47 protein-coding genes and 1 pseudogene (1 of these 48 running past the window's edge) are annotated in these 57,671 nt (G+C 70.9%); 28 read left to right on the forward strand and 20 right to left on the reverse strand.

Translation table 11 applies throughout. The features are described 5' to 3' along the window. Positions 1-505 precede the first annotated feature (505 nt). Complete coding sequence (locus ABZX61_RS56745; protein ID WP_355209259.1) at positions 506-832, reverse strand: hypothetical protein; 327 nt, start codon at positions 830-832, stop codon at positions 506-508. A gap of 333 nt (positions 833-1,165) precedes the next feature. On the opposite strand from ABZX61_RS56745, the gene ABZX61_RS56750 reads away from it, so the two are divergent. Together ABZX61_RS56750 and ABZX61_RS56755 are read left to right on the forward strand one after the other, a co-directional pair. Beyond that, positions 1,166-1,750, forward strand: coding sequence for a hypothetical protein (locus tag ABZX61_RS56750; protein WP_355209262.1), 585 nt, complete (start codon positions 1,166-1,168; stop codon positions 1,748-1,750). Between the two features lie 55 nt (positions 1,751-1,805). Then, the gene (locus ABZX61_RS56755) at positions 1,806-2,879 is read left to right on the forward strand and encodes a glycoside hydrolase family 43 protein (RefSeq protein WP_355209265.1); all 1,074 of its coding nucleotides are present in this window, start codon (positions 1,806-1,808) and stop codon (positions 2,877-2,879) included. A 330-nt stretch (positions 2,880-3,209) separates the two neighbouring features. Here ABZX61_RS56755 and ABZX61_RS56760 read toward each other — a convergent pair whose 3' ends face one another. Genes ABZX61_RS56760 through ABZX61_RS56780 form a run of 5 tightly spaced genes read right to left on the reverse strand, consistent with a single transcriptional unit; the run spans position 3,210 to position 11,913 of the window. Further along, a complete protein-coding gene (locus tag ABZX61_RS56760) occupies positions 3,210-7,232 on the reverse strand; it encodes a glycoside hydrolase family 2 TIM barrel-domain containing protein (RefSeq protein ID WP_355209268.1) in 4,023 nt (1,340 codons plus the stop codon). Beyond that, positions 7,226-9,040: a sugar-binding domain-containing protein gene (locus ABZX61_RS56765; protein WP_355209271.1), complete on the reverse strand. Its 1,815-nt coding sequence runs from the start codon at positions 9,038-9,040 to the stop codon at positions 7,226-7,228. The genes ABZX61_RS56760 and ABZX61_RS56765 overlap by 7 nt, the downstream gene beginning before the upstream one ends. 22 nt (positions 9,041-9,062) lie before the next feature. After that, positions 9,063-9,941 carry a carbohydrate ABC transporter permease gene (locus ABZX61_RS56770; protein ID WP_355209275.1) on the reverse strand — a complete coding sequence of 293 codons (879 nt, stop codon included), beginning with the start codon at positions 9,939-9,941 and terminating at the stop codon, positions 9,063-9,065. Continuing rightward, positions 9,938-10,864: a sugar ABC transporter permease gene (locus ABZX61_RS56775; RefSeq protein ID WP_355209278.1), complete on the reverse strand. Its 927-nt coding sequence runs from the start codon at positions 10,862-10,864 to the stop codon at positions 9,938-9,940. The genes ABZX61_RS56770 and ABZX61_RS56775 overlap by 4 nt, the downstream gene beginning before the upstream one ends. Further along, positions 10,861-11,913, reverse strand: a complete 1,053-nt coding sequence (locus ABZX61_RS56780) for a LacI family DNA-binding transcriptional regulator (protein ID WP_355209281.1) — start codon at positions 11,911-11,913, stop codon at positions 10,861-10,863. The genes ABZX61_RS56775 and ABZX61_RS56780 overlap by 4 nt, the downstream gene beginning before the upstream one ends. Before the next feature lie 145 nt (positions 11,914-12,058). On the opposite strand from ABZX61_RS56780, the gene ABZX61_RS56785 reads away from it, so the two are divergent. Both ABZX61_RS56785 and ABZX61_RS56790 read left to right on the forward strand, forming a co-directional pair. After that, positions 12,059-13,525, forward strand: coding sequence for an extracellular solute-binding protein (locus tag ABZX61_RS56785; protein WP_355209284.1), 1,467 nt, complete (start codon positions 12,059-12,061; stop codon positions 13,523-13,525). A gap of 17 nt (positions 13,526-13,542) precedes the next feature. Further along, positions 13,543-15,003, forward strand: a complete 1,461-nt coding sequence (locus ABZX61_RS56790; RefSeq protein ID WP_355209287.1) for a sulfatase-like hydrolase/transferase — start codon at positions 13,543-13,545, stop codon at positions 15,001-15,003. On the opposite strand, the gene ABZX61_RS56795 is transcribed toward ABZX61_RS56790, so the two are convergent. Beyond that, positions 15,000-16,010, reverse strand: coding sequence for a LacI family DNA-binding transcriptional regulator (locus ABZX61_RS56795; RefSeq protein WP_355209290.1), 1,011 nt, complete (start codon positions 16,008-16,010; stop codon positions 15,000-15,002). The two genes, ABZX61_RS56790 and ABZX61_RS56795, sit on opposite strands and share 4 nt — an antisense overlap. A 184-nt stretch (positions 16,011-16,194) precedes the next feature. Between ABZX61_RS56795 and ABZX61_RS56800 the strand changes: the two genes are divergently transcribed. Genes ABZX61_RS56800 through ABZX61_RS56815 form a run of 4 tightly spaced genes read left to right on the forward strand, consistent with a single transcriptional unit; the run spans position 16,195 to position 20,920 of the window. Then, a complete protein-coding gene (locus ABZX61_RS56800) occupies positions 16,195-17,676 on the forward strand; it encodes an extracellular solute-binding protein (protein ID WP_355209293.1) in 1,482 nt (493 codons plus the stop codon). An 11-nt stretch (positions 17,677-17,687) separates the two neighbouring features. Then, positions 17,688-18,623: a sugar ABC transporter permease gene (locus ABZX61_RS56805; RefSeq protein WP_355209295.1), complete on the forward strand. Its 936-nt coding sequence runs from the start codon at positions 17,688-17,690 to the stop codon at positions 18,621-18,623. Continuing rightward, the gene (locus ABZX61_RS56810) at positions 18,620-19,462 is read left to right on the forward strand and encodes a carbohydrate ABC transporter permease (RefSeq protein ID WP_355209297.1); all 843 of its coding nucleotides are present in this window, start codon (positions 18,620-18,622) and stop codon (positions 19,460-19,462) included. Before ABZX61_RS56805 ends, ABZX61_RS56810 begins: the two co-directional genes overlap by 4 nt. 15 nt (positions 19,463-19,477) lie before the next feature. Continuing rightward, positions 19,478-20,920, forward strand: a complete 1,443-nt coding sequence (locus ABZX61_RS56815; protein ID WP_355209299.1) for a sulfatase-like hydrolase/transferase — start codon at positions 19,478-19,480, stop codon at positions 20,918-20,920. Positions 20,921-20,979: 59 nt separating this feature from the next. On the opposite strand, the gene ABZX61_RS56820 is transcribed toward ABZX61_RS56815, so the two are convergent. The 3 genes from ABZX61_RS56820 to ABZX61_RS56830 form a co-directional block, all read right to left on the reverse strand. Continuing rightward, positions 20,980-22,155: a hypothetical protein gene (locus ABZX61_RS56820; protein WP_355209301.1), complete on the reverse strand. Its 1,176-nt coding sequence runs from the start codon at positions 22,153-22,155 to the stop codon at positions 20,980-20,982. 107 nt (positions 22,156-22,262) lie between these two features. Continuing rightward, positions 22,263-23,300, reverse strand: a complete 1,038-nt coding sequence (locus ABZX61_RS56825) for a LacI family DNA-binding transcriptional regulator (RefSeq protein ID WP_355209303.1) — start codon at positions 23,298-23,300, stop codon at positions 22,263-22,265. Between the two features lie 40 nt (positions 23,301-23,340). After that, positions 23,341-24,846 (reverse strand): sulfatase-like hydrolase/transferase, encoded by a 1,506-nt coding sequence (locus ABZX61_RS56830; protein ID WP_355209305.1) that lies wholly within the window; start codon positions 24,844-24,846, stop codon positions 23,341-23,343. Between the two features lie 256 nt (positions 24,847-25,102). Here ABZX61_RS56830 and ABZX61_RS56835 point away from each other — a divergent pair, with 256 nt between their 5' ends. From ABZX61_RS56835 to ABZX61_RS56900, 14 genes are all read left to right on the forward strand, one after another. Beyond that, positions 25,103-26,593 (forward strand): extracellular solute-binding protein, encoded by a 1,491-nt coding sequence (locus ABZX61_RS56835; RefSeq protein WP_355209308.1) that lies wholly within the window; start codon positions 25,103-25,105, stop codon positions 26,591-26,593. 22 nt (positions 26,594-26,615) lie between these two features. Further along, complete coding sequence (locus ABZX61_RS56840) at positions 26,616-27,560, forward strand: sugar ABC transporter permease (protein WP_355209310.1); 945 nt, start codon at positions 26,616-26,618, stop codon at positions 27,558-27,560. Beyond that, a complete protein-coding gene (locus tag ABZX61_RS56845) occupies positions 27,557-28,462 on the forward strand; it encodes a carbohydrate ABC transporter permease (RefSeq protein ID WP_355209313.1) in 906 nt (301 codons plus the stop codon). The genes ABZX61_RS56840 and ABZX61_RS56845 overlap by 4 nt, the downstream gene beginning before the upstream one ends. Before the next feature lie 39 nt (positions 28,463-28,501). Further along, a complete protein-coding gene (locus tag ABZX61_RS56850) occupies positions 28,502-30,145 on the forward strand; it encodes an alpha-L-arabinofuranosidase C-terminal domain-containing protein (protein ID WP_355209315.1) in 1,644 nt (547 codons plus the stop codon). Then, a complete protein-coding gene (locus ABZX61_RS56855; protein ID WP_355209318.1) occupies positions 30,142-31,971 on the forward strand; it encodes a sugar-binding domain-containing protein in 1,830 nt (609 codons plus the stop codon). Before ABZX61_RS56850 ends, ABZX61_RS56855 begins: the two co-directional genes overlap by 4 nt. 129 nt (positions 31,972-32,100) lie before the next feature. Then, the gene (locus tag ABZX61_RS56860) at positions 32,101-33,063 is read left to right on the forward strand and encodes a DUF6772 family protein (RefSeq protein ID WP_350734141.1); all 963 of its coding nucleotides are present in this window, start codon (positions 32,101-32,103) and stop codon (positions 33,061-33,063) included. A gap of 8 nt (positions 33,064-33,071) precedes the next feature. Beyond that, positions 33,072-33,404 (forward strand): hypothetical protein, encoded by a 333-nt coding sequence (locus ABZX61_RS56865; RefSeq protein WP_350734139.1) that lies wholly within the window; start codon positions 33,072-33,074, stop codon positions 33,402-33,404. Between the two features lie 13 nt (positions 33,405-33,417). Further along, positions 33,418-34,935 (forward strand): ABC transporter substrate-binding protein, encoded by a 1,518-nt coding sequence (locus ABZX61_RS56870; RefSeq protein ID WP_355209321.1) that lies wholly within the window; start codon positions 33,418-33,420, stop codon positions 34,933-34,935. A 21-nt stretch (positions 34,936-34,956) separates the two neighbouring features. Next, positions 34,957-36,012: a LacI family DNA-binding transcriptional regulator gene (locus tag ABZX61_RS56875; protein WP_355209324.1), complete on the forward strand. Its 1,056-nt coding sequence runs from the start codon at positions 34,957-34,959 to the stop codon at positions 36,010-36,012. Next, on the forward strand, positions 36,009-36,935 hold the full coding sequence (locus tag ABZX61_RS56880) for an ABC transporter permease (RefSeq protein ID WP_350734133.1): 927 nt from the start codon (positions 36,009-36,011) through the stop codon (positions 36,933-36,935). The genes ABZX61_RS56875 and ABZX61_RS56880 overlap by 4 nt, the downstream gene beginning before the upstream one ends. Continuing rightward, on the forward strand, positions 36,935-37,789 hold the full coding sequence (locus tag ABZX61_RS56885) for an ABC transporter permease (protein ID WP_350734131.1): 855 nt from the start codon (positions 36,935-36,937) through the stop codon (positions 37,787-37,789). Before ABZX61_RS56880 ends, ABZX61_RS56885 begins: the two co-directional genes overlap by 1 nt. Before the next feature lie 2 nt (positions 37,790-37,791). Further along, a complete protein-coding gene (locus tag ABZX61_RS56890; protein ID WP_350734129.1) occupies positions 37,792-38,772 on the forward strand; it encodes an ABC transporter ATP-binding protein in 981 nt (326 codons plus the stop codon). Beyond that, on the forward strand, positions 38,765-39,784 hold the full coding sequence (locus ABZX61_RS56895; protein ID WP_355209327.1) for an oligopeptide/dipeptide ABC transporter ATP-binding protein: 1,020 nt from the start codon (positions 38,765-38,767) through the stop codon (positions 39,782-39,784). The genes ABZX61_RS56890 and ABZX61_RS56895 overlap by 8 nt, the downstream gene beginning before the upstream one ends. A gap of 3 nt (positions 39,785-39,787) precedes the next feature. After that, positions 39,788-40,972, forward strand: a complete 1,185-nt coding sequence (locus ABZX61_RS56900) for a phospholipase D-like domain-containing protein (protein WP_355209329.1) — start codon at positions 39,788-39,790, stop codon at positions 40,970-40,972. 30 nt (positions 40,973-41,002) lie between these two features. Here the strand turns inward: ABZX61_RS56900 and ABZX61_RS56905 are convergent, their stop codons facing one another. Both ABZX61_RS56905 and ABZX61_RS56910 read right to left on the reverse strand, forming a co-directional pair. After that, the gene (locus ABZX61_RS56905) at positions 41,003-41,914 is read right to left on the reverse strand and encodes an aminoglycoside phosphotransferase family protein (RefSeq protein ID WP_355209332.1); all 912 of its coding nucleotides are present in this window, start codon (positions 41,912-41,914) and stop codon (positions 41,003-41,005) included. A gap of 43 nt (positions 41,915-41,957) precedes the next feature. Then, complete coding sequence (locus ABZX61_RS56910) at positions 41,958-42,401, reverse strand: ester cyclase (protein ID WP_355209335.1); 444 nt, start codon at positions 42,399-42,401, stop codon at positions 41,958-41,960. A 225-nt stretch (positions 42,402-42,626) separates the two neighbouring features. Here ABZX61_RS56910 and ABZX61_RS56915 point away from each other — a divergent pair, with 225 nt between their 5' ends. From ABZX61_RS56915 to ABZX61_RS56925, 3 genes are all read left to right on the forward strand, one after another. Continuing rightward, positions 42,627-43,118 carry a hypothetical protein gene (locus ABZX61_RS56915; RefSeq protein ID WP_355209336.1) on the forward strand — a complete coding sequence of 164 codons (492 nt, stop codon included), beginning with the start codon at positions 42,627-42,629 and terminating at the stop codon, positions 43,116-43,118. Positions 43,119-43,211: 93 nt separating this feature from the next. Further along, on the forward strand, positions 43,212-43,652 hold the full coding sequence (locus tag ABZX61_RS56920; protein WP_350734121.1) for a cupin domain-containing protein: 441 nt from the start codon (positions 43,212-43,214) through the stop codon (positions 43,650-43,652). A gap of 188 nt (positions 43,653-43,840) precedes the next feature. Next, entirely contained in the window at positions 43,841-44,905 is a 1,065-nt protein-coding gene (locus ABZX61_RS56925; protein ID WP_355209339.1) for a class I SAM-dependent methyltransferase, read from the forward strand. A gap of 13 nt (positions 44,906-44,918) precedes the next feature. Here ABZX61_RS56925 and ABZX61_RS56930 read toward each other — a convergent pair whose 3' ends face one another. Further along, positions 44,919-46,802 carry a hypothetical protein gene (locus ABZX61_RS56930; RefSeq protein WP_355209342.1) on the reverse strand — a complete coding sequence of 628 codons (1,884 nt, stop codon included), beginning with the start codon at positions 46,800-46,802 and terminating at the stop codon, positions 44,919-44,921. Continuing rightward, the gene (locus ABZX61_RS56935; RefSeq protein WP_355209344.1) at positions 46,799-47,746 is read right to left on the reverse strand and encodes a TIGR02996 domain-containing protein; all 948 of its coding nucleotides are present in this window, start codon (positions 47,744-47,746) and stop codon (positions 46,799-46,801) included. The genes ABZX61_RS56930 and ABZX61_RS56935 overlap by 4 nt, the downstream gene beginning before the upstream one ends. A 194-nt stretch (positions 47,747-47,940) precedes the next feature. On the opposite strand from ABZX61_RS56935, the gene ABZX61_RS56940 reads away from it, so the two are divergent. Together ABZX61_RS56940 and ABZX61_RS56945 are read left to right on the forward strand one after the other, a co-directional pair. Next, entirely contained in the window at positions 47,941-49,305 is a 1,365-nt protein-coding gene (locus tag ABZX61_RS56940; protein WP_355209346.1) for a DUF6745 domain-containing protein, read from the forward strand. A 32-nt stretch (positions 49,306-49,337) separates the two neighbouring features. Further along, positions 49,338-49,742: a hypothetical protein gene (locus tag ABZX61_RS56945; protein ID WP_355209349.1), complete on the forward strand. Its 405-nt coding sequence runs from the start codon at positions 49,338-49,340 to the stop codon at positions 49,740-49,742. 60 nt (positions 49,743-49,802) lie between these two features. Here the strand turns inward: ABZX61_RS56945 and ABZX61_RS56950 are convergent, their stop codons facing one another. From ABZX61_RS56950 to ABZX61_RS56965, 4 genes and pseudogenes are all read right to left on the reverse strand, one after another. Next, on the reverse strand, positions 49,803-49,934 hold the full coding sequence (locus ABZX61_RS56950; RefSeq protein ID WP_350734111.1) for a hypothetical protein: 132 nt from the start codon (positions 49,932-49,934) through the stop codon (positions 49,803-49,805). Positions 49,935-50,068: 134 nt separating this feature from the next. After that, positions 50,069-51,643: a choice-of-anchor I family protein gene (locus ABZX61_RS56955; protein ID WP_355209351.1), complete on the reverse strand. Its 1,575-nt coding sequence runs from the start codon at positions 51,641-51,643 to the stop codon at positions 50,069-50,071. Then, entirely contained in the window at positions 51,616-52,248 is a 633-nt protein-coding gene (locus ABZX61_RS56960) for an alpha/beta fold hydrolase (protein WP_355209484.1), read from the reverse strand. The genes ABZX61_RS56955 and ABZX61_RS56960 overlap by 28 nt, the downstream gene beginning before the upstream one ends. Positions 52,249-52,378: 130 nt before the next feature. Further along, positions 52,379-52,594, reverse strand: a pseudogene (locus ABZX61_RS56965) (helix-turn-helix transcriptional regulator); the annotation flags it as partial. Positions 52,595-52,757: 163 nt separating this feature from the next. Here ABZX61_RS56965 and ABZX61_RS56970 point away from each other — a divergent pair. Then, a complete protein-coding gene (locus tag ABZX61_RS56970) occupies positions 52,758-53,996 on the forward strand; it encodes a cytochrome P450 (protein ID WP_355209354.1) in 1,239 nt (412 codons plus the stop codon). A 34-nt stretch (positions 53,997-54,030) separates the two neighbouring features. Here the strand turns inward: ABZX61_RS56970 and ABZX61_RS56975 are convergent, their stop codons facing one another. Further along, entirely contained in the window at positions 54,031-57,147 is a 3,117-nt protein-coding gene (locus tag ABZX61_RS56975; protein ID WP_355209357.1) for a BTAD domain-containing putative transcriptional regulator, read from the reverse strand. A 146-nt stretch (positions 57,148-57,293) separates the two neighbouring features. Further along, positions 57,294-57,671, reverse strand: partial view of a beta-L-arabinofuranosidase domain-containing protein gene (locus ABZX61_RS56980; protein WP_355209360.1) — the 3' portion only. The gene runs 1,536 nt beyond the window's last position; the window shows 378 of its 1,914 coding nt (coding positions 1,537-1,914); its start codon lies beyond the right edge, outside the window — the gene reads right to left on this strand; the stop codon is at positions 57,294-57,296.

Consider the following 57,671-nt stretch of genomic DNA (forward strand, 5'->3'; position numbering starts at 1 on the left):
CCCGACTCGCCGTACGCCTCGTAGACGACGCCCTGGCCGCCCGCGCCGAGACGGCCGACCAGCCAGTACCGTCCCAGGCGGTGCGGGTCGGAAGAAGTGAGAGGAACCATCAAGTCCGCCATTCTGCTCGATCGGGGGCTTCCCGGACCGGCCTGGAGCTCCCGAAGCTACAGCGAACCGCGAAACAGGACGATCACTTGCGGCGGGCCGGGTGGATCTCCAGCAGTCGCGTGGGTTGAACGGGCTCGGCTCGCGGGCGCGGGGCGCTGCCTGGCGGATCGGCCGACCTGGGCGTGCGGCTCTCCGGCCGGTCCCGGCCGCCGCCCGTCAGGCAGCGCCCCGCGATTTCCTCGAGGTGTCCGTGGACAGATGCATCGCGCGTACGCGAAACCGCTGCCGCCGGATCCCGTCCCACAATCACAGCGATCAAGCACACCTCGGCATGACACCCTGGCGGCCCGATCGCGCTCGCTTTCGAGGCGGGCGGTCAGTACCGCCGCAACGTCTAGCAGTAGCTGGCGCCGTTGAACCTGCGCGGCGCCTTGGGCACGGTGCTGGAGATGGTCTGGCCGGGGTCGACGGTGAAGCAGCGGCCGTCGGCCCCGTACGACCAGTCGATGCGGTAACGCATCCGGACGCCGCAGTCGTTGCGCGCGTAGCCGGTCTTGTTGACCCAGCCGCTCTTCTGCCAGATGGCGACGCAGGCGGGGGTGTTGCCCTGTGCCTTGGCAGTGTCGGCGACGGCACCGGTCGGGGCGGCCGCCAGCATGGCGATGGAGGCCGCGCCACCGATGGCCAGGGCGGTGAGCGACTTACGAAGCTTGATGGTCATCGTCGTCTTCCTCTCGAGTGTTGTAGCTGATGAGAGGAAGGTAGGTGCGGCTGTGTTGAGTCCATGTTGAGGATTCGTTCAGGCCCCTCCGGACCTCGGAACCGGATCTACGTGGTCACGACGTCGCCGGCGGCCGCGGCGCAGGACGGCGAGGCCGGGCAGGACGCGCCGGCGTTCGTTCCCCGCCTGCCCGCTACCCGCCCTCGCGGCGGTCGCTGCCTGCGCTTGCCCGTGACGGCACGCGTCTGTTGCGGCGGCCCCCGCGGCCGGGCCGCGTAGAAGCGCCGTTCCCTTCCTGGAGGCGGACCATGACGCGGGTGCGGGGGTGAGGGTTTGTCCGGCAGGCCCGCGTCGTTCGCCCGTCGGCTTTCCGCTCTGGACCCGCGGTTGCTCGACGTCGCCCTGGCGGTCGCGCTGGGCGTCGGCACCTCGTTGTGGGAGGTGCCGGAGCTGGGCAAGGGGCGCCCGGCCGATGCGCAGTCGCTGGCGCTGACCGCGCTGGTGAACGCGCCCCTTGCGCTGCGCAGGCGGGCGCCGTTCACGGTCCTGGTCGTCTCGACGTCGGCTGCGCTGCTCTACCATCTGCTGGGCCACCACCCGGGGCTCAACAGCATCGGCCCGCTGCTGGCGCTGGCCGAGCAGTTGGCCGCGGAACGGGACGCGGCCGCCCGCCGGGCGGTGACCCGCGAGCGGGTGCGCATCGCCCGGGAGCTGCACGACGTCGTCGCACACCACGGACATACGCCGACGAGACCGGCTCGGCGGAGTCCTCCACGAGCACTCACATGCCGCGTGACCTGTATGGAGGTAATTTTCGGCAGGTGCACTTCCGGACAGACCCGGTCTCCGAAGCCGGCGCCGACACCGTGCGTGCCTGTCGTCGCGCCATTCCGGCGAGCCGCTCGAATGAGCGGCTAATCTATTAATAAACTTTACTTTAAATTCCGGACGGCTCGCAGGTAGAAAGAGCCTTATGAAAAGACATGCTCTTCGACTCGTGGTCATCGCCCTCGCCCTGACCCCCGTCGGCGGCATCCCCGCCTCCCCCGCCAACGCCGATCAGCCCGTGCCTCTCGGCCGCACCACGCTGGGTGGCGCCGACCCCAGCGTCATCAAGGTCGGCAATCTCTACGTCGCGGCCAAGTCGGTGAACGGCGGCGTCGCTGTACGGACGGCGACCACTCTCGAGGGCATCGCCGCCGCGTCCCCGCGTCAGGTGTGGATGGACACCGGCAACCTCGGTGAGGTGTGGGCTCCCGAGATCGTGCACCACGACGGCCGCTACCACATCTACTTCGCGGCGGGCCGCGGCGCCGCCCACCGGATGTACCACATCAGCTCCGCCACCGCCGATTCCGGTTATTCCGCCGCGACGAAGGTCGCCCTGCCCGGCGACAAGTGGGCCATCGACGGCGTGCCGTTCACCTTCAACGGCCAGCGCTGGTTCGTGTGGTCCGGCTGGGCGGGCGACACCAACGTCGAGCAGAACCTCTACCTCGCCCGGATGAGCAGCCCGACCACGACCACCGGCGGCCGGTACATCATCTCCCAGCCGCGGGAGCCGTGGGAGCGGGTCGTCGGCAACCCGTTCATCAACGAGGGCCCCGAGCCGATCCTCGACCCGAACGGGCAGTTGCACATCGTGTACTCGGCGAACGGCAGTTGGAGCAGCAAGTACTGCCTCGCCGATCTGCGGCTGCGCTCCGGTGGTGACCCGACAAACGTGTGGGACTGGTACAAGAGCAATGGTTGCCTGTTCGGCTCGTACGCGGAGTACATGATGGCGGGCTGGACCCCGACGCTGCACGTGGACGGCCCGGGTCACCACACGTTCGTGCTGGAGCGCGGGGACATCGCCACCAGCCCGCCGTCCGGCAACCGGTTCCCGACCATGTACCACGCGGTTGCCAAGGGCACGCCGTACTCGTGGTCCAACCGGTACTGGTACACCGGCACGGCTGTGTGGTGGAGCAATACCACCTACCGGCGGGCGAACGTGCCCGGCGCCAACACCAACGTCGGGTACAGCCTCAAGTTCTTCGAATGACGCACGTACGACGCCTGATCTGCCGTCCATGGTGAGCGCCTCGACTGGTTCGTCGCGTCCGAGCCGATGCCGGTGTGGAACGGTGACTCCCGTACGGGGGCGCCTCGCCGAGCGCGCCGGGACCTCTCCGGCCGTGCCGGTGTTGTGGAGCTACCGGCCAGTACCCCATCGAGTTGTCCGGGCCGTACCGGACGGCCAACGGGGCGGTCGCGGTGCTGTACCGGACCGCGACGGGAGCGGGCCGGTGACGATCAGGATCACCGGTCCCCTCCTCAGCCGGAGTCGCCGCACCGGACCGCCACGGGCGCGGCCCGATCACGATTCCCCTCCTCAGCCGGAGGCGCTGCGGCCTTCGAGGCGGCTGATCGCCTGGGTTCCGGCGTTGCCGCGCAGGCCCGCGGCGTAGTGCCAGCCGTTCAGCGCACCGGGCTGGGTGAAGTCGACGCGGCCCTGGGTCGTGCTCGTCATGATCTGGGACCAGCCCCAGCCGCGCCCGCGGTCGACCCACGTGCTGATCGCGTTGCCGTCGAGGACGAACGCCCAGCGATCGGCGGGCTCCAGGGGCCCCGTGGCGCAGCAGGCGCTGGTGAGCTTGCCGTCGATCCTGATGTCGATGCCGTGCTGGCCCTTGATCCCAGTCCAGGCCATGACGTAGTTGCGCTCGTCCTTGACCAGCCCGTTGAACAGGGCGTCCTGCCCCTTCCCCGTGCCGGCCCAGTTGCCGTGGTCGACGATCACCACCGCCCGGGAGCCCTTCGGCCCGGAGCCATGGGCGACCAGCCCGTAGTAGGCGCCCGGCCCCTGCGCCCGCAGGGTGCCCGCGCCGAAGGTCAGCTGCGGCAACGCCTCGCTCGCCGACGGCTTGTGGAGCGTGTAGCCGGCGCTGGAGTCGGTGTCGAAGGTGTCGTCCACGCCGACCTCGGGGTAGGCCTCGGGGGCGAAGTCGACCGTCGATCTGCTGATCGTCTGGATCGCGTGCTCACCCCAGCTCGCGGTGGCGGTGAAGTCCGCGGTCCCGCCGGTAGACACGGCCGATTCGGACCGTACGGTGAACGCGACATGACGGGCTTCGCCGGGCTTCAGTGAGCTGATCACATCAGACTCGGCGGCGGTCGCGGTCCAGCCCTTCGGGGCTGACAGCCGCACTCGGACGTTCCTCGCCGTCCTGGCGGTGTCGTTGACCACCGAGACGATCGTCGTCCCGGCGCCGGATCCGGGAGAGATCGCGGCCGGAGCCTGGTACACCGAGAGCCGGGAGTCGACGGCCCGGAATCGTGGACGCTCGTCGGGCACGGAGACACGACCGCTGACCAGCGTGGGCGGTGTGCCGTGGCGGCCCGAGCGGGCGCCGAAGATCGACAGCCCGCCGCCGTCGGAGGCGAAGCGCAGGGTGACGGTGTCGGCGTCGCCGAGTTGCCGCGTGGTGATCGGGATCGCGACGCGATAGCCGTAGCGGTTGCCGAAGTCCCCCGCGATCGAGCCGCGTGATCGACCGGCCAGCGCCGTCGGACCGTGGGGATCGTCGGGCAACTCGATCATCGGCAGCGAACTGCCGTTGACGGACACGGTGAGGCGGGCGGGGGAGCGGCGCGCGCTGGTCACGTTGTTGGGGTCGTACCAGCCGCGTGCCTGGGCGGCCGCGATCTCCGCCACCAGGGTCGCCCCGCGCGCCCGGGCCGTGCGTACCTCCTCCGGCACCTGGACCTTGTACTCGAAGTAGCCACGGCCGTAACCGGTGACCCAGTCCGACCCGCCGGTGGTCCTGGCCTGGGCTCCGCCGGTCCACTCCTGCGCGGTCACCTCGCCTGCCGGGAAACCGACTTCGCCGTCAGGGCCGGGGGTGTCGAAGGTGAGGTAGTTCTCGGCGACGGTCCTGCCGCCGGCCTCGAGCCAGATCCACAGGTGCCCGGCCCGCAGCTTGGCGGGTGCGGTGACCGACACGGTGCCGGCGTCGGAGACGCCGTACCGCGAGGGGGCGACCGGCCGCGACCCGCCCCCGGCGTCGGAGACCCAGCGGCCCTCGTCGTCGTATCCGCCGATCTTCCACCGGAGCTCGGCCCGGGAGAGATCGTCATCGGAGAAGTGGCTGGTCCTGACCGGGACGTCGATCGCGCCTCCACGCTCGACGGTGCGCGTCGATGGGCCCATCAGGGAGATCGCGTCGTCGCCCTGGAACATCTCGATGCCGCGAGACCTGCCGTTATGGTCCGTGAACTCCGGCTGGTTCGGCTGCCGGTCGAAGGTGACCGGGCTGTGGACCTCCTGCTCGGTTTCGGCCAGTTGGACGCCGACGTAGCCGTTCAGCCGGGGATAGGCGCGGAAGCGGCTCGCCGTGTGCGGGAACTGTCCGGACCTGATGGCGAACTCGGAGTTGAGCCAGGGCTGTCCGCTCTGGGCGCCGTCGTTGAAGTTCCAGGTGGAGCCCGGCTTGACCTGAGCGTCGAACCCGTCCAGGAGTCTCTTCCACTCGTCGTAGGTGGACAGGTAGTAGTGGAAGTCGTTGAGATCGGTGTCGAGGTGGCCGTTCTGGCAGCAGGCGGAGTTGTCGACGACCAGCCGGGTCGGGTCGAGGCCGTGCGCGATCTGCACCATCCTGCGCACGTACGGGAATGCCGCCGCCGGGATCGGCTGCTGCCACGGTTCGTCGTTGATGCCCCAGGATTCGTTGAAGATCGTCCAGATCACGATCGACGGGTGATTGTGATCACGCTGGAACGTGTCGCGCAGCAACCCCTCGAAGAGCCGCTCCGCCTCCTCTCCCAGGGAGTGCCAGCCCGCGTTGGGGAGGTCGTACCAGATCATCAGCCCGAGCTTGTCCGCCCAGTGGTAGTAGGCCGGTTCGTTGACCTTGAGGTGGTTCCGGATCACGTTGAACCCGAGCTTCTTGGCGTTCTTCAGGTCGAGCAGGATCGACCCGCGGCCCGGCTCGGCCTCCGTCCCGGTGCGCAGATCGGGGCCGGCGGTGACCCCGGTGTAGGTGTACAGGCCCCACGGGTTGTAGCCCTGGTCGAGGACGCCGCGCAGGTAGACCGGCCGGTTGTTGAGATGGATGTACTGGTATTCGCCGGTGTGGCCGGGCGCCCATTGGCGGTCGATCGTGCGCATCCCGAAGGTGGTCCGGATGCCGTCGTCGTCGCCCAGCCGGATGTCGGCGGTGTACAGGGCCGGATCGTCCGGCTCCCACAGGCGCGGGCGCTCGATCGGGATCCGCGCCGAGCCCTTGCCGTCGCTCAGGGATACGGTGACGGCGCCGGCGACCTTTCCGCCGGGGTCCTTGATCTTCACCGTGGCGGTTCGCGCGCCGACGGCGGTGACGTCGATCCTCGCGGCCGCCGCGGACGGGCCGCGCGCGTCCCCCTCGAAGGTCAGCTCCGGGGTCACCCGCGTCTGGACGAGCCGGGCGTCGGTGTACGGCTCGATCCACACCGACTGCCAGATGCCGCCGACGTCGGTGAACCAGCCGGTGTTCTCCCCGTCGGGCACGCCCGTCTGCTTGCCCATGGGGTACGGCGATTCGGGCGTCGTCGGTGGCGCGACCACCCGGATCGTCACCGTGTGGGTCGAGCCCGGAGCCAGTGCGCCCAGCCCGGCGCTGATCTCGGTGTAGCCGTTCCCGGTGTAGGGCAGCACCGGCCTGCCGTCGAGCCAGACCGCCGCGCCCCAGTCGGCGGCCCCGATGCGCAGCCGCACCTGCCCGGAGAAACCCTTGGGCACGGTGAACGAGCGCCGGTACCAGACCGTCCCGCGGTAGCCGGAGAAGGCGCTGCGGAAGATCTCCTTGGTCGCCAGTTCCTCCTCGCCCCAGGCGGCGAGCGACTGGTAGCCGAACGGCACCCGGATCGCCTTGCCCAGCGGGTGACCCGGGTCGAACCACCGCTCACGCTCGCCCACGTCGCCGGGGTCGAAGTCGAACGACCAGGTGCCGTTGAGCGACAGCCACGCGTCGCCGGTGAACGGGCGCCGATCGGCGTCCGGGCGCGGGTACTCCGTCCTGGCCGGCTCGTCAGGCTTGAGCTTGAGGGTGAGCGAACTTCCCACGGCCGTCGATGCGAAGGCGTAGCCCTCCTTGGCCGCGACCACGAGGGCGCTGCTGTCGGGCACGCCGGCCAGCGTGAAGGTGCCGTCGATCGCGGTCGTCGCGTAGACCCCGGACCTCGAGGCGTGCACGCCGGCCCCTGCGATCGGCATGCCGTCACGGGCGTCCACCACCCGGCCTCGTACCTCGATCGTCCCACCCTGCACGGGGGCGACGGCGAAAGCGGCGGCGGGGGTGAGGGCGGCCGGGGACAGCAGCGTCAAGACGGTGACCAGCCCGACGGCGAACGCCCGCCGCTTCTTCAGGATGGTTAACATCCCTCGGCCTCAGATCGCGCCTGCTCGATGGCGGCCGGACGTAGCTGTGCCGCGCGGATCCGCGAGACGTCCAGCTTGCTGGAGCGGTCGAAGCGATAGATCCCGTTCTGTTCCTGGAAGACGTCGGTGAGCTGCGTGTAGCAGTAGCCGAACATCCGAGGGTCGTTCAGCAGGACCCCGACCAGGCCGGCAAACCGCTGCTGGAGCTCCTCCTCGCCGGCGGGGCGCTCGCCGTATCCCCAGGAGCTCTCATCGGGACGCGCGTCCGGATTCCACCAGATGCCGCCGAACTCGCTGCAGAAGTACGGCTGCCCCTGGTAGGGCACCGACCACGCCGTGCCGTCGGGATCGGCGTTGACGTACGGCGTCCCGTCGGCCAGCCCCGCCATCAGCTTGCCGAACACCTCGGGATCCTGCTCGTAGCAGTGCGAGTCGTAGACGTCGGCGCCGGGGACCCGGTGCGCGTAGCCGGACGCGTCGATCACCGGGCGGGTGGGGTCGGCCGCCTTCGTGGCCAGGTACATGCCCCGGGTGACGTCGTCGAGCACGGTGATCCGGTCGTGCAGCCGCTGCCAGGTCTCGTTGAGCGGGCACCAGCCGACGATGCTCGGGTGGGAGTAGTCGCGCTCGACCGCCTCCAGCCACTGGGTCACGAACGACGCGGTCGGCTGCTGGTTGTCGCCGGGCGGCCCGCCGACGTTGGCCCCCCAGTCCCCGAACTCGCCCCAGACCAGGAAACCCGCCCGGTCGGCGTGGTACAGATACCGCTCCTCGAACACCTTCTGGTGCAGCCGCGCGCCGTTGAACCCCGCGGCCACAGCCAGCTCGATGTCGCGGCGCAGGGCCTCGTCCGTGGGCGCGGTCATCAGGCCGTCGGGGTAGTAGCCCTGGTCGAGCACGAGCCGCTGGTAGCGCACCTCGCCGTTGAGCAGGACGGCGTGCCCGTCGATGGCGACCGAGCGGAGCCCGGCGTAGCTGGTGGCGGTGTCGACCACGGCGCCGTCGCCGTCGAGCAGGTCGATGCGCAGGTCGTACAGGTGCGGGTCCTCGGGGGACCACAGCCGTACCCGGTCCTCCGGCAGCGGCAGCCAGACTTCGGCGGCCAGGTCGCGGTCGGCGCGAGCCTGCGCCTGCGCGAGGTCGCCGGCCTGGTCCGACACGGTCACCCTGACGGCGTGCCCGGAGCGGTCGCCCGACACCGGCACGGTGACGCGGAACGCGGAGGCCGCGACGTTCGGCGTGATCCGCGGCCGGCCGAGGTGCGTGCCGGGCACGGGCTCGCACCACACCGTCTGCCAGATGCCGGTGGTGCGCCCGTAGTGCGCGCCGCGCCCCTCGTAGTCGGTGGTCTGCTTGCCGCGCGCCTGCGGGCCGGAGCGGGCGTCGCGGGCGCGCACGACCACGGTGTACGTGTGCGCCGGATCGGCCGCCGCGGTCAGATCGCAGGTGAACGGGGTGAAACCGCCCCGGTGCCGGCAGGCCTCGACGCCGTCCACCCACACCGTGGTGTCGTGGTCCACCGCCTGGAAGTGCAGCAGCACCCGCTGTCCGGCCCAGTCCTGCGGCACCCGGACGGTACGGCGGTACCAGACGGCCGGATGGAAGTCCGGATCGCCGATGCCGGACAGCGACGCCTCCGGGCAGAACGGCACGACGATCTCGCCGGTCAGATCCCGGTCGAGCAGGCCCCGCTCCAACCCGGAGTCGCCGGGGTCCCTCTCGAACTGCCAGGTTCCGTTGAGGCACCGCCATGCGGGGCGGACGAACTGCGGACGCGGGTACTCGGGACGGGGAATGACGGTGTTCACAAGACTCGCTTTCTCCGGGGATTCAGGATTTGACGGCACCGGCGATGCCCTCGACGAAGTACCGCTGCAGGACGACGAACAGCGCGACCACGGGCAGCAGCGAGATCGTCGCCGCGGCGGCCATGCCGGACCAGTCGGTGGTGTTCTCGCCGACGAACGCCAGCATGCCGACGCTGACGGTGCGCAGGTCGGGCCGGGAGAACGTGAAGACCAGCGGCAGGAAGAACGCGTTCCAGGTGTTCAGGAAGGTGAGCACGGTGACCGTGGCCGTCACCGGCTTGGCCAGCGGCAGCATGATGCGGAAGAAGACGGTCAGGAACCCGGCGCCGTCGATGAGCGCGCTTTCGGACAGTTCCTTGGGGATGCCGCGGAAGTATCCGGCGTAGAGCAGGATCGCCGACACGTTCGCGGCCCCCGACATCGCCACGATCATGCCCGTCAGCGAGTTCAGCAGCCCGAGCTGCTGGGAGAGGTCGACCAGCGGGATGATGGTGTATCCGGCCGGGACGAACAGCGTGGCGACCAGGACGCCCATGACGATCCGGCGCCCACGGAAGTCGTGGCGGGCCAGGACGTAGCCGGCCATGGCGCACCGGACGAGCACCACCACGACCGTGCTCACCGTGACGATCACGGTGTTGAGCAGGTACTTCCCGAACTGCGCGCTGCTCCACGCGCGCTCGTAGTTCTCCCATGCCGGGTTGTCGGGCAGCAGGCCGAGCCCTTGGGTGAACACCTCCGCCGACGTCTTCAGCGACGCGGAGACCATCCACAGGAACGGGTAGATCCACAGCAGGCAGCCGATGGCGAGTGCGGCGGCGGCCAGCCACCAGGGCAGCCGGCGCAGCGTCGCGCTCCAGGTCCGTCGCGGGCGGGGGCGCGTCTGCGCGACCGTGCTCATGCCGCCCTCCTGGTCCGCCGGGCGGCGCGAACCGCGAGCAGCTGCAGGATGCCGACGAGGCAGACGAACAGGCCGAACAGGACGGCGGCCGCGGAGGCGTACCCGAGCCTGGGGATGGTGGCGGCGAAGGCCCACCGGTAGATGTAGACCTCGATCACCTCGGTCGAGTAGAACGGGCCGCCGCCGGTCATGGTCAGGACGAGGTCGAAGACCTGCAACGACGCCTCGATCGACAGCAGCGTGATGATGACCAGGAAGGGCTTGAGCAGGGGCAGGGTGATGTGCCGCAGGATGGCGGGCGCGCCGGCGCCGTCGAGGCGTGCCGCCTCGTACACCTCGTTCGGCACCGTCTGCAACGCGGCCAGCCAGTAAACCAGGGTGATCCCGAACCACTTCCACACGTACACGGCGATCGTCGTGCCCAGCGCCGTCGACGACTGGCCGAGGAAGTCGATGCCGTCCGTCACCAGGCCGGCCTCGCGTAACGCGAGGTTCACCGGGCCGCTGGCCGGGTCGAAGACGAACTGCATGACGACGCCGACGATCGCCGTGGTGGTGACCACCGGCAGGAACAGCGCGGTGCGGAACAGCTTGCGCAGCGGCATGCGGGGCGAGTTGAGCAGGATCGCGACCAGCAGGGTGACCAGCACCTGGAGCGGCACCGCGCAGACCATGAACGTCAGCGTCAGCCGGAACGAGCTCCAGAACATCGGGTCGGCGAGGACCTCGCGGTAGTTGGCCACGCCGATGAACGTCCGGCCCGTGTCGAACCCGTTCCAGTCGGTGAGCGAGTACGCGTAGCTGCCGATGATCGGGTAGACGGTGAAGGCGCCGTACAGCAGCACGGTCGGGGCCAGGAACAGCCAGACGTACGCGGTGCCGCGCGGTCGCGTTCCCGACGCGGCGGGGAGTGCGACCGTCATCCGCGCGTCTCCGGAGCGCTCTGCCCGGTGCCGCCGGTGGTGCTCTGGTCGACCACCAGCCGCCAGGGCGCCTCCAGATGGACGGGCGGGCCCTGGTCTCCCTCGACGCGCGCCAGCAGGCGGGTCACGGCGAGCTCGGCGATCCGCTTCTTGTCGGGCGCGATGGTGGTGAGCGCCGGATTGGCGAACCGGCCCTCCTCGATGCCGTCGAACCCGACGACGGCGACGTCCTCGGGCACCCGCAGCCCCCGGGACACCACCGCCCGCACCGCCCCGATGGCGAGCAGGTCGTTGTAGCAGAACACCGCGTCCGGCGGCTCCGCCAGATCGAGCAGCTGGTCCATCGCGCGCCGGCCGTCTTCGCGCTGGTAGCGCCGCACCCGTACGGTGAGCTCGGGCCGGAGCGGCAGCCCCGCCTCGGCCAGCCCCTGCTCGTACCCGTCGGTCCGGTGCGCCGAGGTCTGCCTCCGCGCCGCGGCGGTCTCCGAGCGCGGCAGGTGGGGCACGCCGATGGCGGCGATCCGGGTGCGGCCCAGCGAGATCAGGTGCGCGGTGGCACTGCGCGCCGCGGCGGTGTCGTCGATGGCGACGTGGTCCATGCCCTCCACCCGCATCTCGCCCAGCATCACCGTCGGGCAGTTGCCGGCCCAGCTACGCAGCTCGTCCTCGGTCAGGCCGAGCGGGCTGAAGATGAACCCGTCGAAGAGGGCCGACCGGTCCCGCCGCATGACGATCTGCCGCTCCCGTTCGGCCACCCCCTCGGTGCGGTCGATGAGCACCGTGTACCCGCGCTCCTCGGCCCGATCCACCACGTGGGCGGCCAGTTCGGTGAAGTACGGCACGTCCAGCGGCAGCACGAGGGCCAGCAGGTTCGACCGCCCCCGGTTCAGGCTGCGCGCCGCGACGTTGGGCCGGTAGTCGAGTTCGTCCAGGGCGCGCTGGACCTGGGCGCGGGTCTCCTCCGACACGTAGGCGAAGTTGTTCACGACGTTGGAGACGGTCCGTACGGAGACTCCGGCCAGCCGCGCAACGTCACGCTGTGTTACCACAGTCGTTCACATCCTCCAGGGGAAGCCGATGACATTGAGTTCATACAAGAGTCTTGCCGCGCGGCATGCCGCGTGGCAAGAATGAATTTGCCGCGCGGCAACATTTTTACGCGACGTTCACAGCCGCCGGTGGAAGGCAGGACCGATGACCGCGATGACTCGGCGGGGATTCCTCTCCGCAGCAGGCACCCTGGCCGCCGTGGCGGCGACCGGCGCGTGCGGTGGCGGCGGAGGCGGTGGCGGCGGCGGTGCCGCGGGCGGGTCGCTGACCTGGTGGGACCACCAGAACCAGCTGCAGAAGGCGAAGGCGGACATCTTCGCCACGTTCGCCAAGAGCGCCGGCGGCGTCCCCGTCCAGTACACGTACTACAACCCCGCGAAGATGGGCCAGGCGCTGCAACTGGCCAAACAGAGCAACCAGCTGCCGGACGTCCACTCCAACGCCGGCCTCAACAACGTGCCGCCCGCGGCGCTCATCGCCGCCGGGTGGGCGCAGCCGCTGGACCTCGGCGACGAGGCGAAGGCCCGGATCAAGGACTCGCTCATCGAGGGCCTGCACGTCTTCGACGGCAAGATCTACGCGTTTCCCGTCTTCAGCCACCAGGTCTACGTCGCGGCGTCGTGGTTCAACACGGAGCTGGTCGCGCGTGCCGGGCTGGACCCGCAGGCCCCGCCCAGGACCTACGACGAGTTCCGGGCCGCGGCCCGGACGGTGCAGAGCAAGAGCGGCGGCAAGTCGTACGGCTGGGTGTGGAACGTCGGCATGCCGCAGCGGCTGGGCGAGCAGGTCCACGACCTGGCGCAGGCGGCCGGGTTCGAGGGCGGCCTCGGCCTGCGGTACGCCACCGGCGAGTACGCCTTCCACGCCGACGAATACCTCGACGTGATCGAGTTCCTGGTGTCGCTGAGCCGGGACAAGCTGCTGGTGCCGGGGGCGAACTCCTGGACCGACGACGTGGCGCGCGCCCGGTGGACCGCCGGGGTGGCGGCGTACTACTTCGACGGCCCGTGGTGCCCCGGCGTGGCGCTGCAGAGCACGCCCGACTTCGCGGACAAGCTCGGCGTGGGGCCGATCCTGGTGCCCAACGCGGGCGACACCGTGGCCACCTACCATGTGCCGCAGCCCGGCGAATACTGGCTGTCGCCCGGAAGCAAGCACGCCGCGGCGGCGAACAAACTGCTCGGCGACTACTTCACCACGGAGGACTACTCGCGCCGGGTCGCCGAGACCATGTCGCAGCCACCCCGCGACATCGCCGTCGTCGAACAGTCCCAAGCGCACCCCGCCTACAAGAAGCTGATCTCCTGGTTCAAGGAGAGCGTCTATCTCGCCCCCACTCCGGTCGCCGGGAACAAGGACGTCCAGCGGGTGCAGATCGAGTCCAAGCCGGTCACCCCCACCCTCGGGGACATCGTCCAGGGCGCGTTCAGCGGCGACGTCACCGACGTCCGCGCGGCGCTGACCAAGCTGTCCAGCGACAGCGCCAAGGAACGGGACGCGGCGATCGCGGCGGCCAAGGGCAAGGGCGCGAAGGTCGGCCTGGACGACTACGCCTTCCCCAACTGGAAGCCGCGGGCGGACTACCTCAAGCCCATGTACGCCGAGCGCTAGCGATGGGGGCTCATCCCGTGAACCGACCGAACATCGTGCTGATCATGACCGACCAGCAGCGTGCCGGCTGGACCGCCGCGAGCGGCTTCGCCCTGGACACCATGCCCTTCCTCGACGGGCTGATGGGCGACGGCACGCGGTTCCAGCGGGCGCACACCACGTCCCCGCTGTGCGTGCCGGCCCGGGTCAGCCTGCTCACCGGACGGTACCCGTCCGCGCACCGGGTCCGGCAGAACAGCGCCGCGCAGCACGTGCTGCGCGGCCCCGACCTGGTGGACGTGCTCCGCGACGCCGGCTACGCGCTGCACCTGGCAGGCAAGACGCACTTCCACCGCCAGCCCGGCGACTTCGACACCTTCGCCGCACCGTACTGGCACAACCGCGGCCCGGCCGGCGCGGCGACCGCCGACCAGGCGCGGTTCGAGCAGTGGCTCGGCGCGCTCGACCACTCGGTCAGCCACGAGCCGACACCGTTCCCGCTGGAGTGCCAGTTCCCGCACCGGATCGTCTCCGACGCGATCAGCGCGATCGACCGGACGCCCGGCGACCGGCCGTTCTTCGCCTGGCTGTCGTTCCCGGAACCGCACAATCCGTACCAGGTCCCGGAGCCGTACTTCAGCCTCTTCGGGCCGGACCAGGTGCCCGACCGGCTGGCCGGGCCCGAGGGCGCCGCGCGCAAGGGCGGCACCTACACCTGGCTGCGCAAGCTGATCGAGGAGAAGCGGCCCGGGTACGACGCCGAGTGGCGGCGCTACCGCGCCAACTACTGCGGCATGCTCCGGCTGATCGACGACCAGCTTCAACGGTTCTTCGCGCACCTGCGCGAACGCGGGCGGGACGCCGACACGCTGGTGCTCTTCGTCGCCGACCACGGCGACTACGTCGGAGACTACGGGCTGCAGCGCAAGGGCGCGGGCATGCCCGAGTGCCTGATGCGCATCCCGTTCGCCGTCGCCGGGCCGGGCGTGCGGGCCATGGACAACCGCACCGACTTCGTCTCGCTCGCCGATCTGTTCCCGACGGTCTGCGACGCGATCGACGTCGAGATCCCGCCCGGCGTCCAGGGCCGTAGCCTGTGGCCCCTGCTCACCGGGGCTCCGTATCCGGCCGAGGAGTTCGCCAGCGGATACGGCGAACGCGGGTTCGGCGGGCTGTCCTACGACGTCGACGAGCGCCCGCCGTTGCACTTCCCGTACGAGGGCCGGACCTTCGACGAGCTCAACACCGTCACCCAGTCCGGCACGACGGTGATGCTCCGGCGCGAGCAGTGGAAGCTGCTCCTGGACGAGCGCGGCGCCGGCGAGCTCTACGACCTGGACGCCGACCCCGCGGAGCTGGACAACCGGTACGACGATCCCGCGCTCGCCGAGATCTGCGCCGCCCTCACCACCGATCTCGCCCGCTGGATGATCCGCGTCCGGGACGACCTGCCGGAGGCGGTCTACACCCTCAAACGCGCGTCACACAACTGGCACTAGGCCGGCGCGGAGGCGGTGGAGGCGCGGTAGACCATGGACACGGGGAGCACGACATCCTCCGGCGAGGTGCCTCCGGACGCGATGCGATCAAGGAGGAGGCGGACGGCGGCCGCTCCGGCGTCGAAGAACGGCATGTGGACGGTCGTCAGCGGCGGAATGGTCCGGGCGGCGACCGGATGGTCGTCACAGCCGACGACCGAGCAGTCATCAGGGACTCGAAGCCCTCGCTCGTGCAGCGCGTTGAGCACGCCGACCGCCATGAGGTCGTTCTGCACGTAGATCGCGGTGATGCCGGAGGCCCGGTCGAGCAACCGGTGGGTGGCGGCGTACCCGCCCTCGACCTCCCATGCGCCGTCCTCGACGAGGAGGGGATCGTAGGGCAGGCCGTGGTCGGCCAGCACCCGCCGGTAGACGGCGGTGCGCCGCTGCGCGCTGTGACGCTGCCGGAAGCCGGTCACCATGGCGATCCGGCGATGGCCGAGCGCGAGCAGGTGGCGGATCGGGAGCTCCGCGGTGCTCTCGGACTCGGGGCCGACGGTCGGGACACCGCCGCCGGCGATGTCGTGCAGGCTGACGGAGGGAGGCCCGGCCCGCAGCAATCGCCCGACCTCCTCGTCCTCCTCGGTCGCCGGGGCGTTCATGATGATCCCGTCGACCCGGCGCTCCATCAGCACGCGCAGATAACGCACGCAGTCCGAGCCGTCCGGCTCGAGGCTGCTGAGGATCACGCTGAGGCCGTGCTGCCGTGCTTCGCGCTCGATGCCGACGAGGAACTGCGCGGGCGTCGTGTTGCTGAAGTCGACGGTGATCACTCCGAGGGTCAGGGAGCTGCGTGACTGCAGGCTCCGGGCCAGCGCGTTGGGGATGTAGCCGATCTCTTCGGCCGCCTCGATGATGCGTCGCCGGGTGGCCGGCGTGACGGTGCCCTTGCCGTTGAGCACTTTGCTCACCGTCTGGAAGCTCACGTTGGCGCGCGCGGCGACGTCCCTGAGCGAGACACTGGCCACGGCGGTTACCTCCGGTAGGCGAACGTTCGCACTGACCCTACCGCCGAATTCTGCCAGGCGGCGACCAGCTCTTCAACGCCGTCGCTTACAGGGGTTGACGGAGTCACTTGGGGTGGCACAGCATAGGCGAACGTTCGCCTTGGGATCTGGACCCCTCAGTTCCGGCGAGAAGGAGAGGACCTCCATGACGACGTTCGGCCGTCGACGATTTCTCGGGCTGTCCGGCGCCGCTCTCGCGGGCGCCCTCGGCGTCGCCGGGTGCACCCGTACCTCGCGGCAGGAGGCCGCCACGGCGGCCGGCGGCGGCGTGATCCGCTGGTGGGATCACTTCCAGCCGCTGAAGCCGCTGAACGAGCGCATCTTCGCCGAGTACGGCAAGGCCAAGCCAGGCGTCCGGGTGGAGCACGAGGTGTTCAACCCGAACGAGATGGGCCAGGCGCTGCAGCTCGCGTTCAAGAGCAACCAGATCGCCGACGTCCACTCGATCGCCGGCCTCGGATCGTCCGAGGCGGCTCTGGTCGCGGGCGGCTGGTTCTCGCCGCTGGCGGGACAGGACGCGTTCCGCGCGAAGCTTCCCGCCGACAGCCTGCTGGAGGGGCTGCACGTCTTCGACGGCAAGCTCTACACCTTCCCCATCTTCAGCCATCGGCAGTACGCCACGCTCAACTGGTTCAACCGCGAGCTGGTCGAGAAGGCCGGTGGCGACCCGGACAACGGCCCGGCGACCTGGGACGCGTTCCGCTCTCTCGCCGCGCGGATCACCAAGGACGGCGGCGGCCGGGCGTACGGGTGGATCCAGGGCCTGCAGTTCCACGAGCGGCTGCAGACCCACGTGATCGAGCTGGCGATGTCCGCCGGCGCCCCGCTCGCCATGGCTCAGGGGGCGAACGCGATGGGCCTGGTGGACCCGCGGACCGGCGAATACGCCTACGCGGGCGAGCCGTTCGTCCAGGCGTTGGAGTTCCTGCTGTCCCTGGTCCGCGACAAGGTCGTGTTCCCCGCGTCGACCTCGCTCGACGCCAGGACCGCGCGGGCCAGGTGGGCGACAGGGGTCGCGGGCATGTTCTTCGACGGACCGTGGAACATCGGCGTCGTCAACGGGCAGTTCAAGCAGTTCATCGACAAGGTCGGGATCGGCCCCATTCCGTCGCCGGACGGCAAGCCCGTCCTCTACGGTGCTCCCGCCTCGGGCCAGTTGTTCGTGTCCAGTCAGTCCAAGCACGTGGAGACGGCCTCGGACCTGCTCGCCCGGTTCACCGGCCCCGAGTTCTACAAGGGGCTCGCCGCGTTCATGGACCAGGTGCCCCTCGACCTGGAGGCCGTGTCGACGGCGGACGTGCATCCGTCGTACAAGCGCGCGGTCGAGCTGTTCGGCCGGACCGTACGGCTCGCGCCCAGCCCCATCGCCCGCAACTCCGCCGTCGCGCAGGTGATGAGCGAGATGAAGGAGCCGAGGCCCACGCTCGGCGAGCTCGCTCAGGGCATCCTCACCGGCGAGGTCACCGACATCCGGAAGACGTTGCGCGAATACACCGGAAAGCTCGCCGCCGAGCGGGAGCGCGCCACGCGGGTCGTGTCCGGGAAGGGCGTGAAGGTGAGCCTGGACGACTGGAAGTTCCCGAATTGGCAGCCGGGCAAGGACTACACGGCGGAGATGTACCAGTAGCCATGAGCAGCGTGACGCGAAAGAGCTCGGCGCGTCGCCGAGGATTCGCCGCCAGGATCTGGTCGGAGCGGTGGGCATACGTCTTCCTGCTGCCCACCCTGCTGTTGTTCGGCGCGTACACGGTCTGGCCGATCATCTCCAGCCTGTACTACTCGATGCTCGACTGGAACGGACTGGGCGCCGAGCGGCCGTTCATCGGCCTGGCCAACTATCGCGAGGCGTTCGGTGACCCGCTCTTCTGGAAGTCGCTCGGGATCACGCTGACGATGATCGCGGTGACCGTGCCGGTACGGGTCGGGCTGAGCCTGCTGGTCGCGCTCGTCCTGAACAACCCGGGGCTGCCGTTCGCCAAGCTGTTCAGGACCGCGCTGTTCGTTCCCGTGGTCACGACGACGGCGATCATCGGCGTGGTCATGGGGTTCGTCTTCGACCCCGCCGGCGGCCCGGTGAACCAGCTGCTGCTCGACCTCGGGATCGTCGACCAGCCGGTCGACTTCCTGGGAGACCCCGGAACCTCCTTGTGGACCGTGATGGGCGTCCACATGTGGAAGTGGTTCGGCATCACCCTGGTCTACTGGCTCGCCGCGCTCCAGACGATCCCCGCCTCGGTGCACGAGGCGGCCAAGACGGACGGCGCGGGCAACTGGGCCGCGCTGCGCCACGTGACGCTGCCGATGCTCAAGCCCTTTCTGATCATCATCGCCCTCCTCACGGCCATCGAGACCATGCAGATCTTCGACCTGGTCCTGACGATGACCAACGGCGGGCCGTTCTTCTCCACCCTCGCCACGGAGGTCTACATCTACCAGCAGGCCTTCGCCGGCTCCACGCCCCGGCTCGGCTACGGCGCGGCGCTCGGCGTCCTGTTCGGGCTGGTCACCCTCGCCTTCGCGGCGATCCAGGCCATCGGCATCCGCTTCGCCAACCGCGCCAGGAGCAGCTCATGAACGCCGCCGCCGGACGCCGCCGTCTCGGGATCTGGGCACAGGTGATCGTGCTCGCCGTCGTCTGCCTGGTGTGGATCTATCCGTTGCTGTGGATCGTCTCGGCCTCTCTGAAGGATTCGCTGGCGATCTTCTCCGGAGGGCTCGGCCTGATCCCCGAATCGTTGCACTTCGAGAACTACGTACGTGCCTGGCGGGACGCCGACTTCGGGCTGTACACCGCGAACAGCGTGCTCATCACCCTGGGAACCGTGGCGCTGGTCGTCCTGCGCTGCGCGCTGGCCGGCTACGTCATCGCCCGCCGGAACTTCATCGGCAAGCGCGCGGTGGTCGCCGTGCTGGTCGCGACGCTGTTCGCGCCGCACGGGCTCACCATCATCCCGGTGGTCGAGCTCAGTGACCTCATGGGACTGCTGAACTCGCGCACGGGCGTCATCCTCGCCCTCGCGGGCAGCGGCCACGTCGCCGCCGTCCTGCTCTACGCCGGCTATTTCAGCCGCATCCCGCGTGAGCTCGAAGAAGCGGCGATCATGGACGGCGCCGGCTTCCTGCGGACGTTCTTCCGGGTCATGCTGCCGCTCGCGGGACCGGTTACCGCGACGGTGGGCGTCATGACCTTCCTGGCGGCCTGGAACAACTTCTTCCTGCCGCTGGTGTTCACCTTCAGCCGCCCGGACCTGCGTACGCTCTCGGTGGGCATGCTCGCCTTCCGTGGCACCAACTCCACCGACTGGTCCGGCCTCGCCGCCGCGGGCACCATCTCCCTGATTCCGCTGCTCGTCGTCTTCCTCGCGCTCCAGCGCTACTTCGTCGAAGGCGTCGCCGGGGCCGTGAAGTCCTGACCTCGAATGAGAGACATGAATCAACCGAACATCCTGCTCATCTGCACCGACCAGCAGCGCTTCGACGCGATGGGCGCTTACGGCAACGACGAGATCGACACGCCCAACCTCGACCGGCTGGCGGCCCAGGGCGTGCTCTTCGAGAACTGCTACGTACAGAGCCCGGTCTGCGGCCCCTCCCGCGCCAGCCTGATGTCGGGCCGCTACGTTCACGCACACGGCGCCTGGGCGAACGGCGTCGGGCTGCCCGCGCACGAGCACCTGTTCTCGCGCACCCTGGCCGACCACGGCTACGACTGCGGCCTGGCCGGGAAGTTCCACGTCGGCGGGGCGTGCTTCGGCGGCCGTCTCGAACCGCGCCTGGACGACGGCTTCCGCGTGTTCCGGTGGGCACACGACCCTTACGTCGGATCGTCCGAGAACGCCTACCACCGGTGGCTGCGGGCCGTACGGCCGGACCTGTACGAGGCCGCCGCCCAGGCCAATTCCGGGGCCGGCTTCGACACGCTTCCCACAGAGTTCCACTACAGCCGGTGGATCGGCGACGAGACCATCGACTACCTGCGGCGCTCGCGCGACGCGGACAAGCCGTTCTTCTTCGTGGCCAACTTCTTCGACCCGCACCACGGGTTCGGCGCGCCGAAGGAGTACGTCGATCGTTACCGCGGAAAGGCCCTGCGGCGTCCGGTCACCCGGGACCAGGAGCTCGCCGGCAAGCCGCCCGTGCAGACCGAGGCCTCGCACCGCTCCTACGCCGGCCACGCACGCGGCTACACGGAGTACACGGAATCCGAGCTCCACGACGTCAGGGTCAACTACTACGCGATGGTGAGTCTCGTCGACGACGAAGTCGGCCGGATTCTCACCGCCCTCGACGAGGCGGGCCTGGCCGAGGACACGCTGGTCGTCTTCACCAGCGACCACGGCGAGATGCTCGGCGATCACCAGCTCATGCTGAAGGGGCCGATGATGTACGAGTGCGCCGTCCGCGTGCCGCTCGTCATGCGCTGGCCCGCCGGGTTGCCCGCCGGCGAGCGGCGGGCCGGGCTGGTCCAGTGGATCGACCTGGCGACGACGTTCCTCGCGGCCGCGGGCGCACCGCCACTCCCCCGCGGGCAGGGGCTGAACCTCCTGCCGCCGGCCCGCGGCGAGCAGGACGCGCCGGCAAGGGACTGGGCGCTGTGCGAGTACCGCAACAGCGGCCACCCGTACGAGGAGCCCGTGCACACCACGATGCTCAGGCACGACCGCTGGAAGGTCGTCGTCTACCATGGCGCGCCGTCCACGACCCGAGCGCGCTCCGGCGAGCTGTACGACCTGGAGACCGACACGATGGAGCTGGACAACCTGTGGGACGACCCGGCTCATGCGGCGGTCCGGGCCGAGCTGCAGGAGCTGCTGCTCGACGTCCTGGTCGCCACCGAAGATCGTAGCCAGCCGCGGACGGCGCACTGGTGATCCCACGAGCGCGCCGGCGAGCCCGGCCGCCGCGGTCAGCGGCGGCCGGTGCGGCCTGGTCAGTGGCGCTGCAGCGCGCGGAAGTCGTCGAGCCAGTAGCCGCGCCCCGACAGGGCGCCGCGGGGCTGCACGGTGTAGGGGGCGTACACGCTGTTGAGCAGCCACGGGGCCTTGCCGGGGCCGAAGTTCTCGACCATCAGGTCGTCCTGCTTGAAGGCGTACGTGGCGACCGCCAGCCGCCCGGTGTCCCGGTACAGCTTCATCTGGTCGCGCAGGAAGCCCGCCTGGCTGGTGAACCACGGGCTGCCGGCCAGGAAGTCGTCCCACTTCCGCTCGCTGAACGGCTTGTCGATGGCGGCCTTGATGACCTGCCATACCAGCGTGCCGGAGGGGAAGCCGTACTTCTGGGCGAACGTGGCCGCGACCGGGTCCTTCAGGTGCTGCTGCCAGTACCAGACGAGAGAGAACTCGGTGACCAGGAACGTCTGGTCGGGGCGCATCCTCGGCAGGATGTAGTCCAGGAACGGCTGCGCGTTCTCCGGCGCGGGGATGTGCGGGTGGATGTCCACGCCCTCGATCTCCGGCGTCTGGCGTACGAAGGTCATCCAGCGCTCGGCCGCCGGCGTGCGGCGGTCCGGCAGGTCGAGCCGGTTCAGCGCGCCCATGTAGAGCGCGGTGCCGCAGTCGGCGCCGCACCGCTCACGCCGGTAGTCGATCACGTGCCGGGCGACGGTCTCGTAGAACTCGTTGAGGCGCCGGTCACGCTCGGCGGGCAGGCTCTCGATGAAGGGCTCGTTGCCGATCGTGAGGATGTCCACCTTGCCCATCACCGTGGGCAGCACCTTGTCCAGCCGGGCCAGCTCCGCGGCCATCCTGGGGCTGCCCGGCGCGGGAAAGGACGCCGCGTCGTAGGGGAACTTCAGGCTGAGGACGGTGTCGTAGCCGCGCGCCGCCGCCTTGGTGATGGTGCTGATCGCGAAGTGCTCGGCGGGGTCGCCCTTGTCGGCGGCGGGCATCGGGAAGAACCCGCGGACCCACCGCGCACGGGCCTCGCGAAGTTCCCGGTAGTCGAGGGCGTCGAGGTTCTGGTTGAAGTTGGCTCCCAGAGCGCCGTACGCGCGGGCGAGGGGCTTGGCGTCGGGCACGGATTCTGCTCCTTCCGCCGCGGCGGCGTGGGTGACGGGCGAGACGGCGAGAACCGCGGTTAAGGCGATGATCGACAGTCGGCGCAGCATGTGACCTGCTTTCTCGGAAGGGAAGGCCGATGCGTTGTTCAGCTCAGCACATTCATGTTTGCGCTAACCCGAGCGGCCTGTCAACGGCCTGGGCGGTGGCGGTGAGGTCAGCGGCGCGGCGGCGCGGTGGAGGCCCGCACCACCAGCTCCGGCCGGACGAACCTGCTGGCGGGAGCGGACGCCTCGGCCCTCTGCGGGGCCTCGATCTGCATGATCAGGTGCTCGAGGCAGCGGCGGCCCACCGTGGCGAGATCCTGGCGGACGGTCGTCAGCGGCGGGATGAGGAACGGCGCGAAGTCGAGGTCGTCGAAGCCGACCACACTCAGGTCGTCCGGCACCTTGCGACCCAGCTCGGCCGCCGCTTGCAGGACGCCCACGGCCATCTGGTCGTTGGCGGCGAAGACGGCGGTCACGTCGTCGTCGGCCAGCAGGCGGCGGGCGGCGTCGTACCCCGACTGGGGGGACCAGTCGCCGACGACGGGCGGCGGGACGGCGCGGCCCGACCGCTTCAGCAGCCGCTGCCACGCGGCCCGGCGCCGCTGCGCCGGGTTCGAGCCGGCCGGCCCGGCCACGTGGTGAACGGTGGCGTGGCCGAGCCCGAGCAGGTGATCCACGGCGGCGCGGACGCCGGCGGCCTCGTCCATGCCGAAGGTGGGGTGCCGGTGCGCCGCCCTGCTGTCGGCGATCACCACCGGCACCTCCTCGGGAAGCTGCAGGTGGGGGGTGTCGAGCACCCGGGCCTCTATCACGATCACGCCGTCCACCGCGCGGTCGGTGAGGCCGCGGACGGCGGCGCGGATGTCCTTCTCGGTCGGGCCGTTGACCATCGCGACGCTCACCGAGTAGCCGCGGGCCTGGGCGCCGGTCACGACGGCCTCGAGGATGCGGACGTTGAGCACGGCGCTGAGGTTGAACATGACGACGCCGATCGTGCCGAACCGGCCGGTGGCCAGCGCCCGCGCGGCGATGTTGGCGCGGTAGCCGAGCTGTCTCATGGCCGTCTCGACCTTGAGCCGCGTGGCGGCGGTCACCCGGTCGTTGCCGTTCACGACCCGCGACACGGTCTGTCCTGACACACCGGCGATCTTGGCGACATCCGCCATCGACGGGCCGCCGGACGCCCCCGTTCCTGGTTGCCGAGCCACGCGGGGTGCTCTCCCTTCCTCGTAGCAGCGCTGAACAAGGTCAGGCCAGGCCCTGGTGATTGGTTCCTTCGAAGTCGCTCAAGGACGTGTCGTAGTCCTTGCCGCCGACAGCGTACATCGACGTCATCCAGTGGTGGAAATTGTCGCCGGAGGCCCGAAGCCGCTGGTAGAGACGGCCGATCAGCGCCGACTGGACCTCGCCGAGCGCCGGGTCGCCGTAGCGGTTGGTCAGCTCGGACGGATCTTCCTCCAGGTCGTAGAGCTCGTTGACGCTCTCCGGGTTGACCACCAGCTTGAACCGGCGCGTGCGCAACATGCGCTGCGGATAGGGGAAGTGGTGGCCGTGGAACTCCGCGGTGATGTCCTCGCGCCAGCCGGCGGGCTCCTCCCCCAGCGCGAACGGCACCAGGCTGCGGCCGTCGGCGCCCGGCTCGGGGCCGGCCCCCGCCAGGTCGAGTATCGTCGCGGTGAAGTCGACCAGGCTGACGAAGGCCCCGGTCGACGCGCCGCCCGGCGAGCCGGGGACGCGCAGCAGGCCGGGGATGCGGTAGATGTCGTCGTACATGGCCGGGCCCTTGTCGTGCAGGCGGTGGGCGCCGGTGAACTCGCCGTGGTCGGCGGTGAAGGCCACCGCCGTGCTGCCGGTCAGGCCGAGCCGCTCCAGGGCCTCGGTCAGGCGGCCGACCTGCTCGTCGATGAGCGTCACATACCCCCAGTACGCGGCCACGAGCCGGCGCGCGGTCTCCTCGCCGAGCGTGTCGTGCGTCCAGTGCTCGCTGTAGCGCCGCTGGACGGGCGGCTTGTTCTCGAACGTCTCCTTGATCGACTCGGGCAGCTCGACCAGGTCGGGCGAGTACATCTCCAGGTACTCCCGCGGCAGCAGGTAGGGAAGGTGCGGCCCGTAGAAGTGCACGGCCATGTAGAAGGGGCGGCCGTCGCGGTGGAAGTCCTCGGCGTAGCGTTCGAGCCGGTCGATCGTGCGGTCGGCGAGGAAGCGCTCGAACGTGGCCTCCCCCGGCTGGTGCAGGACGCCCGCGAGCAGGTTGCCGGGCTCTCCGTTGGGGAAGACCCCGCGCACCTCCTCGCTGATCTCGGGTCCCGGCAGGCCGTGGCGCTCCAGCCAGGCCAGGTAGTCGGGGTGCCCCACCGGGTTGTGCCAGCCCGGGTAGTGGGCGCCGTCGAAGCCGAACTCACCGGGGCCGCGCCGCCGCCCGACGTGCCACTTTCCCTCGATGCCGACGTTGTAGCCGTGCTCGCGCAGGCGGTGGGAGAAGGGCGTGAACTCGTCCGACAGCTCCTCCGAGTACCCCACGTTGCGCTCGTAGTTGGCCAGCAGCCGGTGCCGGAACGGCAGCACGCCGGTCAGCAGGCTGGCCCTGGCGGGGGTGCAGATGGCCGACGGGGTGTAGCAGGCGTCGAAGCGGGTGCCCGAGGCGGCGAGGGCGTCCAGGTGCGGTGTGGACACGTGGGGGTTGCCGTAGCAGCCGAGGGTGTCGACGCGGTGCTGGTCGGTCATCAGGAAGAGCACGTTCGTGGGTTGGCTCATCAGGCCTCCATGCTTGTTTCCGCAAACATCGGATTCACCGTCAGCAGCGGAGATCATGGCACCTGAGCTGCAGCTCAAAGAAACCTCACCGTCATGACCTTGACGCTGATAGGTGGCGGTCATAGGTTAGCGCAAACATGGAACCGCTTCACGGGGGTCCCTGAAGGTTCAGGGCTGGGCGGGATCGTGACCGACTCGACGACGAAGAGGAGTCGCCATGGGGTCGCATCGCCGAATCCTTGGAACCCTGCCCGATGTGTCAGGCGCCGGGCGCCGTGACGTCAGCCGCCGCCAGTTCCTCGGCGGCACGAGCGCCGCCGTCCTGGCGGCGGCGCTGACCGCGTGCACCGGCGGCGGGCAGATGAGCCGCCAGAGCCAGGCCGCCGGTAGCGGGCTGCAGTGGTGGGACCAGTTCAGGCCGCTGACCAAGATGCTGGAGAGCGACCTCTTCAGCCCCTACGAGAAGAGCCACTCGGGCGTCACGATCGAACGGCGCCAGATGGACGCGCCCGACCTCGGCCAAGCGCTGCAGGTGGCGCGGCGCAGCAACCAGATGCCGGACGTGCACTCGCTGGCGGGGCTGGGCGCCGTCTCCCCGGCCGCCCTGGTCAGCGAGGGCTGGTTCCAGCCGGTCGGCAAGCTCGCCGACTTCGCCGGCAGCCCGGTCGCCGGCCAGCTCTACGACGGCATCCACCGCTTCAACGGCGAGATCTACTCCTTCGCGCCGTTCTCCGGCCGGAATCACGAGGCGGTGCCGTGGTTCAACACGGCGCTGCTCAAGGAGGCCAAGGTGGACCCCGAGGACGAGCCGGCCACCTGGGACGACCTGCGCGACGTCGCCCGCCGCGTGACCAAGGGGAACGCCGCCGGCGCGTACGGGATGGTGATCCCGCTCAAGGACCCCGCGTACCTGGCGGCGCTGGTGCACCGGCTCGCGATGGCCGCGGGCGCCCCCGGGCCCGGCGCCATCGACTGGAAGACGGGCGAGTACGTCCACGACTCCCAGCCGTACATCGACGCCGTCGAGTTCCTCGTCTCGCTGCAGAAGGACAAGGTCGTCCACCCGGCGTCCGCGTCGATGGGCCCCCGCGACGCCCGCGCCCGCTGGGCCGCCGGGCAGGCGGCCATCTACCCGTGGGGCGCGTGGTTCGTCGGCGGCCTGCGCGTGGACGAGCCCGAGGCGGTCGAGCGCGGGGTCGGCGTGTGGCACATCCCGTGTCCCGAGACCACCAGGAACCTCGTCTACAGCCCTCCGGCGCCCGGCACGTTCTGGGTGTCGAAACAGTCGAAGAAGGCCCAGACCGCGGCCGAGGTGCTGCTGCAGATGACCACCAGGGAGTTCCAGCTCAAGCTGGCCGCCGCCATGGACCAGCCGCCCGCGCTGGCCGAGGTGGTGGCGGAGGCGGAGGTGCACCCCGCCTACCGGCAGTGCGTCGCCAACTTCCAGGACGACGTGCGCATCGGACCGGTGCCCGAGGTCGGCACGCCGGGCGTGTGGCAGGTGCTCGCCGAGATGCGCGACATCCATCCCGACCTCGGCGACATCGTCCAGTCGGTGCTGACCGGCTCCAACTCCGACGTGGGCGGCCAGCTCCGGCGCTACAAGGACCAGCTCAGCACCGAGCGCGAGCGTGCCATCAAGGCGGTCAAGGAGGAGAAGGGGGTCGAGGTCGGCCTCGACGCCTGGGTCTTCGCCAACTGGGACCGCAAGAAGGACTACGAGCAGCAGGACTACGCCGGCCGCTGAGGGGCGGCCGGACAGGAGCACCATGACGACAACCCACGGGCAGACCTCCGCACACCCCCGGCCCGGACGGCTGAGGCGCCTGCGCAAGGACTGGTGGATCTACCTCTTCCTCCTGCCGACCCTCGTCGGGTACGGCGCGTACACCATCTATCCCCTGCTGGCGTCGTGGTGGTTCGCGTTCCTCGACTGGCCGGGCTTCGCCGACGCCGGGACGTTCATCGGCGTCGAGAACTTCGCGCGGCTGATCGAGGACGAGCTCTTCTGGAACGCGTTCTGGAACTCGATCGTGTTCCTCGTGATCGCCGTGCCGCTGCGGGTCGGGCTGGCGCTCGCGCTGGCGATCGTGCTCAACCGGAAGAAGACGCCGTTCAAGGGCTTCTTCCGCACGCTGTTCTTCCTGCCGGTCGTCACCACGGGCGCCATCGTCGGCATCGTGTTCACGCTGCTGCTGGACGCCGGCGGCCCGGTGAGCATGTCGCTCGTCTGGGCGGGCCTGATCGAGTCGCCGGCGAACTTCGCCGCCGACGCCGGCACCTCGCTCTTCGCCGGGATCGCCGTCTGGGTGTGGAAGTGGCTGGGCATCACCCTCATCTACTGGCTGGCCGCGCTGCAGACGATCCCGCAGGGCGTCCACGAGGCCGCGATGATCGACGGCGCGGGCCCCTGGGCGGAGTTCCGGCGCGTCACGCTGCCGCTGCTGGTGCCGTTCCTGGTGATCATCACGTTGATCGACACCGTGGCGGCGTTCAACGTCTTCGACCTGATGCAGACCCTCACCGGCGGGGGCCCGTCCTTCTCTTCCGAGGTGATCGAGATCTTCATCTTCCGTACGGCCTTCCAGGCCACCGTCCCCCAGCTCGGATACGCCTCGGCCGCGGCGGTGCTGTTCGGGCTGCTCACCATGGTCCTCGCGATCGCCCAGGCGCTGGGCATGCGCTGGGCCAGGAGCCGGATGGGCTCGGCATGACCGCGCCCGCGGACACCCGGCCCGCCCGCCCGCCCGTCAGCCAGGCGGCCCCGCGGCCCGGCCGCCGGCCGCGCCGCCGCCCGAGCACCGGGCAGGTGGTGACCGCCGTCCTGCTGCTCGTGCTCGGCGGCCTGTGGATCTACCCGTTCGTCTGGCTGGTCTCGGCGTCGCTGAAGACCTCACCCGAGATCTTCGGCACGGGGCTCGGTCTGCTGCCCGAGGAGCCGGTCTGGGAGAACTACGCCCGCGCCTGGAGCGAGGTCGGCTTCGCCAGGTATCTGGTCAACACCCTCGTCATCACCGCCGGCACGGTGGTGCTCGTCGTCGTGCGCAGCGCCCTGGCGGGCTACGTGCTGGGCCGCTACGACTTCGCCGGCAAGAAATTCGTCATCGGCCTGTTCCTGGTCACGTTCTTCCTGCCCGAGGGCTACACGATCATCCCGATCACCCAGCTCACCGACCAGCTCGGGCTGCTCAACACCCACGCCGGCGTGATACTTGGCCTGGGCGCGGGCGGGCAGATCGCCTCGACCCTCCTCTACGCCGGGTTCTTCAGGAAGCTGCCGAAGGAGCTGGAGGAGTGCGCCCGGCTGGACGGCGCGGGCCACTTCACCGTCTTCTTCCGCGTGATGCTCCCGCTGGCCTGGCCGATCACCGCCACGGTGGTCATCCTCACGTACCTGTTCGCCTGGAACGTCTACCTGCTTCCGCTGGTGTTCACGCTCAGCGACTCCGACCTGCGGACGCTGGCCGTGGGCATGACGGTCTTCGTGGGCGAGCGGGAAACGGACTGGTCGGGGATGGCCGCGGCCGCCGTGATCTCGCTGATCCCGGTGATCGCCGTGTTCGTCGTCCTCCAGCGGAAGTTCGTCGACAGCATCGCGGGAGCGGTGAAGCAGTGACAGGGGCGTCGCAGTGAAAAGAACGGAGTTCTGAACCATATGTCTGTCCATGGCCGCGAGGCACTCGTGACGATCGACACCCGCCGCCCGGCGGGCCGGATCGACGACGACGTCTACGGACATTTCCTGGAATCGGCGTTCTTCGGCAACATCGAGGGCGGCGTGTTCGACGAGGGCTCACCGCTGTCCGTCGCCGAGCCCGGCCTGCTCAACGGCGTCCGCACCGACGTGCTCGACCTGGTCCGCGAGCTGGGCCCGGGGCCGATCCGCTGGCCGGGCGGCAACTTCACCTCGGCCTACCACTGGGAGGACGGCATCGGCCCGCGCGAGACGCGGCCGAGCCGGTTGGAGCTGGCCTGGGGCGGGCAGGAGTCCAACCGCTTCGGCACCGACGAGTTCCTGGCCTGGTGCGAGGCGGCGGGTGCGGAGCCGTACCTGGTGCACTCCTGCCGGAACGTGGACGACGCGGTGCGCTGGGTCGAGTACACCAACTCCGCCCGCGCCACCACGCTCACCGGCCGCCGCGCCGCGAACGGGCGGGCCGAGCCGTGGAAGGTGCGCTACTGGGGCGTGGGCAACGAGGTCTACGGCCCGTGGCAGATGGGCCACCGCACGGCCGAGGAGTACGCCGCCGCCGCCCGCGAGCACGCCCGGTTCATGCGCCTGGTCGACCCCGAGATCCGCCTGATCGGCGTCGGCATCCCCTGGCAGCAGGAGCAGTGGACGCGCCCGGTGCTGGCCCGCGCGGGCAAGCTGCTGGACTACCTGTCCCTGCACCTGTACGGCGCCGGCACCCACCTGTGGACCGGCGACGACTACGACGCCGTCGTGGCCCAGGCGCTGTACTTCGAGCGGGAGATCCACGCCTACTCGCAGCTCGTCACCGAGCTCGCCGCCGAGGTGGGCCTGGAGCGCCCGCCCGCGCTCGCGCTCGACGAGTGGACCATGCGCCACCTCGAACCCGAGGACTGGCCGCAACCGCTGCCCGGTGACGACGGCGGCGTCGCCGAGCGCGAGCTGCCCGAGGCGGGCGACGGTCCGGGACGCCGGGTGCGGGTGAACCGGTGGAGCCCCCGCACGGTCGCCGACCTGGTCTTCTGCGCGGGCGTGTTCCACGCCGTCCACCGCTCCGCCGCTCTGCCCGCGCCCGTGTCCATGGCCAACCCGGTCAACCTGGTCAACGCCAACGGCCTGGTGGTCGCCCGCCCCGGTGGCGCGCTGCGCTCGGCGATCTACCACGTCTGGCACCTCTACCGGCACCACACCGGCAGGACCGTGCTGCCGTCCGAGGTGGACGGCCCGGCCAGGACGACCGCGGTCCGGCTCGGCGACAACTGGGGTCCGGACGGCCGGCTGCTCACCGCGCCCATGACCGTCCCGTACATCGACGTGTCGGCCACCCGCGCCGACGACGGCTCGGTGCGGGTGGCCGTCGTCAACCGGCACCGCGACGAGACCATCCGCGTCCGGCTCGTCCTCGACGGCAGCTCCGGCGCCACCCCCGCCCGCGCGCGGGTGCGCACCGTCGGCGGCGACGTCCCCGGCCTCGGCGCGGTCAACACGCTCGGCGCGCAGGACACGATCGCCGTGCGGGACCTGGGCGAGGTCGAGGCGAGCGGCGGGGCGTGGGAGATCGCGCCGCACTCGGTGACCGTGCTGACCCTTCTCGAGGAGCCTTCGTGACCCAGGATGCCGACCACCCCCGTCCTCTCCTCGTCCGCCCGCACTGGCAGGACCTGTGCGGCGAGTGGGGCTACGCGACCGACGACCACGACCGCGGCCTGGCCGAGGGCCGGCACCGCGACGCCGGGGCCTTCACCCGCGCGATCATCGTGCCGTACCCGCCCGAGAGCGAGCAGTCCGGCGTCCACGAGCCCGAGCCGCACCCGATCGTGTGGTACCGCCGCACGCTGCGTCTGGAGCGCGAGCCGGAGCCGGACGAGCGGCTCCTGCTGCACTTCGGCGCGGTGGACTACCGGGCGCGGGTGTGGTTCAACGGCGAGTACGCCGGCGACCACGAGGGCGGTCACACCCCCTTCACCTTCGACGTCACCGAGGCCGTCGTCCCCGGCGGGGAGCAGGTCGTGGTGGTCCGCGCGCAGGACGAGTGCGACGACGCGACCCAGCCCCGCGGCAAGCAGGACTGGCGCGGGGAGCCCCACGACATCTGGTACCACCGCACCACCGGCATCTGGCAGCCGGTCTGGGCCGAGGTCGTACCCGCGCTGCACGTCCGGCGGCTGCACTGGACCCCGGACGTGCCCGGCGCCGCGGTCGCCGTCGAGGTCGAGCTCTCCGAGCGGCCGGACCCGGCCGTGGACGTCCACGTGGTCCTCACCCTCGGGGACGAGGTCCTGGCGGAGCAGACGTGCCGCGCCGACCGGCGGGACGGCCGGTGGGTGATCGCCGTCCCGGCCGCCCGGCACCAGATGGAGCTCAGCGGGCTCCTGTGGACGCCGGAGCGGCCGACCCTGCTGGACGCCCGCGTCGAGCTGCGCCGCGACGGCGTCCTGATCGACGCGGTGACCTCGTACGTCGGCCTGCGCAGCGTCGGTGTCAGAGACGGCAGGTTCCTGCTCAACGGCCAGCCCCGGTTCCTGCGCCTGGTCCTCGCCCAGAACTACTGGCCCGGCTCCCACCTGGCCGCCCCCGCTCCCGGCGCACTGCGCCGAGAGGCCGAACTGGCCAAGGAGCTCGGGTTCGACGGCGTGCGGGTGCACCAGAAGGTCGAGGATCCGCGGTTCCTGGCCTGGTGCGACCGGCTCGGCCTGCTGGTGTGGAGCGAGATGCCCAGCGCGTACGAGTACTCGCCCCGCGCCGTCGAGCGGCTGACCCGTGAATGGCTGGAGGTCGTCGCCCGCGACCGCAGCCATCCGTGCGTGGTGACGTGGGTGCCGTTCAACGAAAGCTGGGGCGTCTGGCACGCGGCGGACGTGCCCGAGCAGCGGCACGCCACCGCCGCGCTCTACCACCTCACCAAGGCGCTCGACGGCACCCGGCCGGTGATCTCCAACGACGGGTGGGAGCACACGGAGAGCGACATCTGGGGTCTGCACGACTACGCGCCCACCGGCGAGTCGATCCGCGAGCGCTACGCCGGGCCCGAGGCGCTCGCGCGCATCCTCGGCGACCGCCCGCCCGCGCGGCGCGTCGCCCTGCTCGGCGACCCGGTCCGGCGCGGGCAGCCGGTCGTGCTGTCCGAGATCGGCGGGACCAGCCTCCGCCCGGCGCCGGACGAGGCCTGGCACGGGTACGGCACCGTCGGCTCCACCGAGGAGCTGACCGAGGGGTTCCGGCAGCTCGTGGACGCGGTGCTGGACAATCCGGAGCTGGCCGGTCTGTGCTGGACCCAGCTGACGGACACCGAGCAGGAGCGCAACGGGCTGCTGACCGAGGACCGCGAGCCCAAGGTGCCCGCGGAGACCATCCGCCGCATCCTCACCCGCCCGGCCCGATCGGTGCCCGCCGAGGCCATCGACGCGGCCCGCCGCGCGGCCAGGGACCGCTGAGCGTGCTCGCGACCGCACACCCTTGACATCCGCGGATGTGACGAGTTAGCGTCCTCGAAACCCAGGATTAACGTTCACGTTAACGTTAATCCTGGGCCCGGAATTTCTATGGGAAGGACGCCTGCGAGCGTGGAGACCACCCATGTTCCGGCCGAGGACCTACGCCGCGCGCTGATCGCGGCCGATCCGAAGCTGTCCAAGTTCAATCCCCTCCCCCGCATACTCGCCTTCGACGAGTTCACCACCGGAACGCACGGATGGTGCGAGCTCATCGGCAATCACGATGGCCACGGAAATCTCGACACGGTGGACGTGCACATGCGCGACTTCCGGCCGCCGCAGCTCAGCTCGTGCGATTTCTTCGACATCGGCACGCACGCCGCGATGAGCGGCAATTACGCGCTCAAGGTCGCCACCCGCCCGGTGGCCGGCCACACGGCGGTCGCGATCCGCCGCCTCACCATGGCCAGGCGCGGCGTGGTGCAGTTCGAGACGTACTTCACCTACAAGAGCGAGGCGGCCACGGCCGAGTCCTCGCTCGGCAACAGCTTCGGCGACATCGAATGGGACGGGAACCTGCACCCGTCCGAAGCCCAGTTCGGGGCGTTCACCGTGGCCACGGACCTGTGCGACGGCGAGGGCATCCGCTATCACTGCGTCGCCCGCTACCAGAACACCGACCTGGACAACAGGTTCACCAGGCGCTGGATCTACCCCGTGGTGCCCGAGCCCACCCCCAGGGAGAACCTGCACAACCAGGAGAACCTGTCCCCGGTCGAGGACTTCACCGCCCCGAATCCGGAGGACTGGCGCCCGCTCGACGACAAACCGCAGTACCTCTGCTACAACGAGGTGCCGACAAAGGTCAATTGGCACTACCTGCGCTGGCAGTTCGACACCAGGACCCGCACCAATATCGAGCTCCAGGTGAACGACCGGGTCATGGACATGCGACATGTCCCGGTCCCGCAGTATCCCGACAAATATGACGGCCTGGAGAACCTGCTCAATTTCTACGTGAGCGTGCGCACCCATTCTCCGGTACGCAACTTCCTCTTCCTCGATTCCGCACTCATTTCCGTGGATTGGTGAACACCGGCATGAGGCATGCTCTTACCGCCGTTCTGGAGCGCAACACCACCTTCACCAAGGATTTCGTCACCGAGCCGTACGAGGCCGGATGGGCGGCCGAGGCGCGCTGGTTCGTGCGGACGCTGGAGCTGGAGGGCCAGGAACTGCGCCTGACCGCCCAGATCTCCCCTGACGGCCTGCACTGGTGCGACGACGACGAGACCACCGAGCAGATCGTGAAGGAGCCGGGCCTGGTGTCCCTGCGGGTGCGCGAGTTCGGCCACTGGCTGCGGCTGCGGGCCACGCTGGCGGGCGGCGACCCGCGGGCCAAGGTGCTGATCTACCTGGCCCTGAAAAGCTGAGAAAGGTACGACCATGGCAACAAGCAGGCGCCAGTTCCTGACCCTCCTGGGAGCCGCCGGCGCCGCAGTCGCGGGGTGCGCCCCCGGCGGCCCGGCGACGGGATCGGCCTCGGGAGGCAACCGGCCGTTCAACGCGGCGTTCTACCAGGCGATCAACGATCTGGACCCGCACGGGGCGAGCGCCGTCGACGAGGCCTCGCTCCTCGCCAACCGGCAGATCTACGACACGCTCGTCGCCAGGGACGGCGACCGGCTCGTGCCGCGCCTGGCCACCTCGTGGAAGCAGCCCGACGACACGACGTGGGAGTTCACCCTTCGCGAGGACGTCGTCTTCCACGACGGCACCAAGCTGACCTCGGCGGACGTCAAGGCGTCGCTGGAGCGGCTGGCCGCGTCCGACGGGCCGCAGAAACCCCTGTGGTCCGCCGTGGACGCCGTCGAAGCCCCCGACGCGGGCACCATCAGGATCACCACCAAGGACCCGCTGGGCACGATGCTGGTGAACCTGACGCTCGCCTTCATCATCCCGGCCGCCCGGATCGGCAAGGCCGACCTGTCGCGCAGCCCGATCGGCAGCGGGCCGTTCGCCGTCGAGTCGTTCACGCCGTCGTCCCAGCTCCTGCTCAAGCCCGTGCCCGGCTACTGGGGCGGTGCGGCCAAGCTGCCCGGCCTGCGCCTGCCGTACATCCCCGAGTCCTCCACGCGCATCACCTCGCTGCAGAACGGCGAGGTGGACGTCACCTGGATCATCCCTCCCGACGAGCTCAAGCGGCTGGGCGGCGTGAACGGCGTGAAGATCGACAGCAAGCCGGGGGTGAACTACTTCCTCGCCTGGTTCAACTGCGGCCGGAAACCCTTCTCCGACCCGCGGGTGCGCCGCGCGCTCCATCACGCGCTCGACGTCAAGAGCATCGTCTCCAGCCTGTACGGCGACGCCGCCGCCGTCATGGACGCCCCCATCCCGTCGGCCGTCTTCGGCCACGCGCCCCAGCAGCCGTACGACTACGACCCCGATCTGGCCAAGCGCGAGCTGGCCGAGGCCGGCCACGGCTCCGGCATCCGCACCTCGATGATGTGGTTCAAGGACACCGGCCCGCTGGCCACCGAGCTGGCGCAGTCGATCATCTCGGCCTGGGCCAAGGTCGGCGTCGTCGTCGAGCCGCAGCAGATCGAGAAGGCCGCCTGGCTCAAGCGCCTGACCGCGCTCGACTGGGACATCGAGCTCCAGGTCAACACCGTGACCACGGGAGACGCCGACTACACGCTCGGCAGGCTCTACACCAGCGAGGCCAACCGCATGGGCTACCGGAACAAGGAGCTCGACGGCATCCTCGCCAAGGCACGCTCCACGTCCGGCCAGGACGAGCGCAAGTCGTTGTACGCCCAGGCGTGCGAGATCATCTGGCGTGACGCGGTCGGCGTCTTCCCGGCGGCGCTGTCCAGCACGTACGGGCTGCGCTCCTCGGTGGCGGGATTCGTCCCGGCGGCCAACAGCCAGCCCGAGTTCCGCACGGTGTCGACCGCCGGATGATCCCTACGGAACGAGAGTGACATGCGCGAGGCACGCCGTACCACTCTGAAGGACATCGCCGAGAGCCTCGGCGTCTCGGTGAACACCGTCTCCCGCGCGCTGTCCGACAAGGACAGCGTCGGCGTGGAGACGAGGAACCGGGTCAAGGCCGAGGCCGAGCGGCTCGGCTACGTGCCGAACGTGACCGCCCGATCCCTGGTGCTGGGCTCGGCGAGCACGCTCGGCATGGTCATCACCAATCCGTCCAACCCGTTCTACGCCCAGCTCATCAGCGGCATGGAGCAGCGCTGCCGGGAGCACGGCTACTCCCTGCTGCTGATGGCGACGGAGGAGAGCCTGGACAACGAGCGGCGCGCGGCGGAGGAGCTGCTGCGGCGCGGCGTGGACGGCGTGCTCGTGGTGACCGTGCAGGAGGGGGCCGAGCACTGGCGGCGGTTCAGGGCGGCCGGGGTGCCTCTCGTCCTGATCAACCGCGACGTGCCCGAGCTGAACACCGACCTGGTGGGCGTCGACCACGTCCAGGGCGGCTACGAGGCCGCCAGGCACGCCGTCGCCCAGGGCGCCAGGAAGATCTACTTCCTGGAGGAGGACCTGCACGTCTCGTCCGTCGCCGACCGCGTCGAGGGCTACCGGCGGGCCATGGCCGACAGCGGCCTGCCCATCGAGCCGGACACCCTGATCAAGGTGCCGACCCGGCGGCTGGAGCAGAGCGCGATGCCATGGGACCCGAGCGAGGCCTACCGGCTGGGCAGAGAGGTCGTGCGGACCGCTCAACGGCCGATGGCGTTCGTCGCCGGCAACGACTACTTCGCGCTCGGCGTCTACCGGGTGGCGAACGAGGAGGGCCTGCGCATCCCCGACGACATCCTGGTCGTCGGCTACGGCGGCCACCCGTTCGCGCCGTACGTGATCCCCTCGCTGACCACCGTCGAGCTGCCCGCCGCCGACATCGCCGTGTCCGCGGTCGACCACATGCTCCGGCGACTGGGGCGGCCGGCGGCAGGGAGGCCTCCCGAGCAGATCCTGTTCCCGCCGCGGCTGGTCATCCGGGCGTCGAGCGGTGGGGGCGTCACATGACCGCCTTCCTCGGACGGCGGCTCGCCCAGGCGCTGCTGCAGGTCTGGGGCGCCATCACCATCGTCTTCATCGCGCTGCGCGTGCTGCCGGGCGACCCGGCCGAGCTGATCCTCGGCAGCCAGGCCACGCCGGAGGCGCTGGAGGCGCTGCGCGACCGGCTCGGGCTGCGCGACCCCCTGCCCATCCAGTACGCGCACCACCTCCAGGACATCGTCACCCTCGACTTCGGCCAGTCCTGGCGGCAGGGTGTCAGCGCTCTGGACGCCTGCCTGGAACGGCTGGGGCCGACCCTGTCGCTGTCCGTCTGGGCCATGGTGATCACCATCGTGCTGGGCTTCGCCGCCGGCTCCTTCGCCGCCCGCCGCGCGAACACCTGGGCCGACCACCTCGTCTCGGTGTCCTCGCTGGTCGGCCAGGCACTACCGCCGTTCTGGATCGGCATCATGCTGTCGCTGATCTTCGCCCGGTGGCTGCAGATCCTGCCGAGCACCGCCGACGGGACCCTGGTCAGCCTGCTGCTGCCGGCGCTCACGCTGGCGCTGCCGTTCGTCGGCTGGCTGGGCCGGCTCGTACGGACCGGGATCCTCGAGGAGATGAACCAGGACTACGTCCGGACGGCCCACGCCAAAGGGCTGAGTCACCGGGTCGTCTTCTACATCCACGTGCTGCGCAACACCCTGGTCCCGGTGGTGACCATGCTCGGCCTGCTCATGGGCTACTTCATCGCCAACGGCGTGATCGTCGAGGTGATCTTCGCCTGGCCCGGGATCGGCTCGCTGCTGATCGACTCGATCACCTTCCGCGACTACGCCGTGGTCGAGGCCGTCCTCACCGTGATCACGGTCTGCTACATCGTGCTCAACCTGCTGGTCGACGTGCTCTACGTGTACCTCGACCCCAGGATCCAGTTGGAGAACGCCTGATGTCAGTGAAAGCCCCGAGCCGACCGGCCGCGTTGCCGCTGCGGGCTCGCCTGGCGCTCGGGACCGTGCTGGTGTTCGCGACGGCCGGCGTGCTCGGGCCGCTGCTGGCGCCGTTCGACGCCGCCCGCACCAGTCCCGTCGACCGCCTGCTGCCGCCGGGGACCCGGTTGTCCGACGGCGCCGTGGCCTGGCTCGGCACCGATCAGGTCGGCCAGGACATCCTTGCCGAGGTGCTGGCCGGGATGCGCACGTCGTTGACGGTGGCCCTGGTGACCGTGCTCGTCGGCGGGACGGTCGGGCTGGTGCTCGGGCTGTTCGCCGGCTACTTCGGCGGCTGGGCCGACGGGATCATCTCCAGGGTCGGCGACATCCAGCTGGCCTTCCCCAGCCTGCTCCTGGCGATCCTGCTGGCAGGAGTGCTCGGCCCGAGCATGGTGAACGTGATCATCGCGCTGGCGGTCACCCGGTGGGTGATCTTCGCCAGGGTGGTGCGCGGCTCGGCGCTCGCCGTGCGCGACCGGGAGTTCGTCGACTCGGCCCGGGTGATGGGCGCCTCGCACGGGCGCATCCTCGTGCACTACATCCTGCCGTCGTGCCTGCCGCCGCTGCTCGTCGCGGCGACCGTGCAGGTCGGCCTGACCATGGTCGCCGAGGCGTCGCTGAGCTTCCTCGGCCTCGGCGTCCCGGCCTCCCAGGCGTCCTGGGGCGCGACGATCGCCGAGGGCCGCGACTACCTGGCGTCGGCCTGGTGGATCGCCGCCGCGCCCGGAGCCGCGCTGGCCCTCGTGGTGGTGAGCATCGGGGTCCTCGGCGACCTGTTGCGCGACGCCTCCGACCCGATGACGGAGCTGTGACGATGGCCAATCTGCTGGAGGTCCGGGAGCTGGCGGTGGAGTTCGACACCCCGGAGGGGCCGCTGCGTGCCGTACGCGGGGTGTCCTTCGAGGTGGGCGAGGCCGAGACGCTCGCGATCGTCGGCGAGTCCGGCAGCGGCAAGAGCGTCACCGCGCAGACGCTGATGGGCCTGGTGCCGCTGAACGCGCGGATCGCGGGCGGTCGCGTGGCCATCGAGGGCCGCGACGTCGTCGGCCTGTCCGACCGCGAATGGCGGGAACTGCGCGGCGAGCGCATCGCGATGATCTTCCAGGATCCGCTCAGCGCCCTGAACCCGTCGCTGACCGTCGGCTACCAGATCGCGGAGATGTTCCGCAGGCACCGCGGCACCCGCAGGGCCGAGGCCAGGCGGCGGGCGGCGGAGCTGATGACGCAGGTGGGCATCCCGGACGCCGAGCGGCGCCTGGACGACCACCCGCACCGCTTCTCCGGCGGCATGCGGCAGCGCGTGATGATCGCGATGGCGCTGGCGCTCGATCCCCTGCTGCTCATCGCCGACGAGCCGACCACCGCCCTCGACGTCACCGTCCAGGCGCAGATCCTGCGGCTGCTGCGGCAGCGCCAGCAGGCCCAGCGGCTCGGCATGATCCTCATCAGCCACGACCTCGGCGTGGTGGCGCGTGCCGCCGACCGCGTGGCCGTCATGTACGCCGGCCGCGTCGTCGAGACGGGCACCGTGGCCGAGGTGTACGAGCGGCCCGCGCACCCGTACACGCTGGGCCTGATGCGGGCGGTGCCCGATCCCCGCGACATCGGCGCCCCGCTGGAGGCCATCGAGGGTCAGCCGCCCGACCTCGCCACGCCGCCCGCGGGCTGTTCCTTCCATCCGCGCTGTCCGTTCGCCAGGGACGTCTGCCGCACCGACGACCCCTTGCCGCGTGAGCTCGGTACCCGCAGGGCCAGCGCCTGCCACTTCGCCGAGGAGGTGGCGGCGCATGGCTGAGCCGTTGCTCGAGCTCACCGATCTGGTCACCACCTACCGCCTGCGGGCCGGGATCGGCCGGCCCGGCGGCGAGGTGCGCGCCGTGGCCGGCGTCAGCCTGACCGTCCACGCGGGAGAGACCGTCGGCCTGGTCGGCGAGTCCGGCTGCGGCAAGTCCACGGTCGCGCGGACCATCGTCGGCCTGGTGCGCCCGTCCAGCGGCAAGGTCCTGTTCGAGGGCCGCGACCTGGCCGCCCTGCCCGCCAGGGAGCTGCGCAGGCTGCGCCGGGAGATCCAGCTCGTCTTCCAGGACCCGTACGCCGCGCTGAACCCCCGCATGAAGGTCGCCGACCTCATCAAGGAGGCCTGGCGGATCCATCCGGGGCTGGTGCCGCGCGAGCGGTGGGACGCGGAGGTCGGCGCCCTGCTCGACCGCGTCGGCCTGCGCCCGGAGCACGCCGGACGCTACCCCCACCAGTTCTCCGGCGGGCAGCGGCAGCGCATCAGCATCGCCCGCGCGCTCGCCGTCCGCCCCCGCCTGATCGTCTGCGACGAGGCGGTCTCCGCGCTCGACGTCTCGGTACGGGCCCAGATCCTCAACCTGCTCGGGGAGCTCCAGCGGGACCTGGGTGTGGCGTACCTGTTCATCTCCCACGATCTGGGCGTCGTCCGTCACCTGTGTGACCGGGTGGCGGTGATGTACCTGGGCAAGGTCGTCGAGACCGGCTCCAAGGAGGACGTCTACCGGAGCGCGGCCCACCCGTACACGCAGGCGCTGCTGTCGGCGGCGCCGAGCGTGGACGACTGGAGGGGCGGCGAACGCGGCGAGATCGTCCTGTCAGGAGATGTTCCCTCACCGTTGGACCCGCCTTCAGGCTGTCCTTTCCGAACACGCTGCTGGAAGGTCCAGGATCGGTGCCGCGACGAGGAGCCGGCGCTCATCGGCCGGGACACGGGTCATCCGGTCGCGTGCCACTTCCCCGACGCACCGGCGACACCCGCAGCCGATCATGGCCGCGTCCAGAAGGAGTGATCCATGCTTGGCAAGTCCCTGTCAGTGCCGGCCGTGGCCGCTGCCGCCGTCATGGCCGCGGCCACGTTGACGGGCGCCGCCCCGGCCTCGGCCGCGGCCTCCGCCTGCGCTGACGCCCCCGTTCCCGCGCACGTCACGACGACCGCCGTGTTCAACGACCCCGCGGGCGGGGACCCGGCCGCCCTCGTGCGTACGCTCTGCGGCCTCGTCCGGCAGACCCCCGCGGGAGCCCGCATCCAGGTCGCCCACTTCGTCATGTCGGGCGCCGCGGGCACCGAGTTCGCCGACGAGCTGATCAAGGCGCACCAGCGGGACGTGGACGTCCAGGTCATCCTGGACGGGGACACGCGCGGCGCGGCCGTGGCCGGCAAGCTCTCCGCCGCGCTGGGCACCGACACGGCGGCCGGTTCGTGGACGCACGTCTGCAGCGGGCCGCTCTCCGGCGGCACCGCCGCGTGCATCGGCAACAAGGGGCAGCACAACAAGTTCTACCTGTTCTCCCGCACGGGCGACGCCTCCGACGTGGTGGTCCAGTCGTCGGCCAACCTGACCGACCTCAACTCCTCCACGTACTGGAACAACGCGGTCGTCCTGCCCGGGAACCGGCGCCTGTACGACGCCTACTCCGGCTACTTCGGCGACCTGGCCGCCGAGCGCAAGAACCTCGACTACTACCGCGTCGTCCAGACCGGCGGCCCCGGCGGGTCGGTGCGGGCCTCCTTCTTCCCCAAGGCGGACGGCGACCCCATCGTGGACGAGCTCGGCAAGGTGTCCTGCCGGGGCGGCACCACGATCCGGGTCGGCATGTCCGAGTGGGACACCTTCCGGATCGCCATCCCCGCCAAGCTCCGCGACCTGGCCGCCCGCGGCTGCACGGTCCAGATCGTGTACGGCATCATGAGCGACGAGGTCAAGCAGCTCCTGCTGGCCGAGCCGCGCGTCGAGCTGCGCACCCTGGGCGACGGCGGCGCGCTGCCCGGCCGCGTGCACTCCAAGTACCTGCTGATCGAGGGCTCGTACGACGGCGACCGCGACGCCCGCTGGGTGATCACGGGCAGCCACAACTACATCGAGACGTCGCTGCGCCGCAACGACGAGACGCTGCTGAGGCTCAACAACAAGGCGATCTACCGGCAGTACGTCGCCAACTTCGAGCGCATGCGCGCCGTCGCGCCCCTGGCCGGTTGATCCTGGACGCCGGCCGGCGATCCCCGATCGCTAGCCGGCGTCCTTGTGGTCGGCCAGGACCTCGTCGATGACCCGCCGCTGGACGGCGGCCTGCTCCTCGTCGGCGCCGAGCTTCTCGGCCAGCACGATCAGCGCCTTCCACAGTGCCCAGCCCCGGGCCCGCGCCCACATGGTGCGATCCTGGCCGGCGGCCCTGCGGAAGGCCTCCCTGCTGTCGCCCGAGAACATCGTCCAGGCGATCACCAGATCGCAGGCGGGATCGCCGACACCCGAGGTTCCGAAGTCGATGACGGCGGCCAGCTTTCCGTCCTTGACCAGCAGGTTGCCGCCGGCGACGTCGCCGTGGAACCACACCGGCGGCCCGGACCAGGTCGCCTCCAGGGCGGCGTCCCAGACGGCCGAGGCCAGGCCGGTGTCGAGCTGACCGTCCAGCGCGGCGAGGGCGCGACGGGTGTCCTCGTCGTAGTGCGCCGGCGGCGCACCCCTGTAGAAGCTGTGCGCACCGGCCGCAGGCCCGCCCGTGGCGTCGACGCGCCGCAGCGCGAGGAGGAATCCGGCCACCGACTCCGCGAACGCGCACGGGTCGTCGACGCGGTCGAGGGTGGCCGTCCGCCCCTCCAGCCACCTGCGGATCGACCAGCCGAACGGGTATCCCGCGCCCGGTACGCCCTTGGCCAGCGGCACGGGAACCGCGACCGGCAACGACGGCGCGAGGACCGGCAGCCATCGATGTTCCTTGTCGACCGCCGGCGCGTATCCGGCAGCGGTGGGAAGGCGCACCGTCATCTCCTCGCCGAGGCGATAGGTGCGGTTGTCCCAGCCATCGACCTCGACCGGCGTCACGGGCAGATCGCTCCACTGCGGGAACTGGTCCTCGATCAGCCGCTTGACCAGCGAGGCGTCGATCCCGGCACGTCCGTCGGGGGGCACACTGTCGATCACCCCGAGAGTGTGGCGGCCGCGACCGCCGCCGTGCAAAGGGTTTTCAGGCCGGGCTCTCGTCCTCCTCGAAGCGGAGCGCGCCGCCAATCTGGGCACCCAGCTCCAGCTGGTCGTAGTAGATGCGGTGGCTGACGATGAGATCCTCCTCCACGGTCGAGACGCTGCACGCGCGCACGAGGATGGGGCGGCCGGTCGCCGCGGCCACGCCCCCTCCGGGCATCAGGTAGGCGCCCTTGTGCGTGCCGCTCAGGGTGTACTCCGCCACCAGGGTGTCGCCCAGGATCGTGAGCGACTGAACGGTGCACCTCGAGTCCGGGAACGCCTCGATGAACGCGCCGTAGTAGGAGGCGATCTCGTCCCTGTCCTGGCCCACGCCGTCCGGCGCGACGAGGACCGCGCCGCGGCTGAAGGTGTCCGCGAGGCCGTCCAGGTCGTGGCGGTTGAAGGCCCTGCGCAGCCGGTCCAGCGGGCGTCGGGGATCAGACATCGACTCATTTTAATAGTCGAATGGGCAATTATTGGGCCAACCCTCAGTACAGAAGCCAATATAGGGCATAGGTCGTTTTCTAGAGATATATACGCCTGTCACAGGTTGCCGAGCTGTCCTGTCAGAGGGGGTGACCACCCTGGTGCCGGCATCGTCCCGGCCACTACCATCTCGGCCAGTTCGGAAAACGAGGAGTGCCTGCCCGGTGAAAGTCGAGACCGCCTGATGCAGGCCTTCCTCCACGCGGTGGGGATATCGGCCGGGTGCGCCCTGGCCCTCGCCCCGGCCCTGCTGCCCTCCGCGCGTCCCACCAGGAGGTGGCCGCACGTCGTCATGGCGCTCGGCATGGCGGCCGGGCACCTGGGCGGCTGGTTCCTGTCCGCGGCGGTGCTCGCGCTGCTGACCGCCGGCTGGCTCTGCGGCTCCCCCTCCCGCCGCGCCGAGACCGGTCATCACATCCAGGACTTCGTGGTCATGTCCATCCTCTTGGTGCTGACGGCGTTCGGCTCGCCCCCTCTCGCCGGCGCCACGGCCGGGCACCCGCACGGAGGCGGTTCGCCGGCCGTGCTGGCCCTGGCCATCGGGCTGGGCTGGACCTGCGCCCGGCTCCTCCGCGTCCTGCCCGAGCGGAGCGCGGACCGAAGGATGTTCGGTCAGGACGTGTGCTCGGCCGGAATGGCGGCCAGCATGGCCTTCATGGCCGCGCTGGCCCTCTGACGGGTCAGAGTGTTGTCACACATCGGGACGCTGTCTTGTCTGAGCTGGTGCACGGCCGGACCGAGCCGGCCGACGTCCCGTGAAAGGAACCTGATGAGCATCGACCAAGCTCACACCCACCAGCTCGAGAACCCCGACCAGAGCGGGCCGCCGCCGAAGATCGAGATCGTCGCCACCGTGCCGGGGGCGCCGCGCGCGCCGGAGGGCTCCGAGGCGATGACGATCCTGGTCACGTTGCCGCCGAACAGCCCGGGCGCGCCGCCGCACCGGCACTCCGGCCCCGCGTACGGGTACGTGGTCAAGGGCGCCATCAACTTCGAGCTCGAAGGCGAACCCGTGCGGGTCGTCCGGGCCGGTGAGGCGTTCTGGGAGCCCGGTGGGGACGTGATCCACTACCAGGACGGCAACCACCTGGCCGACGAGGAGTCGGCGTTCGTGGTGACGATGTTCTGCGCGCCCGGGCAGCCGATGCTGGTCCCGGTCAGCCCGCAGGAACTGGCGGCCCGGCAGGACCGGCGCGCGCCGCGGTCATGACCATGGAGGCCGTGCGGAACGGCGCGTTCCTGTTCACCACCGCGCGCTGAAGGCGAAGAAGGCGGGAACCGGGTTCGGTTCCCGCCTCTTCGAACAAAGACGTGCGCTTGGGCTGGTTTTCACCGTTTATATAGCTGTGATTGTCACTGTTTATATAGATTTGCGATCGCAAAACAACGGGGGAAATCATGGAGAAAACGCTTGACCAGGATCTGGTGAAGGAGTTCCTGGAACGCGTGACGATCGACAGCGGTGCCGCCCTCGCGGGCCTGTGCACGTCGATCGGCACCCGGCTCGGGCTCTACGAGGCGATGGCCGGGGCCGGGCCGCTGACCTCCGGGGAGCTCGCCGCCCGTGCCGGGCTCGACGAGCGGTACGTGCGGGAGTGGCTGGCCTCCCAGGTGGCCGGCCAGTACGTGCACTACGAGCCCGGCACGGACACCTACGTGTTCCCCGACGAACACGCCGCCGTGCTCGCGGACCCGGCCTCTCCCGCGTACTCGGCCGGGGCGTTCGCCATGCTCCAGCCGCTCTACGCCACCGAGGACGCGCTGGTGGACGCCTACCGGACGGGCGGCGGCGTGGGCTGGGAGGAGCACGAGCCCGCCTTGTACGAGGGGGTGGCCAGGTTCTTCCTCCCCGGCTACGCGGCGTCCCTGGTACAGGAGTGGTTGCCGGCCATGGACGGCGTCGTGGAGGGGCTGGAGCGGGGCATGTCCGTCGCCGACGTCGGCTGCGGCTTCGGCCACAGCACGCTGCTCATGGCGCACGCGTACCCTGCCTCCCGCTTCCACGGCTTCGACTTCCACGGCCCGTCCGTCGAGAGCGCGCGGCGGGCGGCGGCGGAGCAGGGGCTGGCCGATCGGGTGACCTTCGAGGTCGCGGGCGCGGGCGACTTCCCCGGCGGCGACTACGGCCTGATCACCTTCTTCGACTGCCTGCACGACCTCGGTGACCCCGGCGCCGCGTTCCGGCGGGCCGCGGCGACGCTGGCCGCCGACGGCGCCTGCCTGGTCGTCGAGCCGAACGCCGCCGCGGCGCCCCAGGACAACATCAACCCGCTCGGGCGCGCGTTCACCGCGACGTCCGCGACGTTGTGCCTGCCCGGGGCGCTGGCCCAGAAGGGGCCGTACGCGCTGGGGAACCACGCCGGCGAGGACGCCCTGCGGCGCATCGCGCACGAGGCCGGCCTGCGTACCTGGAAGCTGGCCGCGGAGGGCCCCGCCAACCGCGTCTACGACGCCCGCCGCTGATTCCCCGGCCGCGTCAGTCGTCCTCGTCGTCCCAGTCGTCCTCTTCGTCGTCCCACAGGTCGCTGGGCGGCAGCGGGTGCTCGTCGTCGACGAGCGAGTCGTCCACGTAGCGCCGCCAGGCGCGGCTCTCGTCCGGGTCGGCCCAATCCTCGTCGGTGATCCTCGGGATGGGGATGGTGGCCCGCTGGTGGTCGACCATCCACGAGTTGCGGAAGAAGTCGAACGTGAGGTGGTAGCAGCCGTCGGACTCGGTGAAGATGATGGGCGGGACGAGGAACTGCGCCACGCCGACCTTGGCCGCGACGACCACGTAGTCCTCGGGGATGGATTCGTCGTTCCAGCAGGCGGCGAAGTTCACCGGCTGGAGGGCGCCCTTGCCGAGCACGTGGATGAGGTCGCCCTGGATGACGAACCGGTCCGGGTCGAGGGCCACGTCCTCGCCGAGCATGAGGATCGGCGCGGGCAGGATGTGCGCCTTGGCGAAGGACTGCGCGTCGGTGTAGAGATCGATGATCTCGCCGTGGCGGGTGGGGTCGTAGCGTCCGGAGGAGTGGAACGGGCAGCAGGTCTGGTTGTTGGGCCGCTCCGGCTCGGGGAAGAACGCGGACTTGTCCACCCGTGTCATGACGGACCCGCCGCGCCGGGCACTCAGGAACTCCGGGATCCAGGCGGCGTCGTCGGACTCGATCACCTCCGTCTCGCACAGTGTCCGGAACGCGGTGTCGCCGAGCTTGCAGTTGAAGTAGTCGAGCAGGGTGATCGCGGCGCACTCCGCCGGCGACAGCTCCTCGCTCTTGGCGAACCAGAAGTCGTAGCCGTTGGCCACGAAGTGCACCCCGCGGAACTCCTTGTGCACGAAGGTCTCGCGAGTCGGGCCCTCCCCCAGGCCGTTCCAGTGGGCGGCCGCCACCTGGTTGTAGTACGCGTCGGCGTGCCGGGCCAGCTCCGGCGCGAACACGCTCTCACCGGTGAGGTAGCACGCCTTGCTGAACAGCTCGCCGATCTCCGGCGCCTCGGTGACCTCGTCGGCGGTGAAGATGAGCTCGGTACGCAGGAACACCTTGCGGCCGTCGCGGTAGGGGGCGCCCTCGTGCTCGTACCGCTGATCGAAGATCACACACGTGAAGTCGCCGATCTCGCTGAGCGCGGTGCCGCCGACCAGGTCCAGCGCGGGCGACCCCGTGCCGCCGGTCAGGTACAGCAGCACCGTGTACCGGGAGATGTGCCGCCGCGCCGCGTCGAAGTACGGCGTGTCCCGGTGCCGGTGGAAGTTCGCGTCACCGGGCTCGAACCGGTTGCACCTGAACACCGGGTTCACGTGCGAGAACCCCTCCGCCGTCGCCGGCGGCAACGCGTCGGCCACCGCCGCGCTCAACGCCTCGGCCAGCAGCGCCGAGTGGAAGATGAACCGTTCGCCGCCCCGGGACCCGGCGTTCAGCGGCGGCACGTACAGCTTCAGCTCGTCCAGCCGCTCCAGGCGGGCACGGGCCTCGGCCGGCAGCCGCAGCGAGAACGAGAACACCCCGTCCGCGTGCTCTGCCCGCTCGGCCAGCTCCGCCTCCAGCGGCACGTCCTCGAACAGGCGGTCCAGCGGGACGATGTTCTCGAACGTGCGGAACGACAACTCGTGCGGATCCACGAACACCGCCGCCAGGTACGGCGCGTCCGCGCTCGGCCGGGCGAACAGCTCCCGCACCCGCTCGTCGATCCGCTCGGCGTCGATGAACCGCACCGCCTTGAACCGGGCCGACGGATGCCAGGAAATGTCCAGTCCGTCCACCGTCGCGGCCGGCTCGGCGTCGGTCGCGTCCACCTCTGCCCGATACCGGGCGGCCTCCTCGGCGGGCGCGTCCCCGGCCGACAGGACGAAGAAGCGATCCCGAAGTTCGATGCTCACATGGACCTCCACATGGTGCGCAGCCCGGACGGAAGGTTCGCGGCGTGCGCCAGTCTGCGCACGCCGTCCTTGCCCACATCGGAGCCGTACAGCCACAGCCGCGCGAGGGAGCCGGCGAACGGGGCCGCGATCAGGGCCTCCGCGCCCGCCTCGCCGATGTGGTTGTAGCGCAGGTCGAGCTCGGTCAGCTCCGTGAACCGATGCAGGGAGCGCACGCCCTCGGCGCTCACCCTGTTGCGCTGCAGGTGCAGGCGGCGCAGTCCGCCGAGGTAGGGGGACGCCGCGAGGGCCGCGAGACCGGCGTCGCCGATCCGGCAGTACCGCAGTTCCAGTGCCCGCAACCCGTCCGTGCGGAGCAAGGTGGCGAGGAGTTCGGCGCCGTTGGGACCGAGGTCCAGATAGGAGAGGTCGAGCCCGGTGAGCCGGCCGAGATCCAGCCCGTCGAGTGCCCGCATGTCCAGGCGCCCGGAGCGAACCCCGCCTCCCGGGCCGTCGTCGTCCTCGTCGTCCTCGTCCTCGTCGTCATCGTCGTCATCCCAGTCGTCGTCCTCGTCGTCCCATTCCTCGTCCTCGTCGGACGGCTCGTGGGACGTGATCCTCAGCGTGGTGACGAACCGGCCGCGCAGCACCTGCTCCACGACCTCGCGGACGTCGTCCGACCACGGGACGGCGACCTCCGTGGCGAAGCCGTACCGGCGGGCCAGCACGTGCGCCGTCGCCGGCAACCCGTCGTCCCATCCGCCCTCGTGCTCCGCGACGAGGTCGGCGATCTCCCGCTCCATGGCCGGGCGGTCGGCGGGACGGGTGCGTGCCAGGCGCTGTTCAAGGCGGATCAGCGTGCCTCTGGCGTCGCCCTGCTCCAGCAGCCAGTCACTGTAGGCACCCCACGAGGCGAGGTCGTCGGGATGAGCCCGTAACGCGTCTTCGACGGCGGTCACTTGCATTCGTACGAATGTACGGAGATCGACAGATGTGTCAAGGCGCCGCACATCATCTGTAAACGGACCCCGAGTGACCGCGCGGGCAGGTATCGTGCTGCGCCGAGTACATGATCGCCGACGTGTCCCAGGCGGCACGGTGTCGTTTGCGGCGCTCTCGGGCGGAGCCAGGGGGCCCGCCTCAGTTGGAGGTCTCCACCGTGAATTCACCGGGTCCCGAGCCGGACCGGGACGACGACGGCGCCATCGAGAGGCGGGCGTGGGAGTCCGCCGCCCGCGCCTGTTACCGGGAGATCGGGGTCCCGTTCCCGGAACGGGTCGTGTGGGTGTCCTCACCGCTCGTCGGCGCGTTCGCCGCACCGATCGCGGCCTGCCTGAGCACCGGTCACCGCAACAACCGCGTCCTGGAGTCCGTCTATCGCGCGGTGGACGACACCGCCGGTGAGAGCGTCGGCCACGCCGTGCGTACCGCGGTCCGGGTCGCGGCCGAGGGGGCGGCGAGCGATCCGGTGCACGGCGCGGCGGCCACCGCTCTGCAAGCCGAGATCGCCGCGACGATGGCCGCCGCGCTGGCCTCGGCGGTGCGGGACGTGCCCGCCCGCGAGGAGAGCCGGAATGTGCCCGCCGGCGTGTTGAACCTGGTCGCCGACGCGTCGAACGCGGCCGTGCGGGCGGCGGTGGACGCGGCGGTGGGCGGCTCGCGGCAGGACACGATCCGCGGCGAGGTACGGCGGCTGTGGCGGGCCCACCTGGCGTTCCAGCGTTCCGGCAGCTGGCTCCCCCTGGTCGACCGCTTCAGGCAGGACGCGGTCCCAGGGCACGACTCCGGACAGGACACGGCCCCACCGCACGACTCCGGACAGGACACGGCCCCACCGCACGACCTCGGACAGGACACGGCCTCACCGCGCGACGAGGACCGGCCGTCGCAGAGCGCCGCGGTCGCGCCGCTGGACGAGGACGGGCCGTGGCAGGGCGCCGCGGGGCAGGACCCGGCGCGGTCCGCGCCCGCCGGCTGGTGGTGGTGGCCCTTCCTCGACTTCGTCATGCTCTGCCCGCGCCCGGCCGAGCTGCACCTCGAGCAGGTCGGCGAGGGTGCCAGAGCCGTGCACCGGCCGCACCGCGCCGACGGCCCCACCGCCGGCTGGTCCGACGGGTTCGGGGTCTACTTCTGGCACGGCACCCACGTCCCCCGGGCCGTCATCGACGACACCCTCACCACCGACGAGATCCTCCGCGAGACCAACGCCGAGATCCGCCGCTGCGCCATCGAACGCCGCGGCTGGGACCGTTTCATCATCGAGGCCGGCCTGGAGCAGATCGGGCCCGCCGTACCCGACCCCGGCAATCCCGGCCAGACCCTCACCCTGCACGACGTCCCCGAGGACATCTACGCCACGCACGTGCGGGTCCTGCTGTGCACCAACGGCACCGTCGAGCGGGACGGCACCCGCCGCCGCTTCGGCCTCACCGTCCCCGCCGACTGCAGCGACCCCATCCAGGCCGCCGCCTGGACCTACGGCCTCACCCCGGCACAGTACGCCGGCGCGCAACGACGATCCTGACCCCGCCCACCGGCAAAGGAGCCCGAGAGAAGATGCTTACCATCGAGCAGGCCATGGCCACCTTCGGCGTCACCGTCGACGAGCATCTCGACCGGCAGGCCGAGATCCCCGTCCTGTCCGGCCTGCAGTTCCAGGGCGATGTCGCCGTCGTACCGGCCAAGCGGGACCCGGCCCGCACCCCCGTCCCCGAAGCCGGCGTCCCGATCGTCCGCGGCCAGGGCGGGGCCAACACCCACCTCCTGCTCTCCACCGGCAAGGCGTTCTTCACGCCGGAGCGCTTCGGCGGCGGAATGGTGCTCGGCGTCCTGACCGTGGCCGACGATGCGACCGCCTACCTCGCGCACCCCGAACACGCCTTCACCGGCATCGCACCGGGCACCTACGAGCTGCGGCGCCAGCGCGAGCAGGCCGACCAGACCCGCCTAGTCGCCGACTGAAGGCCATCCGCCGTCGGGCCGGGAAGGGCGGATGCCGGACATCCGCCCTTCTGTCTTCTCTCAGGGCACCAGAGCGGCCATCAGCCCGTACTCGATGGCTGTCGCGGCGTTGGCGGGCCCGGCGACGGTGCCGGCGAGCAGCGCCAGCGCCGAGACGGCCAGGACGAGCAGGAGGGAGATTCGTCGCGCCATGAGGGACCTCCAGTCAGGTTTCTGCCGCGCATTCGAGAACAAGACGTGCGCGGATCACGGCGAGCGGCACCTGTGACGATGACGTTACCTCGCGAACCCCGACGTACGGCGCGTCAGGAGCCGGTTGAGGCCACCTACCGGATCTCGTAGATGGCGGTGGTCCCGCTCACCTCGTTGCCCACGATCAGCAGCGGCCGGCGGGTCGGGCTGTCCCCGGCGGACACGAAGAAGACACCCTCAGGGCCGACGTCGCCGGCGGTCCCGTCCTCGACGGATCCGGCGAAGTCGCGCGTGTTGAGATAGTCGACGAGGGCCGGGCGCCGAGGGTCGGTCACGTCGTAGGCGACCACCCCGCTGACCCGCTCGAGCCCGACGAACGCGTACGTCCTCCCCCGCACCTGACCCACCGCGACGCCCTCGGGCTCCGGGCCCTTGTTGTCGCTGCGGCTGTCGAAGGAGTCGTTCTCCTCGTTGTCGGCGTTGAACTCCTTGGGCAGCTCCCGGGCGATCAGCTGCTCGAGCTCGTCCCCCGAGTCCCAGACCAGCGCGCCCGTGGCCGAGCGTACGGAGATCGAGCGCGCGCCGAAGGCGTTCAGCTGCCGGTAGGCGCCCGAGGCGTCCTTCGGCGAGTCCGCGGCCACGGTCAGGCGGCCGAGCTCCGCGTCCTTCTTCAGCGCGGCGGCGTTCGGGAACGCCTCGGCCGCCAGCGTCAGGTCCTTCACACGCACCTCGTCCGTGTGGCAGTCCCAGTCACGGCCGTCGCCCTCGTTGGCGGTGACGAGGTACGTCTCCCCCTTCGAGCGGAAGTGCGCGACCGTATCGGGCATGTACATCCCCTTGACACCGGCCCGGGGACGGATGTCGATCTTCCCGTCCTTGTCGGAGGCGTCCAGGCCCACCGTGCCGAAGTCCTTCAGGCCGAGCGGCACGATCCGCTGGACCTTGGCGCGGCCGAGATCGACGATCGCCACCGCGTTGTTCTCCTGCAACGTCACCCACGCCGTGTCACCGGCCACGGTGACGTACTCCGGCTCAAGGTCCTGGGCCACCGTCGCGCCCGGACCGGAGATGCGCACGCCCGCGGCCCGGAGCGCGTCGGCCCGGTCGTTGAACGCCCGGAAGTCGGCGGTGCGTACGGTGCCGCTCCTCACGTCGATGACGCTCACCGACCCCTCGGGGTCGTCAACGGCGCCCGCGCAGTACGATTCCGGCTCGCCTTCGTTGGCGACGACCAGCCGGCGGCCGTCCTCGCTGAAGGTCACCATGTCGGGAAGCGCCCCCACGGGGAACTCCTTGAGCTTCTTGCCGGAACCGGCCTGGAAGAGCGTCACCTTCCCCTGGCCGGTCTTCTTCGCCGCCTGCTGCGCGACGGCCACCAGGCCTTTGCTCACCGCGACGCTGTTCGCTCCGGGAGCGGGCAGGGAGGTGACCCGCTTCGGGTTGCGCGGGTCGCGGATGTCGAGGACGTCCACCGTTCCCGCCTGCGCGTTCACCACGAAGGCGCGCTTGGTGGCGGGGTCATAGGAGGTGATCTCCGAGGCCCCGGTGCCGGCCGACCCGGTCGAGAACCGGCCGAGGAACGCCAGGCTGGCGCCCTTGGTCCCGTTGTCCTGCGAACTCGTCGCCTGGGCGGGAACGGCGAGCAAGGCGAGCGAGAGAGCGGCGCCGGCGGCGGCCGCGGTCATCCGGAAGGCATGTGAGCGGTGCATTCGCCGATCGTGACGACAGCCGATGACCGTTTGAGCGCCACAGGATGTCTTTGCGGTGAATTGCACCTGGGAAGAGCCTCATCCACGCAGCTCAGGCGGCACGGAGGCGCAACTCTCGGTCCTGTCCGGGCGATCGCGGTGCGTCGCCCGGGCCGGAGGGTGCCGGGCTCAGGCGGCGGCTTGGCGGATGAGGTCGGCGACCGTGGGGGCTGCGAGACGTACACGGCGTGGCTGCCGATGGCCTCCACGACGGACGAGCCGGCGCGCTCGGCCATGGCCCGCTGGGCCGGGGGCGGGATCATGCGGTCCTCGGTGGCCACCAGGTACCGGCTCGGCTTGTGCCGCCAGGCCGGTTCGGTGACCGCCCCGCCGAGGGCGTCCATGCCCCAGGGGACCTGCGCGTCGGCCATGAACGCGGCCAGCCGCGCGGCCAGCTCGGCGGCGCTCCATCCCGGCCGGCTGACCAGCCGGTTGCCGATGATCCGCAGCGCGAGGGGCAGGCCACCGCACAGCTGCGCGAGCTGGGTGAGCGCCGGTTCCCCGTCCGAAACGGAGCGTTCGCCCACGATCCCGGTCAGCAGTTCGGTGGCTTCCAGCAGCGGCAAGGGTCCCATGCTCAGTCTGCGTACGCCCTCCAGACCGGCCGGCAGCCGCCGGCTGGTCACCAGCACCCTGCCCGCGCCACCGCCCGGCAGCAGCGGTCGGACCTGCTCCTCCGACGCGGAGCTGTTTGCGGGCGGCCTCGTCCAGAGCGAGCGCGTCCGCGAGGGCGGTGACGGTGCGGTGCCGGGGTCCCCTGCTGCGTCCCCGCTCCATGTCCGACAGCGTCCGGGCGCTGACCCCCGACGCCTCGGCGAGCTGCTCCAGAGTCAGTCGTGCCGCATGCCGATGGCCGCGCAGCAGCCCGGCTAAGTTCGACGGCTCGGCGTCCGCGGCGGGAAACGCGGGCAAGCGTACTCGGGCGGCCGTGGAGCCCCCAATGAGTCACGCGAAGGCTTGATTGCTTGCGGAGGTTTGGCCGGTACCTGAGGCAAGGCACAGCGTGGGGCGGGAAGGTTCCGGTGCGGCGGGCGGCGCACCGAGCAGCCACAGCGACCTTGCCCGCGCGGAGTTCATGAAAGGCATCGTCATGGCACAGGCCAGCCTCTACCAGCAGGTCCTCGACCCCGCCAACCGGGCGAACCCGTACCCGCTGTACGCCGAGCTGCGCAAGACCCCGGTGACGAGGGAGGCCGACGGCACGTACGTGGTCAGCACGTACGAGGAGATCGTCGCCTTGCTGCACGATCCGCGGGTCAGCTCCGACCCCCGCAGCCGCCCCGGCCTGGCCGAGGCCACCGCCTCTCCCGAGGACAGCCTGCTCCTGCCCTTCATCAACCGCGACCCGCCCGAGCACGACCGGCTGCGGGAACTGGCGATGCGCCCGTTCGGGCCGCCTCAATCGCCCGGGCGCGTCGACGCCCTCCGCCCCTGGCTCGCCGGGGTCACCGACGGCCTGATCGACGGCTTCGCCGGCAAGAACCGCATCGACGCCGTCGCGGAGTTCGCCTACCCGCTGCCCGTGGCCGCGATCTGCCACCTGCTCGGGGTGCCGCGCGAGGACGAGCCGCGCTTCCACCACTGGGCCGACGCCACCGTGGAAGCCTTCGACCCGACCACCGGAACGTTCGAGGAGCGCCAGCGCAGGAGAAGCGAGGTCACCCGCGAACTGGGCGAATATCTCAACACGCTCGCCGAGGCCCGTGGCCGCCAACCGGGCGACGACCTGATCTCCGGCCTGCTCACCGCCATCGGCCCGCACGGGCCGATGGCGCGTACCGACCTGCTCAACACCGGCGCGCTGCTGCTCGTCGCCGGCCACGAGACCACCGTCAACCTCATCGCCAACGGCCTGCTCACCCTGCTGCGCCACCCCGACGTGCTCGATCGGCTGCGCCACGAACCCGACCTGAGCATCCCGCTGGTCGAGGAGCTTCTGCGCTACGAGCCGCCGGTGCACATGCTGACCGGCCGCAGCACCCTGGCCGACATCGACATCGCAGGCACCACCATCCCGCGAGGCTCACCCCTCGCGCTCGTCCTCGCCGCCGGCAGCCGCGACCCGCACCGCTTCCCCGACCCGGACCGCTTCGACCCCGGCCGCGCAGACAACGCGCATCTCGGCTTCGGCAACGGCATCCACTACTGCTTCGGCGCGCCGCTGGCCCGGAGCGAGACGCAGGTGGCGCTCTCCGCGCTGGCCCGCCGGCTGGTCAATCCCCGGCTGGTCACCGACCCGCCGCCGTACCGGCCCAACCCGGCGCTGCGCGGCCCCCGCCAGCTCATGATCGAGTTTGACGCCATCGCACCTTGAGGGGCCGGTCCGCGCGCATCCTGGGAGGGGAAACCTACCTCGCGTCCTCCAGCAACAGCGTGAGCTTCTTCTCGCAGGGTGCGTGTCCGATCTGCCGGCACAGCCGCAAAGCCTCGCCGGCCCGGTGCTCCGCCGCCTCGCGGTCGCCTCGTCGCCGTTCCAGCTTGGCCAGCTCCGTCAGCGCGGCCAGCTCCGGCAGCCGGTACGTGCTCTCGGCCGCCACGGCGTGTCCCCGCAGCGCGTGGCGGACGGCGCCCTCCTGGTCGCCCACGGCTTCGAGCAGCCGGGCGCGGGCAAGCAGCGCGTAGGCCAGATGCCAGTTCAGGCCGCCCGCGCCGATGAGGCCGTCGGCCAGGTCCAGGCTGTCCGCGGCCTCTGCCGTCAGGCCGAGGCGGACCCCGGCGTCGGCCAGGGCGACCAGCGCCGCCGCCTCCACCAGCCGGTCGCCCTGGCCGCGGCACACGTCGAGCGCCGCCAGCGCCTCGTCCCGCGACTGCGCCCACCGGCCGTTCTCCCAGTGCAGCCGGCTGATCCAGATCTGCGTCGTGGCCGCGCCGTGGCCGCCTATCGAGGTGATCAGGGCGACCGACTGCCGCAGGCAGGTCTCCGCCTCGCCGTACCGGCCCTGGTCGAGGAGCACGGCGCCCAGCTGCCGTAGATCGGCCCCCTCGGCGTAGGGCAGATCGTGGCGCCGGCTCAGCGCGAGTGCCTGCCTGCAGTAGTCCTCGGCCAGGTCCAGCCGGCCCAGGTGGTGGTACTGGTAGCCGAGCGCGTGGAGTGCCCGGACGTGGCCGGGCACCGAGCCGAGCTCGCCGAAGAGCTGCGCGGCCCGTACGTTGTCGGCCATCGCCTCGACGAGGTCGCCCGTCCACGCCCGCGCGAAGCTCAGCCCCATCCTGGCCGCCGCCTCGCCCTCCCGATCGCCGCTCTCGCGGGCGATGCGGACGGCCTGCTCCAGATGACCGACGGCCTCCTCACGGCGGCCGACGCGGAAGAGGCCGTCGCCCATGCCGGTGTGCAGCATGGCGATCACGGCCGGGACGTCGTGCGCGGAGGCGGCCTCCAGCAGGGTCGGCGCGATCTCCATCCACTCACCGATACGTCCGGTACGGGCACAGATGGCGCGGACCATGTCGGCCAGGCGCCAGACGGCCGGGCCGGGATCCCGCTCGATCGCGCGCCTCAGCGCGGCCAGCAGATTGATGACGTCGGCCGCCTCGGGGGACGGCAGCTCACGGGCGTCCGGGCCCGGCTGCGGGCCGGACAGCAGGGACTCGCCGGGCGCGCACCGGGCGGCGATGGCCGCGCCCAGTTCCAGATAGTGCTCGAACAGGCGCTGCCAGGCCGGCTCGCGCTCGGGATCGCGCCCGGCTTCCGCCACCGCGTACAGGCGGACCAGGTCGTGGAAGCGGTAGCGGTCGGTGATGTGGTGTTCGAGCAGGTGGGCCGCGGCCAGGGCCTTGAGCGAGGCGCGGGCCGCGTCCCGCGGGAGGCCGGTGACCGCCGCCGCGGCCGCCACGGTGACATCGGGGCCGGGCACGAGCCCGAGCAGGCGGAAGACCCGCTGCTCGGCGGGAGCGAGCACGCGGTAGGAGGCGGAGAAGGCGACGGTGACGGCGTTGTCCTTGGCGCCGTCCACGGTGAGCCCCGCCAGCGGGTCGCCGGCGGCCAGCTCCGCCGCGACCGCCGCGGTGCCGTCCTCGGGCCGGGCGGCGGCGTTCGCGGCGGCGATGCGCAGCGCGAGCGGCAGCCCGCCGCACGCGCGTACCAGCTCGCCGCGCGCGTCCGACTCGGCCGGGCCGCCCGCCGGCCCGAGCACGCCGTCCAGCAGCGCCCGGCCGTCCGCCTCGGACAACGGGCCGAGCGAGTGCTGCCTGGCACCCGCGAACGCCACCAGCTCGCCCAGGCGGTGCCTGCTGGTCACGAGCGCCACGCCGTTCGGGGGCAGGAGCTGCTCGATCTGGGCCGCCGCGCGGGCGTTGTCCAGGAGCAGCAGGAACGAGTGCCCCGACAGCAGCGAGCGGTAGAGGCCGAGCTGGGTCTCGAAGCCGCCCCGCACCCGTTCGGGATCGACGCCGAGCGAGACCAGCAGCCGGGTCAGCGCCGCAGTCGTGGTCAGCGGCTCGTGGTCCGGATCGTAGCCGCGCAGGTCGATGTAGAGCTGCCCGTCGGGGAAGCGGTCCTTGGCCTGGTGCGCCCAGCGCAACGCGAGGGCTGTCTTGCCCATGCCGGCCGTGCCGCTCAGCACGCACACGCCGTCGCCGCCGGCCAGGCACTCGTTCAGCCACGCCAGCTCCGCGTCGCGGGCGGCGAACTCGGGCACGTCCCTGGGCAACTCGGCCGGCCGCGCGACGAGGGGTTCTCGTCGCGGCGGAGGAGGCGCCGCCTGCATGCCCTCCCCCGGTAAGTCCGGTTCGTCGTCCCGCAGGAGCCGCTGGTGCAGCTCGCGCAGGGGGCGGCCGGGCTCGATGCCCAGTTCGTCGACCAGCCGCCGTCTCGCCTCCCGGTAGACCGCCAGCGCCTCGCCGCGGCGCTCGCACCGGTGCAGGGCCAGCATGAGCTGTCCCAGCAGCCGCTCGCGCAGCGGGTGCTCGGCCACCGTCGTGTGCAGCTCGCCGACGATCTCGGCGTGCCGCCCGGCCGCCAGCTCGGAGTCGTACAGCTCCTCCAGGGCGCAGATCCGCCTGTCCTCAAGACCCGGACGTTCCTGGTGGATCAGCTGGGCGCCGGCCCCTGCCAGTGCGGGCCCGCGCCACAGCCCCGCCGCGGCGCGCAACCGGGCCGCGGCGTCGGTGTGGCGACCCTCCTCCGCGTCGGCGCGCGCGGCGGCTCTGTACTGCTCGAACAGCTGCAGGTCGAGCTCGTCCGCGCCGGCGTGGATGCGGTAGCCGGCGCCGACGCGGCCGATGCGCTCCTTGCCGACCAGCGCTCGCAGCTCGTGGACGTAGACCTGCAGGCGCGAGACCGCCGTACGCGGAGACCGCTCGCCCCAGATCAGGTCGACGAGCCGGTCGTCCGACACCGTGCGGTTCGCGTGGAGCAGCAGGGCGGCCAGCACGGTCCGCTGTTTCGGTGAGCCCAGCGCGATCGGCCCGTCAGGCCCGTCGACCGACACCGGCCCGAGCAGCGCGAAGCGCACCTCCGATTCCATGTGCCCCCTTCACGTCCCGATTCCCCCGCTGTGCTGCCGGCGAGTGATGATCGTACGACGGGGGTACGGGAGTGATGGCAAGATCCGCCCAATCACCAGGATCAGGCGGGATCCCGTCGGCCGGGGGCTACTTCAACGCTTCCCTTTCACTCCCGGATCCAGACGGTCATGTCGGAGAGGCCGCGGTTGGCCCAGGAGAAGTACGGCACGGCGGTCAGCGTGACGCCGCGCCGGGCGGGAGGTCGGTCGCCGTACAGCGAGCCGTCGGCCTCGGCGTCCGCGGTGGCGTCGGCGTTCAGGATGACGACGCCGGTCCGCTCGTCCGGGACCGCGTGGACGGGGGTGTCGCGGGCGAGGGTGAGGCTGTGCACGGCGCAGTCGTGGTCGACGCCCTCCAGACAGAACACGATCGGACCGCGCTCGAGGGCGACCCTGCCGGCGGTGGCGGCGACGGCGGGATCCGCCCAGGTCCGGCGGACCTCCATGCCGAGATCGATCTCGACCACGTCGCCGGCCCGCCAGCA

This window comes from Nonomuraea sp. NPDC003709, assembly GCF_040610775.1.
GTDB lineage: Bacteria > Actinomycetota > Actinomycetes > Streptosporangiales > Streptosporangiaceae > Nonomuraea > Nonomuraea angiospora_A.

What these genes read in the sequence shown, in the direction of transcription:
- ABZX61_RS56865 (WP_350734139.1), top strand. Translation starts at nt 33,072, where the DNA reads ATGAGGCATGCTCTTACCGCCGTTCTGGAGCGCAACACCACCTTCACC.
- ABZX61_RS56955 (WP_355209351.1), bottom strand. Translation starts at nt 51,643, where the DNA reads ATGCACCGCTCACATGCCTTCCGGATGACCGCGGCCGCCGCCGGCGCC.
- ABZX61_RS56775 (WP_355209278.1), bottom strand. Translation starts at nt 10,864, where the DNA reads ATGACGGTCGCACTCCCCGCCGCGTCGGGAACGCGACCGCGCGGCACC.
- ABZX61_RS56920 (WP_350734121.1), top strand. Translation starts at nt 43,212, where the DNA reads ATGAGCATCGACCAAGCTCACACCCACCAGCTCGAGAACCCCGACCAG.
- ABZX61_RS56915 (WP_355209336.1), top strand. Translation starts at nt 42,627, where the DNA reads ATGCAGGCCTTCCTCCACGCGGTGGGGATATCGGCCGGGTGCGCCCTG.
- ABZX61_RS56970 (WP_355209354.1), top strand. Translation starts at nt 52,758, where the DNA reads ATGAAAGGCATCGTCATGGCACAGGCCAGCCTCTACCAGCAGGTCCTC.
- ABZX61_RS56800 (WP_355209293.1), top strand. Translation starts at nt 16,195, where the DNA reads ATGACGACGTTCGGCCGTCGACGATTTCTCGGGCTGTCCGGCGCCGCT.
- ABZX61_RS56760 (WP_355209268.1), bottom strand. Translation starts at nt 7,232, where the DNA reads ATGTTAACCATCCTGAAGAAGCGGCGGGCGTTCGCCGTCGGGCTGGTC.
- ABZX61_RS56900 (WP_355209329.1), top strand. Translation starts at nt 39,788, where the DNA reads ATGCTTGGCAAGTCCCTGTCAGTGCCGGCCGTGGCCGCTGCCGCCGTC.
- ABZX61_RS56755 (WP_355209265.1), top strand. Translation starts at nt 1,806, where the DNA reads ATGAAAAGACATGCTCTTCGACTCGTGGTCATCGCCCTCGCCCTGACC.
- ABZX61_RS56830 (WP_355209305.1), bottom strand. Translation starts at nt 24,846, where the DNA reads ATGAGCCAACCCACGAACGTGCTCTTCCTGATGACCGACCAGCACCGC.
- ABZX61_RS56890 (WP_350734129.1), top strand. Translation starts at nt 37,792, where the DNA reads ATGGCCAATCTGCTGGAGGTCCGGGAGCTGGCGGTGGAGTTCGACACC.
- ABZX61_RS56880 (WP_350734133.1), top strand. Translation starts at nt 36,009, where the DNA reads ATGACCGCCTTCCTCGGACGGCGGCTCGCCCAGGCGCTGCTGCAGGTC.
- ABZX61_RS56885 (WP_350734131.1), top strand. Translation starts at nt 36,935, where the DNA reads ATGTCAGTGAAAGCCCCGAGCCGACCGGCCGCGTTGCCGCTGCGGGCT.
- ABZX61_RS56875 (WP_355209324.1), top strand. Translation starts at nt 34,957, where the DNA reads ATGCGCGAGGCACGCCGTACCACTCTGAAGGACATCGCCGAGAGCCTC.
- ABZX61_RS56935 (WP_355209344.1), bottom strand. Translation starts at nt 47,746, where the DNA reads ATGCAAGTGACCGCCGTCGAAGACGCGTTACGGGCTCATCCCGACGAC.
- ABZX61_RS56785 (WP_355209284.1), top strand. Translation starts at nt 12,059, where the DNA reads ATGACCGCGATGACTCGGCGGGGATTCCTCTCCGCAGCAGGCACCCTG.
- ABZX61_RS56845 (WP_355209313.1), top strand. Translation starts at nt 27,557, where the DNA reads ATGACCGCGCCCGCGGACACCCGGCCCGCCCGCCCGCCCGTCAGCCAG.
- ABZX61_RS56745 (WP_355209259.1), bottom strand. Translation starts at nt 832, where the DNA reads ATGACCATCAAGCTTCGTAAGTCGCTCACCGCCCTGGCCATCGGTGGC.
- ABZX61_RS56895 (WP_355209327.1), top strand. Translation starts at nt 38,765, where the DNA reads ATGGCTGAGCCGTTGCTCGAGCTCACCGATCTGGTCACCACCTACCGC.
- ABZX61_RS56820 (WP_355209301.1), bottom strand. Translation starts at nt 22,155, where the DNA reads ATGCTGCGCCGACTGTCGATCATCGCCTTAACCGCGGTTCTCGCCGTC.
- ABZX61_RS56840 (WP_355209310.1), top strand. Translation starts at nt 26,616, where the DNA reads ATGACGACAACCCACGGGCAGACCTCCGCACACCCCCGGCCCGGACGG.
- ABZX61_RS56950 (WP_350734111.1), bottom strand. Translation starts at nt 49,934, where the DNA reads ATGGCGCGACGAATCTCCCTCCTGCTCGTCCTGGCCGTCTCGGCGCTG.
- ABZX61_RS56810 (WP_355209297.1), top strand. Translation starts at nt 18,620, where the DNA reads ATGAACGCCGCCGCCGGACGCCGCCGTCTCGGGATCTGGGCACAGGTG.
- ABZX61_RS56925 (WP_355209339.1), top strand. Translation starts at nt 43,841, where the DNA reads ATGGAGAAAACGCTTGACCAGGATCTGGTGAAGGAGTTCCTGGAACGC.
- ABZX61_RS56945 (WP_355209349.1), top strand. Translation starts at nt 49,338, where the DNA reads ATGCTTACCATCGAGCAGGCCATGGCCACCTTCGGCGTCACCGTCGAC.
- ABZX61_RS56910 (WP_355209335.1), bottom strand. Translation starts at nt 42,401, where the DNA reads ATGTCTGATCCCCGACGCCCGCTGGACCGGCTGCGCAGGGCCTTCAAC.
- ABZX61_RS56815 (WP_355209299.1), top strand. Translation starts at nt 19,478, where the DNA reads ATGAATCAACCGAACATCCTGCTCATCTGCACCGACCAGCAGCGCTTC.
- ABZX61_RS56770 (WP_355209275.1), bottom strand. Translation starts at nt 9,941, where the DNA reads ATGAGCACGGTCGCGCAGACGCGCCCCCGCCCGCGACGGACCTGGAGC.
- ABZX61_RS56850 (WP_355209315.1), top strand. Translation starts at nt 28,502, where the DNA reads ATGTCTGTCCATGGCCGCGAGGCACTCGTGACGATCGACACCCGCCGC.
- ABZX61_RS56975 (WP_355209357.1), bottom strand. Translation starts at nt 57,147, where the DNA reads ATGGAATCGGAGGTGCGCTTCGCGCTGCTCGGGCCGGTGTCGGTCGAC.
- ABZX61_RS56870 (WP_355209321.1), top strand. Translation starts at nt 33,418, where the DNA reads ATGGCAACAAGCAGGCGCCAGTTCCTGACCCTCCTGGGAGCCGCCGGC.